The organism is Paraburkholderia sediminicola (assembly GCF_046026855.1).
Lineage (GTDB): Bacteria > Pseudomonadota > Gammaproteobacteria > Burkholderiales > Burkholderiaceae > Paraburkholderia > Paraburkholderia sediminicola_A.
Genome location: NZ_JAQQET010000015.1, coordinates 56578 through 114248, shown reverse-complemented (window position 1 = coordinate 114248; position 57671 = coordinate 56578). Strand labels below are relative to the sequence as shown.

The 57671-nt window shown below is 61.8% G+C and carries 49 protein-coding genes and 1 pseudogene (2 of these 50 only partly in view); 29 read left to right on the top strand and 21 right to left on the bottom strand.

The features are described 5' to 3' along the window. From PQR40_RS18270 to PQR40_RS18240, 7 genes are all read left to right on the top strand, one after another. On the top strand, positions 1 to 1453 hold the 3' portion of the coding sequence (locus tag PQR40_RS18270) for a circularly permuted type 2 ATP-grasp protein (RefSeq protein ID WP_408387895.1). 1217 nt of this gene lie to the left of the window's left edge; 1453 of the gene's 2670 nt are visible here — the last part of the coding sequence; the start codon falls outside the window, past its left edge; the stop codon is at positions 1451 to 1453. Then, positions 1450 to 2340 carry a transglutaminase family protein gene (locus tag PQR40_RS18265; RefSeq protein ID WP_408387893.1) on the top strand — a complete coding sequence of 297 codons (891 nt, stop codon included), beginning with the start codon at positions 1450 to 1452 and terminating at the stop codon, positions 2338 to 2340. The genes PQR40_RS18270 and PQR40_RS18265 overlap by 4 nt, the downstream gene beginning before the upstream one ends. Positions 2341 to 2563: 223 nt before the next feature. Beyond that, a complete protein-coding gene (locus PQR40_RS18260) occupies positions 2564 to 3313 on the top strand; it encodes an IclR family transcriptional regulator (protein WP_408337196.1) in 750 nt (249 codons plus the stop codon). An 82-nt stretch (positions 3314 to 3395) separates the two neighbouring features. After that, positions 3396 to 4151, top strand: coding sequence for a transporter substrate-binding domain-containing protein (locus PQR40_RS18255; RefSeq protein ID WP_408509517.1), 756 nt, complete (start codon positions 3396 to 3398; stop codon positions 4149 to 4151). Positions 4152 to 4168: 17 nt separating this feature from the next. Then, complete coding sequence (locus PQR40_RS18250; protein WP_408228233.1) at positions 4169 to 4837, top strand: amino acid ABC transporter permease; 669 nt, start codon at positions 4169 to 4171, stop codon at positions 4835 to 4837. After that, positions 4834 to 5610 (top strand): amino acid ABC transporter ATP-binding protein, encoded by a 777-nt coding sequence (locus tag PQR40_RS18245; protein WP_408228230.1) that lies wholly within the window; start codon positions 4834 to 4836, stop codon positions 5608 to 5610. The genes PQR40_RS18250 and PQR40_RS18245 overlap by 4 nt, the downstream gene beginning before the upstream one ends. Next, positions 5607 to 6695: a formimidoylglutamase gene (locus PQR40_RS18240; RefSeq protein ID WP_408509516.1), complete on the top strand. Its 1089-nt coding sequence runs from the start codon at positions 5607 to 5609 to the stop codon at positions 6693 to 6695. The genes PQR40_RS18245 and PQR40_RS18240 overlap by 4 nt, the downstream gene beginning before the upstream one ends. 125 nt (positions 6696 to 6820) lie before the next feature. Here PQR40_RS18240 and PQR40_RS18235 read toward each other — a convergent pair whose 3' ends face one another. Then, positions 6821 to 8437, bottom strand: coding sequence for a DUF2957 domain-containing protein (locus PQR40_RS18235; RefSeq protein ID WP_408509515.1), 1617 nt, complete (start codon positions 8435 to 8437; stop codon positions 6821 to 6823). 668 nt (positions 8438 to 9105) lie between these two features. Between PQR40_RS18235 and PQR40_RS18230 the strand changes: the two genes are divergently transcribed. The 5 genes from PQR40_RS18230 to PQR40_RS18210 all read left to right on the top strand — a co-directional run bounded on the left by PQR40_RS18230 (position 9106) and on the right by PQR40_RS18210 (position 14284). After that, a complete protein-coding gene (locus PQR40_RS18230; RefSeq protein WP_408228221.1) occupies positions 9106 to 9528 on the top strand; it encodes a MarR family winged helix-turn-helix transcriptional regulator in 423 nt (140 codons plus the stop codon). A gap of 81 nt (positions 9529 to 9609) precedes the next feature. After that, positions 9610 to 10032, top strand: coding sequence for a MarR family winged helix-turn-helix transcriptional regulator (locus tag PQR40_RS18225; protein WP_408387889.1), 423 nt, complete (start codon positions 9610 to 9612; stop codon positions 10030 to 10032). A gap of 86 nt (positions 10033 to 10118) precedes the next feature. Further along, on the top strand, positions 10119 to 11219 hold the full coding sequence (locus PQR40_RS18220; RefSeq protein ID WP_408228215.1) for an HlyD family secretion protein: 1101 nt from the start codon (positions 10119 to 10121) through the stop codon (positions 11217 to 11219). A 7-nt stretch (positions 11220 to 11226) separates the two neighbouring features. Next, positions 11227 to 12807, top strand: coding sequence for a DHA2 family efflux MFS transporter permease subunit (locus PQR40_RS18215; protein WP_408337200.1), 1581 nt, complete (start codon positions 11227 to 11229; stop codon positions 12805 to 12807). A 10-nt stretch (positions 12808 to 12817) separates the two neighbouring features. Then, positions 12818 to 14284 (top strand): efflux transporter outer membrane subunit, encoded by a 1467-nt coding sequence (locus tag PQR40_RS18210; protein ID WP_408387887.1) that lies wholly within the window; start codon positions 12818 to 12820, stop codon positions 14282 to 14284. On the opposite strand, the gene gltS is transcribed toward PQR40_RS18210, so the two are convergent. After that, complete coding sequence (gltS, locus tag PQR40_RS18205) at positions 14250 to 15488, bottom strand: sodium/glutamate symporter (protein WP_408387885.1); 1239 nt, start codon at positions 15486 to 15488, stop codon at positions 14250 to 14252. The two genes, PQR40_RS18210 and gltS, sit on opposite strands and share 35 nt — an antisense overlap. Positions 15489 to 15744: 256 nt before the next feature. Between gltS and PQR40_RS18200 the strand changes: the two genes are divergently transcribed. The 5 genes from PQR40_RS18200 to PQR40_RS18180 all read left to right on the top strand — a co-directional run bounded on the left by PQR40_RS18200 (position 15745) and on the right by PQR40_RS18180 (position 19989). After that, the gene (locus tag PQR40_RS18200) at positions 15745 to 17022 is read left to right on the top strand and encodes a NupC/NupG family nucleoside CNT transporter (RefSeq protein WP_408337206.1); all 1278 of its coding nucleotides are present in this window, start codon (positions 15745 to 15747) and stop codon (positions 17020 to 17022) included. A 20-nt stretch (positions 17023 to 17042) separates the two neighbouring features. Further along, a complete protein-coding gene (locus PQR40_RS18195; RefSeq protein WP_408337208.1) occupies positions 17043 to 17432 on the top strand; it encodes a cytidine deaminase in 390 nt (129 codons plus the stop codon). After that, positions 17429 to 18406: a nucleoside hydrolase gene (locus tag PQR40_RS18190; RefSeq protein WP_408228198.1), complete on the top strand. Its 978-nt coding sequence runs from the start codon at positions 17429 to 17431 to the stop codon at positions 18404 to 18406. Before PQR40_RS18195 ends, PQR40_RS18190 begins: the two co-directional genes overlap by 4 nt. A gap of 289 nt (positions 18407 to 18695) precedes the next feature. Then, complete coding sequence (panE, locus tag PQR40_RS18185; protein WP_408509514.1) at positions 18696 to 19631, top strand: 2-dehydropantoate 2-reductase; 936 nt, start codon at positions 18696 to 18698, stop codon at positions 19629 to 19631. Positions 19632 to 19689: 58 nt separating this feature from the next. Beyond that, positions 19690 to 19989 (top strand): hypothetical protein, encoded by a 300-nt coding sequence (locus tag PQR40_RS18180; protein WP_408228192.1) that lies wholly within the window; start codon positions 19690 to 19692, stop codon positions 19987 to 19989. Here PQR40_RS18180 and PQR40_RS18175 read toward each other — a convergent pair whose 3' ends face one another. From PQR40_RS18175 to PQR40_RS18145, 7 genes are all read right to left on the bottom strand, one after another. Next, complete coding sequence (locus tag PQR40_RS18175) at positions 19990 to 21036, bottom strand: ABC transporter substrate-binding protein (protein WP_408387881.1); 1047 nt, start codon at positions 21034 to 21036, stop codon at positions 19990 to 19992. 83 nt (positions 21037 to 21119) lie between these two features. Further along, positions 21120 to 22247, bottom strand: coding sequence for an NAD(P)/FAD-dependent oxidoreductase (locus tag PQR40_RS18170; RefSeq protein ID WP_408387879.1), 1128 nt, complete (start codon positions 22245 to 22247; stop codon positions 21120 to 21122). Continuing rightward, a complete protein-coding gene (locus PQR40_RS18165; RefSeq protein ID WP_408483965.1) occupies positions 22240 to 23673 on the bottom strand; it encodes an FAD/NAD(P)-dependent oxidoreductase in 1434 nt (477 codons plus the stop codon). The genes PQR40_RS18170 and PQR40_RS18165 overlap by 8 nt, the downstream gene beginning before the upstream one ends. Beyond that, entirely contained in the window at positions 23670 to 24098 is a 429-nt protein-coding gene (locus PQR40_RS18160; RefSeq protein ID WP_408228180.1) for a (2Fe-2S)-binding protein, read from the bottom strand. The genes PQR40_RS18165 and PQR40_RS18160 overlap by 4 nt, the downstream gene beginning before the upstream one ends. After that, entirely contained in the window at positions 24098 to 24892 is a 795-nt protein-coding gene (locus tag PQR40_RS18155; RefSeq protein WP_120344644.1) for an ABC transporter permease, read from the bottom strand. Before PQR40_RS18155 ends, PQR40_RS18160 begins: the two co-directional genes overlap by 1 nt. A gap of 40 nt (positions 24893 to 24932) precedes the next feature. Further along, on the bottom strand, positions 24933 to 25847 hold the full coding sequence (locus tag PQR40_RS18150; protein ID WP_408228176.1) for an ABC transporter permease: 915 nt from the start codon (positions 25845 to 25847) through the stop codon (positions 24933 to 24935). Further along, positions 25840 to 26931 (bottom strand): ABC transporter ATP-binding protein, encoded by a 1092-nt coding sequence (locus PQR40_RS18145; protein WP_408228173.1) that lies wholly within the window; start codon positions 26929 to 26931, stop codon positions 25840 to 25842. The genes PQR40_RS18150 and PQR40_RS18145 overlap by 8 nt, the downstream gene beginning before the upstream one ends. A gap of 303 nt (positions 26932 to 27234) precedes the next feature. Here PQR40_RS18145 and PQR40_RS18140 point away from each other — a divergent pair, with 303 nt between their 5' ends. Further along, the gene (locus PQR40_RS18140; protein WP_408228170.1) at positions 27235 to 28113 is read left to right on the top strand and encodes an IclR family transcriptional regulator; all 879 of its coding nucleotides are present in this window, start codon (positions 27235 to 27237) and stop codon (positions 28111 to 28113) included. Positions 28114 to 28123: 10 nt separating this feature from the next. Next, complete coding sequence (locus tag PQR40_RS18135) at positions 28124 to 28624, top strand: GNAT family N-acetyltransferase (protein WP_408228166.1); 501 nt, start codon at positions 28124 to 28126, stop codon at positions 28622 to 28624. 172 nt (positions 28625 to 28796) lie between these two features. On the opposite strand, the gene PQR40_RS18130 is transcribed toward PQR40_RS18135, so the two are convergent. Both PQR40_RS18130 and PQR40_RS18125 read right to left on the bottom strand, forming a co-directional pair. After that, positions 28797 to 30290 (bottom strand): YadA-like family protein, encoded by a 1494-nt coding sequence (locus PQR40_RS18130; RefSeq protein ID WP_408387875.1) that lies wholly within the window; start codon positions 30288 to 30290, stop codon positions 28797 to 28799. 215 nt (positions 30291 to 30505) lie between these two features. Next, positions 30506 to 33919 (bottom strand): hybrid sensor histidine kinase/response regulator, encoded by a 3414-nt coding sequence (locus PQR40_RS18125; RefSeq protein WP_408387873.1) that lies wholly within the window; start codon positions 33917 to 33919, stop codon positions 30506 to 30508. Between the two features lie 149 nt (positions 33920 to 34068). Between PQR40_RS18125 and PQR40_RS18120 the strand changes: the two genes are divergently transcribed. After that, positions 34069 to 34743: a response regulator gene (locus tag PQR40_RS18120; protein WP_408228157.1), complete on the top strand. Its 675-nt coding sequence runs from the start codon at positions 34069 to 34071 to the stop codon at positions 34741 to 34743. A gap of 10 nt (positions 34744 to 34753) precedes the next feature. Here PQR40_RS18120 and PQR40_RS18115 read toward each other — a convergent pair. From PQR40_RS18115 to relB, 7 genes and pseudogenes are all read right to left on the bottom strand, one after another. Beyond that, positions 34754 to 34939: pseudogene (locus PQR40_RS18115) on the bottom strand (OprD family outer membrane porin); the annotation flags it as partial. Positions 34940 to 35067: 128 nt separating this feature from the next. Then, positions 35068 to 36132 carry an ABC transporter ATP-binding protein gene (locus PQR40_RS18110; RefSeq protein WP_408228154.1) on the bottom strand — a complete coding sequence of 355 codons (1065 nt, stop codon included), beginning with the start codon at positions 36130 to 36132 and terminating at the stop codon, positions 35068 to 35070. Next, positions 36129 to 37124, bottom strand: coding sequence for an ABC transporter ATP-binding protein (locus PQR40_RS18105; RefSeq protein ID WP_408228151.1), 996 nt, complete (start codon positions 37122 to 37124; stop codon positions 36129 to 36131). Before PQR40_RS18105 ends, PQR40_RS18110 begins: the two co-directional genes overlap by 4 nt. A 1-nt stretch (position 37125) precedes the next feature. Next, complete coding sequence (locus tag PQR40_RS18100) at positions 37126 to 38040, bottom strand: ABC transporter permease (RefSeq protein ID WP_408228148.1); 915 nt, start codon at positions 38038 to 38040, stop codon at positions 37126 to 37128. 3 nt (positions 38041 to 38043) lie between these two features. Beyond that, on the bottom strand, positions 38044 to 38982 hold the full coding sequence (locus PQR40_RS18095) for an ABC transporter permease subunit (RefSeq protein WP_408228145.1): 939 nt from the start codon (positions 38980 to 38982) through the stop codon (positions 38044 to 38046). A gap of 16 nt (positions 38983 to 38998) precedes the next feature. Next, entirely contained in the window at positions 38999 to 40615 is a 1617-nt protein-coding gene (locus PQR40_RS18090) for a peptide ABC transporter substrate-binding protein (RefSeq protein ID WP_408228142.1), read from the bottom strand. 180 nt (positions 40616 to 40795) lie between these two features. After that, positions 40796 to 41368 carry a type II toxin-antitoxin system RelB family anti-toxin gene (gene relB / locus PQR40_RS18085; protein ID WP_408228139.1) on the bottom strand — a complete coding sequence of 191 codons (573 nt, stop codon included), beginning with the start codon at positions 41366 to 41368 and terminating at the stop codon, positions 40796 to 40798. A gap of 1043 nt (positions 41369 to 42411) precedes the next feature. On the opposite strand from relB, the gene PQR40_RS18080 reads away from it, so the two are divergent. Continuing rightward, positions 42412 to 43953 (top strand): peptide MFS transporter, encoded by a 1542-nt coding sequence (locus tag PQR40_RS18080; RefSeq protein ID WP_408228554.1) that lies wholly within the window; start codon positions 42412 to 42414, stop codon positions 43951 to 43953. 27 nt (positions 43954 to 43980) lie between these two features. On the opposite strand, the gene PQR40_RS18075 is transcribed toward PQR40_RS18080, so the two are convergent. Continuing rightward, positions 43981 to 44418, bottom strand: a complete 438-nt coding sequence (locus PQR40_RS18075; RefSeq protein WP_408228136.1) for a carboxymuconolactone decarboxylase family protein — start codon at positions 44416 to 44418, stop codon at positions 43981 to 43983. Between the two features lie 113 nt (positions 44419 to 44531). Between PQR40_RS18075 and pdxR the strand changes: the two genes are divergently transcribed. The 8 genes from pdxR to PQR40_RS18035 all read left to right on the top strand — a co-directional run bounded on the left by pdxR (position 44532) and on the right by PQR40_RS18035 (position 54790). After that, on the top strand, positions 44532 to 46010 hold the full coding sequence (gene pdxR, locus PQR40_RS18070; RefSeq protein WP_408337224.1) for a MocR-like pyridoxine biosynthesis transcription factor PdxR: 1479 nt from the start codon (positions 44532 to 44534) through the stop codon (positions 46008 to 46010). A gap of 188 nt (positions 46011 to 46198) precedes the next feature. Continuing rightward, complete coding sequence (locus tag PQR40_RS18065; RefSeq protein ID WP_408387871.1) at positions 46199 to 48247, top strand: bifunctional 2',3'-cyclic-nucleotide 2'-phosphodiesterase/3'-nucleotidase; 2049 nt, start codon at positions 46199 to 46201, stop codon at positions 48245 to 48247. Next, a complete protein-coding gene (locus PQR40_RS18060; protein ID WP_408509513.1) occupies positions 48244 to 49014 on the top strand; it encodes a tetratricopeptide repeat protein in 771 nt (256 codons plus the stop codon). The genes PQR40_RS18065 and PQR40_RS18060 overlap by 4 nt, the downstream gene beginning before the upstream one ends. A gap of 441 nt (positions 49015 to 49455) precedes the next feature. Next, positions 49456 to 49908, top strand: a complete 453-nt coding sequence (locus PQR40_RS18055; RefSeq protein ID WP_028198339.1) for an HU family DNA-binding protein — start codon at positions 49456 to 49458, stop codon at positions 49906 to 49908. Positions 49909 to 50320: 412 nt separating this feature from the next. Continuing rightward, on the top strand, positions 50321 to 51730 hold the full coding sequence (locus tag PQR40_RS18050) for a circularly permuted type 2 ATP-grasp protein (RefSeq protein ID WP_408228125.1): 1410 nt from the start codon (positions 50321 to 50323) through the stop codon (positions 51728 to 51730). Between the two features lie 193 nt (positions 51731 to 51923). Beyond that, positions 51924 to 52874 (top strand): alpha-E domain-containing protein, encoded by a 951-nt coding sequence (locus PQR40_RS18045; protein WP_408228122.1) that lies wholly within the window; start codon positions 51924 to 51926, stop codon positions 52872 to 52874. Positions 52875 to 52885: 11 nt separating this feature from the next. Next, on the top strand, positions 52886 to 53686 hold the full coding sequence (locus tag PQR40_RS18040; protein WP_408228119.1) for a transglutaminase family protein: 801 nt from the start codon (positions 52886 to 52888) through the stop codon (positions 53684 to 53686). A 231-nt stretch (positions 53687 to 53917) separates the two neighbouring features. Continuing rightward, on the top strand, positions 53918 to 54790 hold the full coding sequence (locus tag PQR40_RS18035) for a proteasome-type protease (RefSeq protein ID WP_408228116.1): 873 nt from the start codon (positions 53918 to 53920) through the stop codon (positions 54788 to 54790). A 110-nt stretch (positions 54791 to 54900) separates the two neighbouring features. Here PQR40_RS18035 and PQR40_RS18030 read toward each other — a convergent pair whose 3' ends face one another. Next, on the bottom strand, positions 54901 to 56079 hold the full coding sequence (locus tag PQR40_RS18030) for a porin (RefSeq protein WP_408509512.1): 1179 nt from the start codon (positions 56077 to 56079) through the stop codon (positions 54901 to 54903). Between the two features lie 503 nt (positions 56080 to 56582). Then, a protein-coding gene (locus PQR40_RS18025; protein WP_408387865.1) for a YihY/virulence factor BrkB family protein crosses the window boundary here: on the bottom strand, positions 56583 to 57671 show its 3' portion. 222 nt of this gene lie beyond the right edge of the window; only the last 1089 of its 1311 coding nucleotides appear in the window; its start codon lies off the right edge, out of view; it ends in the stop codon at positions 56583 to 56585.

Genomic DNA, 57671 nt, shown 5'->3' with positions numbered 1-57671 from the left:
CGATGCGCCACCCGGGATCGAACAGGGCAGACAGCGGTTGTCGATATGGCGCGAACGGATCGAAGCGATGCCCGACGCCTATACGATCCAGCAGCCGCAGCGCTTTTCCTGCACGCCGCGTTACGAAGACGGCACCATTGGCCGCCGTCCGTCGGTGCTGCGTGTCTATGCGATTGCCGACGTCAACGGCGGCTGGCATGTAATGCCAGGCGGCTTCACACGGATGGCCGCCGAACGTCAGGCGACGGTATCGATGCAATACGGCGGCAGCAGCGTCGATACATGGGTGCTGTCGAGTCAGCCGACGTCGACCTTCACGCTGTTGCCTTCGCCGATGCAACCCGCCGACCTCGCGCGCAAGCATCGCACCGTGTCGAGCCGGGCGGCGGAAAATCTGTTCTGGGCCGGACGTTACGGCGAACGCGCCGAAAACAATGTGCGGCTGTTGCGCCTGATTCTCGGTTCGCTGGAAGGCAACGATGCCGACGCGATGTTCCCCACGCTGGTCGAACTCGCCACGCATTGTGGTCTCGTGCAATCCGGCGATATGTTCTCGCCACATTCGCCGCAGGCGTTTGAGCGTGCGCTGGTCGCGAATCTGAGCGAGAGTACCGGCGCTGCGAGCATCGGCCAGAACCTCAACTACCAGGCGCGTGCGAACGGTGAAGTGCGCGGGCGTCTGTCGAACGATCACTGGCGCACGATTCTCGCGGCGCGCAACGACTTCCGCGATGCGTTGCAGACGTTGATGCCGGCTGCGGGTTCTAATGGCAATAACGGTGGTAATGGTAGCGGTGGTTCATCTCAAGGCAGCGCGAATGGTAACGGCCGCGCTGAGCGCAGTGAACGCTACGACCGTTATGACCGCGTGACGCTGATGAACGCGCTCGAACGTCTGTCGGTGCAGTTGTCGGCGATCAGCGGCGCACAGGGCGACCGCATGACACGCGACGAAGCATGGCGTCTGCTATTCGTCGGGCGGCACATCGAGCGGGTGTCGGCGATGACGTCGTTCTTGCGCGTGGTCGCCGATAACGGCCAGCTCGCGACGCCGGCCGGGTTCGATCTGCTGCTGCAATTGTTCGACAGCACGCTGACGTATCGCTCGCTGTATCCGGGTCGTTTCGAAGTGCCGGCTTTGCTCGACCTGCTGGTGATCGAGCCGACTAATCCGCGCGGCGTCTACGGTGTCTATGAGCGCCTGCGCAAAAAGATCGATGAGATCTCCGTGGCCGCGGGCAGCATGCGGCATCGTCCGTTTGCGGAATTGATGCCGCCGGCCGATGCGTTGCCGGCACTCGAATCCTTGTGCGCAATTGACGAAAGCGAGTCATACGCCGACCTGATTGCGGTGTGCGATCAGATCGGCGGCTATGTCGGCGCGGCGGCGCATGAAATCAGCGCACGCTATTTCAGTCACGCCAGTACGGTGGCATCGCAGGTGTGGTCATGAAGAACACGCCGACCGTGTTGTCCGTCTCGCATCGCACCACCTATCACTACTCCACGTATGTGGAGACCGCGCAGCATCTCGCGACGATCCGGCCGATCGCCTGTTCGTGGCAGCGTGTGGTCTCGCACAGCGAAAAGATCGAACCGAAGCCGTCGTATCTGAATAGCCGTATCGATGCATTCGGCAACGACGTCCTGTACTTCGCTCTGGACACCCCGCACGAGCGCCTGCAACTCATCAGCGAAACCACGGTGGCGCTTATGCCGCGCTGGACCGACCTCGACCCCGATGAGACGCCCGAATGGGAAGACGTGGCGGACGCGTTGCGTTTCTGGGTCGGTGGCGAGTTCCGGCCCGAGGTGGAGTTCTGCTTTGCGTCGCCGAATATCGTGCCGCGGCCATCGCTGCGCGCTTATGCGCTGCCGAGCTTTCCTCCCGGCATGCCGATCGTCGCGGGGGCGATCGATCTGATGCACCGGATTCACGAAGACTTCGCCTACAAACCCTCGGCGACAATGTTTGACACACCCGCCGAGCGCGCTTTCGAATTGAAGAGCGGGGTATGCCAGGATTTCGCGCAGGTGATGATCGGCTGTTTGCGTTCGCTGGGTTTGCCGGCGCGCTACGTGAGCGGTTATCTGCGCAACGACCCGCCGCCTGGGCAGCCGCGTTTGATCGGTGCGGACGCCTCGCATGCGTGGGTGTCGGTGTATTGCCCGGGAAGTGGCTGGATCGATCTCGACCCCACCAATGACGTGCTCGCCGATATGGACCACGTGACGCTCGCGATCGGGCGTGATTACAGCGATGTGTCCTTGCTACGCGGAATGATCCTGGGGGGCGGGGCGCATCGGGTGGAGGTGGGCGTGACGGTGTTGGCGCTTTGAACCGCAGCTTTTAGTCGCCTTTTCCGGCTTCAACCCTTCAGCAAGCCGTTTTCTCGTCGGATGAATTGACCCGACGTGCCGCGCGTCCGCCTCGGCACGCTCTTTTATCCCGCTTTCGGGGAAAACCCTCCCTTCTCATTCCCATTCATTGGGAATCTGATTTTTGAGAACCGAGAATGTTCTGGCATTCTGATTCCGTTATTCATTGTGGGTAGTTTTCATCGTGAACGCGGAACAGGGTGTGACAGGGGCTGAACGGGTGCTGCTGGTGCTGGCGGCACTCGCCAGTCATGGCAAGGCCATGTCGGTCAAGGATCTGCTCGCTGTCACCGGTCTCGCGCAAAGCACCCTGTACCGGCAGATCGCGCTGCTCAAGCGCTGGGGTTTCGTCGCGGAAAACGCGGGCTATTACGCGCCGGGTCCGATCAGCCTGCAACTGGCGCTTGGCTTTGACGTGAATTCGTTGCTCGTCGAAGCGAGCCGCAGCGAAATGCAGCAACTCGCGCGTGCCTCGCAGGAAAGCATCGGCCTCGTGGTTGCTGTCAAGCATCAAGTGATGTGCCTCGAAATGGTCGACAGCCAGCACTCGTTGCGCTGCTCGTTCGAAAAAGGCCGCGCCGTGCCGCTGAAAGCCGGTGCTTCGGCGAAATCGTTGCTGGCGTTCATGGCCGACAAGGCGCGCACCGAAGTGCTCGACAGCGTGTTCGACAACGACCCCGCCGGCCGTGCCGCGATCGAAGCCGAACTCGAACAGATTCGGGCCCAAGGCTACGCCGTCAGCGACAGCGAAGTCGACCCGGGCGTGTGGGGCGTGAGTGCCCCGATTTTTCATCGCAGCGGACGCAGCGCAGGCAGCAGCGCGTCGATCACGCTGATGGCGCCGTCGACCCGCGCCATTGGCCGCGAAAGCCAATTCATCGACGGGACGCTACGCACGGCCCGCGCTATTTCCGAGCATATGCAAACCGATTGATCGGGCAAGGCCGTTTCCGGCCGGATTCGATCTGGATACCGAACGAACTGAGCGAACTGAACGCACCACAAGGAGCCCTCCCATGAAACTGAATCGACTGTTGTCCCTCGCATGCGTCACGTTTGCAGTGACGTTCGCCGGATTTTCCGGCGCCGCCTCCGCACAAACGTCGGACGTGCTGAACGTCGCCACCGACGCGACCTTCCCGCCGATGGAATACACCGAAAACGGCGCGCGCACCGGCTTCGACGTCGACATGATGAATGCGCTTGCGAAAGCGATGGGCAAACGCGTGCAATGGACCGATATCGACTTCAAGGGCCTGGTTCCGGGCCTGATCGCGCATCGTTTCGACGCGGCGATCTCCGGTATCTACATCACCGACGAACGCGCGAAAGTGATCGATTTCACCGATTCGTATTACGCCGGCGGCCTCGTGGTGCTGGCGAAAGACGGCTCGCCGATCAAATCGGTGGCCGACCTGAACGGCAAAAAAGTCTCGGTCCAGGTCGGCACGAAGTCGGTCAATTTCCTGCGTGACAATTTCCCGCAGATCAACCGCGTGGAAGTCGAAAAGAATCAGGAAATGTTCGACCTGGTCGGCATCGGCCGCGCCGATGCCGCCGTGACCGGCAAGCCCGCCGCCTATCAGTTTGTAAAGACGCGCAGCGGTTTCCACGTGCTCGACAAGCCGCTGACGACCGAAGCCTACGGCATCGCCGTGCGTAAGGACGAACCGCAACTGAAAGCGGCATTCAACACGGCGCTGGCAAAGATCAAGGCCGACGGCACGTACGCGGCGATCGTCAAGAAGTGGTTCGGCGCCACCGCGCAATAACCGGCTGAGCAGACATAATGGAACTCGATTTTTCGCCGGTAATTGCCGGCTTTCCGGACATCATGCATGGCGCGTTGGTGACGGTCGAAGTGACCGCTGCCGCCCTCGCGCTGAGCTGTGTGCTGGGCCTGCTGATCGGTATCGGCCGGCTTACGCCGAAGCGGCGCGTCGTATACGCCTTCTGTACCGCGTACCTCACGTTTTTCCGCGGCACGCCGTTGCTCGTACAGCTCTTCCTGTTGTTCTTTGGCTTGCCGCAATTCGGCATTCTGTTGCCGGCGTTCGTGTGCGGGATGCTCGGGCTCGGCCTGTATTCGGCGGCCTATGTATCGGAGATCGTGCGCGGTGCGATTCAATCGGTGGATCGCGGGCAGATGGAAGCGGCGCGTTCGATCGGCATGTCGTCGGGGCAGTCGATGCGTGCGATCATTCTGCCGCAGGCGATCGTTCGCATGATTCCGCCGCTTGGCAACGAGTTCATCGCGTTGATCAAGAACTCGGCGCTGGTATCGCTGCTGACGATCGACGATCTGATGCACGAAGGCCAGAAGATCATCAGCGTGTCATACCGATCGCTTGAAGTGTATCTGGCCATCGCGCTGGTGTATCTGGTGTTGACGCAGGTGACCAATTACGCGCTGCATCGTGTGGAGCGCCGCTTGCGTGCAGGAGGGATGGTGCAATGAATACCGTAGCCAAAGTGGATGAACCTATCGTCAGCATTCGCGGACTGACCAAATCGTTCGGCTCGCATACCGTGCTCAACGGTATCGACTTCGACATTCAGCCGCAGCAGGTCGTGGTGGTGATCGGGCCGAGCGGCTCGGGTAAAAGTACTTTTCTGCGTTGCTGCAACGGGCTTGAAGAGGCTGAAGGCGGCACGATCGATATCTGCGGGCATCGGCTGGTGGATCAGGGTGCGATGCTCAAGGAGCGTTCACTGAATGCGCTGCGCACCGAAGTGGGTATGGTGTTTCAGTCGTTCAATCTGTTTCCGCATCTGTCGGTGCTGCACAACATCACTGTCGGTCCGCGAATGTTGCGTGGCGCCAGCAAGGCCGAAGCTGAAGCGGCCGCCACCACGTTGCTGGAAAAAGTTGGCCTCGCCCACAAGGCGCATGTGATGCCGGCGAGTTTGTCGGGTGGTCAGAAGCAGCGCGTTGCCATTGCTCGCGCGTTGGCGATGCAACCACGCGTGATGCTGTTCGACGAACCTACGTCCGCGCTCGATCCCGAGTTGGTTGGCGAAGTGCTACAAGTGATGAAGCTGCTCGCGAGCGAAGGCATGACGATGGTGGTTGTCACGCACGAAATGGGTTTCGCGAAAGAAGTCGCTGACGTAGTGGTGGTAATGGATGGCGGCGTGATTGTCGAGGCTGGACCGCCTGCTGAGATTTTCTCGGCGCCGTCGCAGCCGCGCACGCGGGCCTTCCTGCAGGCGGTGTTGTCGCGCGCATGAGAGTTCCATTCGATGACAAGATGTGGAGCGGCCGTTCCGACGATGGAGAGCCCGGCGACACCCGGCGTATTTTCAATCAGGTGGTGCCGTTCGCGTTCGACCGCTCGTTGCAGCATGAGGACGGTGTTCATGTGGCACAGCGCAGTGGAAGCGATGCGCCGGTAATCGTCGGCTTTGGTTCCGATGAAGGCGTGCGGCGCAATCAAGGGCGTACCGGCGCGGCACATGCGCCTAAGGAGCTGCGTCGAGCGTTGGCGGGCTTGCCGGCGAAGACCTCGATGGCGGCACTCGCCGATGCAGGCGATGTGGTGTGCGATGACGGCGACCTCGAAGGCGCGCAGGCGGAACTCGCGAACGTGGTGAGCGACGTGCTCGCGAGCGGCGGCCGGCCCCTGATATTCGGCGGCGGCCATGAGGTTGCGTGGGGGACGTATAGCGGATTGCGCTTGCATCAGGACCGTATGGATGAGGCGGCAAGCATCGGTCGGGGTGCCGCAGTTGCGCCGGCAACGCCAGTGACGGCGGATGCGGAAGCAAGTGCAGATGCGAGTTCGACAGGCATGTTGGTAACTGCAACGCGCAAGCTCCTCATCATCAACTTCGACGCCCACTTCGATCTGCGTCAGAAGCGGCCCGCCAATTCGGGCACGCCGTTCGATCAGATTGCGAGCGACTGCGCCGAACGAGGCGTGCCGTTCAACTACGCCTGTTTCGGCATTAGCGATCTGGGCAACACGGCTTCGCTGTTCACACATGCGGAACGACTCGGCGTGCACTACGTGCTCGACATCGACATGCAGGAGCCGCAATTGCCGCAGCGTCTGGACGATCTCCAGCAGTTGCTCGATGCAGCGGACGACGTCTATCTGACCATCGATCTCGACGTGCTCCCTGCCGCCACCGCGCCAGGTGTTTCGGCGCCTGCCGCGTTGGGTGTGCCTTTGTCGGTAGTCGAAGCGATGGTGCAGCGCGTGCGTGCGTCGGGCAAGCTGCGCGCGGCGGATATTGCGGAGTACAACCCGTCTCTCGATCAGGATAAGCGTACGGCGAGGGCGGCAGTGCGATTGGCGTACCGGTTGCTTTAACGCACGCTAACTGCAGCGCGCAACACAGCACCGTGCAGCAAAGCGCGGGGCGACGCCGGTCACAAAACAAAACGGCTCACCGGATTCCTCCAATGAGCCGTTTTTCATCTCCAGCGCAGCACTACTTACTGCACAAACGCCCCAATCGACAGGAACGGATTCACCTTGCCGGCATAGTTCGCGGGATCGTAAGTCAAGCTGGGCTGATTGACTCCGTTCATCAGCAGACCGTACACCGGACCCACCCTGACCATCACACCCGTATCGCCCGCTTTGTAGATGGCCGAGCTGCCGGACATCAGGTCTTTGGTTGCTGTCACATTGACGAGGCCGGGCTGTGTCTGCGTGAAGTCGAGCGAGAAGTTGCTCGACAACGACGACGTGAACGGATTCAGCAACGCGGCCGACGGGCTCTGGAACAAGGTCGCGCCGTAGTTCACCCCTGCATTGAACGAGGCGCTGCCGTCGCCGCACGTGCCCACGGCGGCATAGACCAACTGCCCGTTGAAGTAGATCGCAGTGGGACCTTGACCGATGCTGGTCACCACGCCACACGCCGAAGCGCTGTTGGCGCCGATGTATCCGCCGCTCAAGGCCGTTTGGGCGATCTTCGTGGCGGGCGCCAGCAGCGAGATGCCGAGCTGATCGTCGAGGGCGTTGTTCGTGATATTGAGCGGGTTCGCATCGGTATGGGCATAACCGACGCGAATCACAACCGGCACGAGCTGGTTGCTCACCTTGCCGACGATCATGATGCCGTGCGCCTGGCTCTGCGAGAAGAGCAGTTGCAGCACGCTTACGCCGACTGCGGGATAACTCAGGGTGCTCGCCGAACTCGAGCTGACGAACACGTTGTCCGGCGTGCCATCGGCATTGGTGCGCAGAGTCCACGGCGTGCCGGTCATCGCGCACGAGTACAGCGACGAATCGGGTGTACAGGAACCGTCTGCGTTGAGTGTCTCGCTGGCCTGAATCGCGGTCGGCGACCAGCCGGTCATCGATTGGCCGTCGGCGCTCTGTGCGAAGCTGCCTTCCGGGTTCACGCGGAATCCCAGTTCGTTATATGTGCCGGCCACCTGCGTGAAGTCGCTGACGGTCTCGCTGAAGCCGAGGAACGGGTACGAGTCGAACGTGCGCGATGGCACGACACCAATCAGAAATCCGGGGAAGGGTTCGAGTCCGTCGAACTGGATCGTCGCCCCTGGAATCCCGCCGCCGATGATCCCCTGACCGACGAACAGCATCGGCGGATCCTGCGGATTGATCGTGACGCTGTAGCTGCCGTCGGCAGTCGTGCCGTTCTTCAGCATGATCGCGCAGCGGTTCTGTTCGGCGGTCGGCAACGCAAGCGCGCCGCTCGGGTTGTCGTAGTCGCCGGTGATCGTCATGCCGGCACGCGTGTTGTTCACCTGGCCCGCCGAGGTCGGTACGGCCGATTCGATGAAGGTCATCTGGTATTGCTTCTTCGTCGAATCGAATTTCATTTTGATGTATTCGCCGCTGCCCGAACCACCGGTGTAGGTGGTCGAATAGTCGAGCGTGTCGGGGCACAGCTTGGCCGCGGTAACCGGTGTGCCCGTTGGCTGGCCCTGTGCCGGGCAGGTGCTGCCTGAGCATTGCGGTACGGCCACGGCGGCGGGATCATCTGCTTTGCCGCCGCCACATGCGGCAAGCAGCACAGGCAGTGCGAGTGCTGCTATGAGTGTCGCGGCGGATGAGCCGCCGTGCAGTTTGAATGCCATTGTTTGTCTCCTCGTGAATCGTTGTTCGTTATTAATTGGCGCGGCTTAGCGACGCGATTAAGCGGGCGCCGCGCGGCGCTGCTGATCTTTTCTTTGCCCTGTTTCCTGAATTGCGGTGTCCGGGTATTGGCGCCCGGTTTATCGGCAAACCAGGTGCTGTAAGCCGACGAAGTAGGCCTGGTCGATATCGGATGCCAAAGCGGAATCTCTGCCTCAGGCTGACTCAAATAAGCTCAAATAGGCTCTCGAACCATGCCTGGCGGCGACATGCGTCAGCAAGCGCGACGGGCAGCCGGGTTATTAAGTAAAACAGCGAAGATGAGGTGCAGCGGAAATGGCGTTAATGCAAATAATCGACGTGGCGTATGCATTCCGGATTGCGGATTTCGCCTGAGTTGTTCTGGATGACATTAACGTCTCCTTGGCCTGTTATTAGATTTAATGTTTGCGGCTGAACATTAAGCCGGTACTGCGGACTTGTATATAGTGGCATTAATCCAAACCCGATCCATGCGTTTTCTCGCCGTGCCATGGGGCTTACACCGACATTTCAAACAGACGTATGTATGGATGTTCGCTTCGACAGGACGGATTGCGGATTCTTGCCTGCTTCATCCTGAGCGAACGTAAACTTGACTCTGTGCGTATGCACATATAGACTGCCGAACATGAACCGTCCTCTCTCTTACGACGAATGCAACTGTTTCGCGCTGCGCCAGGCGGCCCGGCACGTCACGCAGATCTACGAGCGCCATCTTGGCCAGGTAGGGCTGACGGCTGCGCAGTTCACGATTCTCGCCAAACTTGCGCGCACACCGAACCTGCCGATGGTGGAACTCGCGGAGACCATGGTCATGGAGCGCACCACGCTGGTTCGCGCCATGAAGCCATTGCAGCGGGACGGGCTGGTGGTCTCCGAATCGGCGGAGCATGACGGCCGCACGTTTCTGTTCAGTCTCACCGAAAAGGGCGAAGCCATCTTCGATCAGGCCGCCACCGCCTGGCGGGCCGCGCAAGACGAGTTCGAGGAAAAGTTTGGCCATGCACGTGCCAGGTTGCTGCGCTCCGAACTCTTCAGTATCACCGGATAGACAAAGCGCATGAACTCGTTCCGACGAATGTCGGTACGCCTGATTATGTGCATACGCACTCACAAAAAAGGAAGCGCGACGATGGAAGGGCTCTTCGACGACGACTGCTTTGCGATCCGCCAGGCCGCACGCTATGTGTCGCAACTTTACGACCGCCACCTGGAGAACGTCGGACTCACCATCACGCAGTTTTCGCTGATGGGGCGTCTGAAACGCATGGGCCCGATGACCATGAAGCAACTGGCCGAAGCGATGCGCATGCAGCGCACCACGCTGGTCCGCACGATCCAGCCGCTGCGGCGTAACGGGCTGGTGTCGAGTGCAGCGCTTGGCCCGGATGCGCGAGCACTGTCGATTGCGTTGACGGTGGCGGGCGAGGAACGTCTGGTAGCCGGGCGCGAGCGTTGGCATGCCGCACAAGCCGAATTCGAGCATCGATTCGGCGAGCAGCGTGCGGCAGCATTGCGCAGCGAGTTGTTTGCAATCACACGAGATTCCATCTGAGGCCTCGCATCTTGCGAGACATAGCCGGCGCAGCGTAATACGCCGTTTTTTCAAGCTCAAAAAGTGCATACGCACATTCGACCATCATGTCCACTACACCCTCGACTATTGCACCGCCCAGCGTGGCGACCGCCGCCAAACAGGCACGGCGCATTCCGTGGATGCTGCTCGCGATCATCACGGTGCTCGCCGTGTTGGCGCTTGCCGCGTCGTACTGGTTCTTTGTCGGCCGCTTTGTCGAAACGACGGATGATGCCTACGTGGGCGGCGATGTGACCGTGATGTCGCCGAAGGTGAACGGCTTCGTCACGGACGTGCTGGTGCGCGACAACCAGTTCGTCCACGCGAACCAGGTGCTGATCCGGCTCGACGCGCGCGATTACGACGCTCGCCTCGCGCAAGCCAGCGCGGAAGTGCAGAGCGCACAAGCCGCCGTCACCGAGTTGCAGGCGAAGAAGTCCTTGCAGCTCGCCACTATCAACGAGCAGGCAGCCGAGGTGCGCGCCTCCGGCGCGGAGTTGACGCGCAGTGCCGCCGATCAGACGCGGTATCGCGAACTGGTAAAGGACGATGCGGTATCGAGCCAGGTCGTCGAACGTGCGGACGCCGATCTGACCAAGGCGCATGCCGCGGTCGACCGCAGCGGCGCAGCGTTGATTGCGGCGCAACGGCAGATCGCCGTGCTCGACGCACAGATCGGCGATGCCGAGGCGCGTATCGCCACCGCGCAGGCGGCACAACGTGTCGCGGCATTGAACGTGGAGTACACCACGATCCGCTCGCCGATCGACGGTTACGTCGGCAATCGCACCGCGCGGGTGGGCCTGCTGGCGAACACGGGTGTGTCGTTGCTGACCGTGGTGCCGTCGAGTGGATTGTGGATCGACGCCAACTTCAAGGAAGACCAGTTGAAGAAGATGCACGTTGGCGACGGTGTCGACGTCGATCTCGATGCATCGAGCAAACGGATTCACGGCGTGGTTGAGAGTCTCGCACCCGCGACCGGCGCGACCTTCAGCGTGCTGCCCGCTGAGAACGCCACCGGCAACTTCACGAAGATCGTGCAGCGTGTGCCGGTGCGTGTGCGTCTCGATGTGCCGAAGGACATGCAAGGCGTGCTGCGCCCTGGGCTCTCGGCGACGGTGAAGGTGCATATCGACGCCGCCAACGCGCCGGTCAACGGATAAATCAATCATGGCTCAAGCTCCAGCCGACTTCGCCAATCCCGCCGACCAGCCAACGCGCACCAAATTCTTCGCGTTCGCGCTGATGTGCCTTGGCTTTTTCATGGCGACGCTCGATATCCAGATCGTTGCGTCCTCACTCAGAGACATCGGCGGTGGTTTGTCCGCGAGCCAGGACGAACTTTCGTGGGTACAGACTTCCTATCTGATCGCCGAAATTCTTGTGATTCCGATGTCGGGCTGGCTCACGCGGGTGTTTTCCACGCGCTGGCTGTTCGCGTTCTCAGCACTCGGCTTTACGATCACCAGCATGCTGTGCGGCCTCGCATGGGACATCAACTCGATGATCCTGTTTCGCGGTTTGCAGGGTGCGCTCGGTGCGGCGATGATCCCCACCGTTTTCACCACCGCGTTCGTACTTTTCCCCGGCAAACAACGGTTGATTGCGTCCACCACCATCGGCGCGCTGGCCACACTCGCGCCGACTATCGGCCCGGTGATAGGCGGCTGGATCACGTCGCAATGGTCGTGGCATTGGTTGTTTTATCTGAACCTCGTGCCGGGGCTCGCCGTCACGCTGATGGTGCCGAAATACGTCCACATCGACAAAGCCGATCTTTCCTTGCTAAAAAAAGGCGACTATCTCGGCATCCTGCTGATGTCCGGCTTTCTCGGTTGCCTCGAATATGTACTGGAAGAGGGCCCACGCAAGAACTGGTTCGGCGACGACGTGATCGTGCTGTGCACGTGGGTATCGGCGATCTGCGGATTCCTGTTTCTCGTGCATGCATTCACCGCGAAAGAGCCGATTGTCGATTTGCGCGCACTGGCGATTCGCAACTTCGGCATAGGAAGTTTTCTGTCGTTCGTCACCGGGATCGGGATTTTCTGCACGGTGTTTTTGACGCCAGTGTTCCTGTCGCGCGTGCGTGGTTTCGATTCGCTGCAGATCGGTTTGGCGCTGCTGTCGGTCGGCTGTTTCCAGTTGCTTGCGCTGGTGGCGTATTCGACGCTGGCTCGAATCATCGACATGCGCTGGCTGATGGTGTTCGGACTTGTTCTATTCGGTGTCGGGTGCTATCTCTACGTGCCGTTAACCAGTCAGTGGGGCTGGAAAGAACTCCTGATACCGCAGGCGTTGCGCGGCATCGGCCAGCAATTCTGCATTCCGCCTATCGTCACCATGGCGCTCGGCTCCTTGCCCCCTTCGAGGCTGCGTTCGGCGAGCGGCCTGTTCAATCTGATGCGTAATCTCGGCGGTGCTATCGGTATTGCAGTGAGCAGCACGATGCTCAACGATCGTTTGAACCTCCATTACGAGCGGCTCGATGAACACCTGAGCGCGGGGCGTCCGGTGGTTGAATCGATTTTGCAGCAGCAAAGCGCGCACTTCGCGGCGGTGGGTGGCGATGCGCTGAATGCGGCCAATGCGGGCCTCGGCGAATTGCATGCACTGCTGTTGCGCGAAGCGCTCGTGCTCACGTTCTCCGATACGTTCTTTGTGCTGTCGCTCTGTTTTGTCGTTGGTTTGCTGAGCGTGCTGTTCTCGCGCCCGTTCGGCAATACCGCGCCGCCGCCCGATGCTCATTGAGGAATTCAGCATGAAACCAATCGTTATCAAAGTACTGGCGAGCGCGGCGCTGCTGACGCTCGTGGCATGCGCCGTGCAACCTGAAACACATGCGGATCTGCAGCATACGGTTCAAACCGTCGCGCCGACCGCATGGAATGTCGATGCGCCGCAAGACAGCGTTAGCGCCGATACGTGGTGGGCGCAATTCGGCGACCCCGTCATGCATCAACTGGTCGAGTCGGTGCTGACGGGCAATCTCGACGTACAGGCTGCGGCGGAACGCGTCAAGCAGGCCCAGGATCTCGCGACGCAAAATCGCGCGGCATTGCTGCCGGAACTGAACGCCAGCGCTACCGCATCGGACTCCCGGCAGAACACGCCGCCGCCACTCGGCTATGTGCGTCAGGCCGGTGTCGGCGTGACGGCGAGCTGGACGCCAGACGTTTTTGGCGGTGAACGTCTCGCTGTTCTGGCAGCACAAGCACAAGTGTCAGGTCGTCAGGCGGCCTTGAATCAACTGCGTCTGGCACTCGCCGCGAACACGGCGGCGGCGTATATCGATCTGCGCTGGGCACAATCGCAATTGCAGATTCTCAGCGACAACGAACAGATCCGCGCCCGCGCCTTGAAACTTACGCAGGAACGTTTGCATTACGGCCTGTCGACGCAACTCGACGTGGCGCGTGCGCAGAACCAGTTAGAGGATTTGCAGGCGCAGATTCCGCGCATGCAGTCGACCGTCCAGCATCAATTGAGTCTGATTGCAGTGTATTCGGGACGCACACCGGAGAGCGTCGACGGCGTGCTGCCAGCTGATCCACATAACGCACGCGACATTCCTGTGCCCGCGCAAAGCGTGCCGCAGACACTGCCGTCCGACGCGCTGTTGCAGCGGCCCGACGTGCGCAATGCCTACGCGACGGTCGAGCAGCGCGCGGCAGAAGTGGGCGTGTCAAAAGCGCAGCGTTACCCGCAGTTCAGGCTCAATCTCGCGGACGGGTTGCTGGCCTCGTCCTACCTCGGCTTGCCGACGCTGACCGATAACCTCTTCAGCGCCGCATTAAATGCAACGAGTCCGATCTTCAATGCCGGCCGCATCACCGCGAACATCGACGCGAGTGAGAGCCGGATGCGCGAGTCGCAACTCGGCCTGCAGCAGACCATGCTGCAGGCGCTAAAGGAAATCGAGGATAACCGCAGCGATCTGGTGACGGGTGCGGTGCAGGTGCAACGTCTGGGCGGCGCGCTCGATGCGTCGAACCATGCGCTGCATCTGTCGAGTGAACTCTACAAGGGCGGCGCGACGGATTTTCTCGATGTGCTCGCCGCGCAGGAGGCGTACCTGCGCGACGCGGAGTCGTTGAATCAGGCCAAACGCGAGCATGCGCTCGCGGCGGTGGCGTTGTACCGCTCGCTGGGCGGCGGCTGGGATGTTCCTGAGACGGTCGCGGCCGTATCGGCTAATGAAAGATCGGCAAAGCCAGAAAACCCTTGATGACGATCGCATTGGCAATGTCGATAAAGAACGCGCCCACCATCGGCACCACCAGAAAGGCGAGATGAGAATGCCCGAAACGGGCCGTGACAGCTTGCATATTCGCAATGGCGGTGGGCGTGGCGCCGAGTCCGAAGCCGCAATGACCGGAGGCGAGCACGACAGCGTCGTAGTTGCGGCCCATCACGCGGAACGTGACGAAGATCGCATAGAGCGCCATCAAAATGGTCTGCGCGACGAGAAGAGAAACGACGGGCAGTGCGAGCGAGGCGAGATCCCAGAGTTTAAGCGTCATTAGCGCCATGGCAAGGAACAGCGCGAGGCTCACGTTGCCGAGCAGGGCGACCGCGTGATCGATAACGGGCTTGCCCGCGAGCCCGAGTGCATTGCTCAGTACCACGCCGACGAATAGCACGCAGACAAAAGTCGGCAGCTCGATCGCCGTGCCGGCCAATACCTTTGAGAGCGCGTCGCCGGCCGCGAGGCTGATCGCAATCAGCGCCAGCGTCTCGATGAAGGCGGCGGGTGTGGTGGCTTGCTCCGCCTTCGGTTCTTCGAAGGCGAGCGGTGGTTCGGCGGGGCTATTGTTCTGGCTTTCGCCGTTGCTCCCTGCGGGGCGCCCGGCCGGCGCGACGTCTTTGCTAACGACTTGCCGCATCAGCATGCGAGCCACCGGGCCGCCGAGAATGCCGCCCATCACAAGGCCGAAAGTCGCGCAGGCGATCGCTGCCTCCGTGGCGGACTGAAGCCCGTGGTGTTCGGCGAACACCTTGCTCCATGCCGCACCGGTGCCATGACCGCCGGACAATGTGATCGAACCGACCAGCAAACCGTATAGCGGATCGATGCCCAGTACATAAGTGAGAGCGATGCCTACTGCATTTTGCAGTATCAGCAGGCCGATCACGAGCCCGAGGAAGCGCAGCAGGAGCGGCCCGCCTGACTTGAGGCTGGCGAGGTTGGCGTTGAGGCCGATAGTCGCGAAGAACGCGAGCATCAGTGGCGTTTGCAGTGCTGTGTCGAAGCGTACTTCGATCTGGCTCGTCATGCGCAGGATCAATAGGACGATTGCCACCAGGAGTCCGCCGGCAACGGGTTCGGGAATCGTATAGCTGCGCAGCAGAGGGATCCACCCGACCAGCCTGTTTCCTAGCAGCAGAACCAGTGAAGCCGTGACGAGTGTTCCATAGATACCGACGTTCATAGGCCACCTCGTTGAGCATGAGTGATGGTCACAGCGTTACGAGGCGTCTGACGGCGTGCGGAGCGGCCAGGGAGCGAGCGAGAAACGCCTATAGCGTGAGGGTACCTGAACGGAGTTGATCCAACAACGGCCGCCGCAAGCCGGGATTGTCGCGGACCGCTTAGCTGTCGGTATCGAAGCAAGACCATATTTAAAGTTTTCTCCAGCATCGGTTTCGATTAGCATCATTGCCACTTTCACGAGAACACCAAGAGACATGGCACTGATCGCACGAAACTTCCTCGGCATTGCCGTACTGCTGCTGATCGCTTTCATCTTTTCGACCAACCGGCGCGCCATCCGCTTACGGACTGTAATTGCGGCACTCCTTGCGCAGATCGGTATCGGGGCCTTCATTCTCTTCGTGCCGTTCGGCAAGACGGTCCTCGCGGCTGCGGCGTCCGGCGTCAATCACGTCCTCGGCTATGGCAATGCGGGCATCGAGTTTCTGTTCGGTGGCCTCGTGCAATCGAAGATGTTCCAGGTCTTCGGTGACGGTGGTTTCGTTTTCGCCGTGCGGGTGCTGCCGGCCATCATCTTCGTTACCGCGCTGATTTCCGTGATGTACTACATCGGCGTGATGCGCTGGATTGTGATCGTGCTCGGCACGCTGTTCCAGAAACTGCTCGGTGTTTCGAAGCTGGAATCTTTCTCGGCCGTTACCACGATCTTCCTGGGTCAAAGCGAAATGCCTGCCGTGGTCAAGCCGTTCGTCCGCGACATGACTGGCGCCGAACTGTTTGCGGTGATGTCGAGCGGCATGGCGGCGATTGCCGGTTCGGTGCTGGCCGGTTATGCGGGCCTCGGTGTGCGGGTTGACTATCTGCTGGCTGCGTCGTTCATGGCGGTGCCAGGCGGCTTGCTGTTCGCCAAGATCATTCACCCGACTACCGAACCGAGCCGCGTGCATCTCGAGAACCTCAGCTTCGACGAGAAGCGTCCCACGAATGTGATTGAAGCCGCGAGTTCAGGCGCGACAGTGGGTCTGAAAATCGCCGTGATGGTCGGCGCGATGCTGATTGCGTTCGTCGGCCTGATCGCGTTGCTCAACGGCATTGTGGGCGGCATAGGCGGCTGGTTCGGCCATCCGCAACTGTCGATGCAATCGGTGCTCGGCACGGTCTTCGCACCGCTCGCGTATCTGATCGGCGTGCCATGGAACGAGGCCGCAATCGCCGGCAATTTTCTCGGGCAGAAGGTCATTCTGAATGAATTCGTTGCTTATGCGTCGCTGTCGCCGTATCTGAAAGACGCCGCAAGCGTGAGCGCGGCCGGCCTGCAGGCACTCGATCCGCGTACCATTGCTATTCTGTCGTTTGCGTTGTGCGGCTTCGCGAACTTCGCGTCGATCGCGGTGCTGACGGGCGGCTTTAGCGCCGTCGCGCCGGAACGCCGCGCCGAAGTCGCGCGCTACGGCCTGCGTGTCGTGCTCGCCGCGACGCTCTCGAACCTGATGAGCGCCACGATTGCGGGCATCTTCCTGACGCTGAATTGAATTGAATCGAGGATCGTTGCATGAACTTGGAACAACTGCTGGAACGCGCGGGTGTCGCGCGAGAAAAGGCTTATGCGCCTTATTCGAAATTCAAGGTCGGCGCCGCGCTGCTGACCAAAGATGGCAAAGTGTTCGACGGCTGCAACGTCGAGAATGCATCGTACGGACTGTGCAATTGCGCTGAGCGTACGGCCTTTTTCAGCGCCATTGCCGCGGGCTATCAGCGCGACCAGTTCGCCGCGCTTGCCGTGATTGGCGATACGGATGGCCCGATCGCCCCATGTGGCGCGTGCCGTCAGGTGATCATCGAACTGGGTGGCCCGGAATTGCCGATCCGCCTCGGCAATCTGCATGGCGCTACGCGCGACACTACTGCGCGCGAACAATTGCCGGACGCATTTTATCTATGAGCAGGCACAAGGTTATCTACGACACCGATCCTGGTGTGGACGATGCAATGGCGCTCGTTTTTCAGGCGCGGCATCCGGACATCGAATTGCTCGGTTTGACGAGCGTATTCGGCAATGCCACGATCGAAACCACCACGCGCAATGCGCGTTTCCTGGCAGGACGGTTCGCGCCGGGCGTGCCGGTCGCGCAGGGCGCGGCCGCACCGCTCAAGCGCGCAGCGCCTGAGCCGCTCGCCTGGATTCACGGCGACAACGGCCTTGGCAACATCGCGATCGAAGCCGGGTCTGAAGCCGGTCTTGAGGCCGCGCTCGACGCACGTTCCGCGCACCGCTTCGTCATCGACACAGTGCGTGCGTATCCGGGCGAAGTCACGCTGATCGCCGTGGGCCCGCTCACGAACCTGGCATTGGCACTCGCCGAGGATCCGCAGATCGCCTCGCTCGTCAAGCAGGTGGTCATCATGGGTGGCGCGTTCGGCACAGCCGGCGTGCTCGGCAACGTGACCCCCGCCGCGGAGGCGAATATTCTGGGCGACCCTGACGCCGCGGACATTGTGCTCGGCGCACCGTGGCCGGTTGCGATCGTCGGGCTCGACGTCACGCAGCGCACCATCATGAGCCAGGACTATCTGGCGTCGCTTCGCGATCGCGGCGGTGCAGCAGGGCAGTTCGTGTGGGACGTTTCGCGGCACTACGAGGCCTTTCACGAGCAAAGCGCGCAACTCAAGGGCATTTACGTACACGACTCGTCGGCGGTCACTTACGTGTTGGCGCCGCATCTTTATACGACTCGCAGCGGTCCCGTACGTGTGCTGACGGACGGCATCGCGGTGGGTCAAACTATCCAGAAGCCTTCTACGATGCCGGTGCCCGCGCCGGACTGGGACAACCGGCCCGAATGCACAGTCTGCATTGACGTGGATGTGCCCGGAATGCTTGCGCTTTATGAACGCACCATCTGCGGCACGCTATAGGGTAATTGTGCAATGCCACCGCGACTTGTTCAGCGGGCCTCGTCGCCGTGCTTTCTGTTACGCAGGCTGAGGCGCGTGGTGGACGGCTGGCGGCCCGCAGATTGATCTGATGTAAGAACAACGCGGAAACAATGCACTCGCGGTGCGTTGCAGCAAACCGGCCCGGCATTGTGGCCGATGCGCATCGTCAATCTTTGCTACATTTCTGCAGACGTGCTGCTTATGCGGTCCTTGAAGCCTTTGCTTATCGACCCGGCGTATGTGACCCAAATCTATCAAGAGGCCAAAGATGCGAATTTTAGTAGTAGGGGCGGGCGCTGTGGGCGGCTATTTCGGTGGACGTCTCGCAGCGGCGGGCCAGGACGTGACCTTCCTGGTACGCCCCGGCCGTGCGGAAAAGCTCGAACGTGACGGTCTTATCATCAACAGCGCGCGTGGCAATCTCACGTTGCGCGACGTCAAGACGATTCTCGCTGGCGTTGGCGCGGAGCCGTTCGACCTGGTGCTGCTCAGTTGCAAGGCCTACAGTCTCGACGACGCGATCGATTCGTTCGCACCGCTGGTCGGCGAATCGACGTTGATTCTGCCGATGCTCAACGGCATGCGCCATATCGACGTGCTCAAGGAAAAATTTGGTGCGTCACGCGTACTGGGCGGTCAATGTGTGATCGCCGCGACGCTCAGCCCCGAGCAGCACATCATGCATCTGAACGAAACGCATGCCATCACTTTCGGTGAACTGGACGGCGGCACCTCGGAGCGCGTCCAGGCGATCGCAGACGCCATGGCAGAGGCGAATTTCGATGCGGTGATCAGCGACAACATCCTGCTGCGCATGTGGGAAAAGTGGGTGTTCCTGGCCACATTGGCGGCCGGTACGTGCTTGATGCGCGGCTCGGTCGGCGATATTCTGGCTGCGCCGGATGGCAAACGCATTATCGAAAATCTGCTCGGCGAGTGCCGTGGGGTCGCCGAGCACAACGGCTTTACCATGGGCCCGGATTTCGACGCTCGCGCTACCCAAACGCTTTTTACGCCTTCACCGCTTACGGCTTCGATGCTGCGCGACGTCGAAAACCACTCGCATACCGAGGCAGATCACATCCTCGGCGATCTGATTTCGCGCGGCGGCGATGCGCAGAAGGGCGAGCACGGCTTGTCATTGCTGCGTATCGCCTATAGTCATCTGAAGACGTATGAGGCGAGGCAGACCCGTACGTCCTGAATGACGGAGCGTCCGGCGACGCGGATAGCCACAGCAGTCCAAAGATCGGAGGTGCCGCATGCCGAGTCCAACCGGATCCGTACCCGCGCTCAGCGCGGCCTCGGCAACGATCTTCTCGATTGGTATCGTCTTTCTCGGCTACTGGGGCTTGTACGATCAGACGAAATGGCATGTCTCCGACGTCTTTGTCTTCATGTTTGCAATGATCGGCTTCGGTTGCCTCGGCCTCGTGCCGTGGATGGCGACCAGCCCGGTCGAGCCGGACACCAGCGATTCCCGTGTCCGTATTGCACGGCACATGTTTCTTGTCGGCGTCCTGTCGATCTGGCTCGGGGTGGCGATTTCGGTGATTTTCTGATTAACGCTCGATCTGCCTGTTCCAGCGCGTATCCCACTGCGCGCGGTGCGCATTGATCGTGTCCCAGTCCACCACGGTCACCTTCTTCACCAGATCGTCGACGTTGCCGAGGCTCTGCTGCATCGGCGGCGTCATCTTCGCGAGACGGTTGGTCGGAATCTGCTTGCCGGCCTCGGCGGCTTTAGTCTGAGCCGGTGCGGAAAGCAGGAACTGCGCGAGTTTCTGCGCCAATTGCGGATCGGGGTTGTTGTTGACCACGCACAGATCGACCAGCAGCAACACCGGACCTTCCTTCGGACTCACGTAACCGACCGGAATGCCCTTGTCCTGCAGATCGCTTACGGCAGTCGGCGTCAGCGGGAACAGGCCCGCTTCGCCGGTCTGGACCATTTCGGAAATCTTTGCGGAGTTCGGCACGTACTCCACCACGTTCGGGCCAACCGTCGTGGCCCATTTCGTGAAGCCCGGTTCGACGTTCTGCTCGCTGCCGCCCATCAAACGGTTGATTGCCAGAAAGCCATGCAGGCCGAAGGTGCTGCTCGACGCGGACTGAAACACCACTTTGCCCTTGTACTTCGGATCGGCAAAGTCCATCCACGAAGTCGGCGGCGCCCAGCCTTTTTCAGCGAACAGCTTCTTGTTGTAGGCAATGCCGGTCATACCGAGTTGCACACCCGCGCCCATGTCGTCCTTCATGCGCGCGAACGGATAGAGTTCCTTGAGCACCGGCGAGTCGTCGAGCTTTTTGCACACGCCCATGCTGACCGCGCGCGCCATCACACCGTCGTCAAGAAACACCACGTGGATTTGCGGATTGGCCTTGTTGGCCAGCAGCTTGGCGAGAATGTCCGACGAAGTGCCGGGCACCACAACCACTTTTACGTTGTTGGTTTTTTCGAAATCGGGCAAGACCTGGCTGGTATAGGCTTTTTCCATCGGACCGCCGTTCATGCCGATATAAATGGTCTTGGTCTCCGACCATGCCGGCGCGGCTGCACCGAATGCGCATAATGCGGCCAGCGCCGCGATCGTCTTGAACAGTTTCATTGAGAGGCTCCTGAGTTTCACTAAACGATAACGAGGCGATGACTGGGCGACACACAAAGCAATAAGCGATAACGAGCGGGTAACTAGGCGACGGATGGTGCAGCAACGGCAGCGAAGCGATTGATCGAAAAAGCGTCGAGCGGTGTGGTGGTGGCGCCGTCGATCACGAGATCCGCGAGTATTTCGCCGACACCTGGCGCCAGCAGAAAGCCGCCGCCCGAAAAGCCGAACGCGTGCAGCAGACGCGGCGTCGTGCGGCTCGCACCGATGATCGGATTGCTGTCCGGGGTTTCGCCTTCCACGCCGCTCCATGTGCGGATCAGCAGTGCCTCGCGCAACGCGGGCAGCAGGGCGCACGCATCGCGCATCACGGTGCGAGTGGTTTCCGTCGACGGTTGACCGTATTCGCCGTCGCCGTGTCCCCGTCCGCCGCCGATCACGCAATTGCCGCGCGCCACTTGCCGCGCGTAAATGCCGCCGCCGTACACGCCGAGGTTGTGCGTGATGAAAAGCGGAAGCGGCTCGGTGACCCACATGTTCGGGTAGATCGGTTTCATCGGCGCGGTTTCGCCGAAGTAACCGGCGACCGTATTCGCCCATGCGCCCGCGGAATTGATCAGCCAGTCGGCGCTGATGCGCGTGTCGCCGGCCCGTAGCTGGAAGCGCGTGCCATCATGATGGATTTCGGTCAACTCGGTCTGCTCGTGCACGTCCGCGCCTGCGGCTCGCGCGGCACGTGCGAACGCCGGTGAGACCAGACGCGGATTCGCGTGACCGTCGGTCGCACAAAGCGAGCCGCCGACCGCTGCAGCGCCCAGCCACGGATAGCGTTGCCGGAACGTGGCGCCGCTGATCAACTGCGCTTGCAATCCCTGGCCGCGCGCCATGTCCGCCCATGCTTCGAGCGCAGCAATATCGGCTTCGCTGCGGGCGAGCCGTAAATGTCCCGACACGATGAACTCACCGTCGATGCCGATCAGCTCCGGCAAGCGATCCCAGATGCGCCGTGCACGCATGGCAAGCGGCATCTGTTCAGCCGGCCGTCCCTGAACGCGCACGCCACCGTAATTCACACCGCTTGCCTGCGCGCCGCAATAGCGCCGCTCGAACAGGCCCACGCGCACGCCGCGCCGGGCCAGCGCCAACGCTGCCGATGAACCGACCAACCCGCCGCCCGCAATCGCGACGTCGTAGTGCAGCGTGTCACTCATCTCGCGCCTCCTCGGGAATGTTGACGACACCGTCGGCAACCATCGCGGGCGATAGCGGAATCGGTTTGACAGGCGGCTGGCTGCGCAAGCGGCCTACGGCGTCGAGGGGTTTGCCGGTTTCTTCCGCAAGCAGCGTCAATGCGGCTTCGCCACACATGCGCCCCTGGCAACGGCCCATACCGACACGCGTCAGCGCTTTCAGGCGATTGATCTCGTTCGCTTCGCCACCGCGGATGCAGCGCCGCAAGGTGCCCGCGTCGACTTCCTCGCAGCGGCACACGGTCATGTCGTCGGGCCATTGCGCCGCGCATTTTGCCGGCGGCGCGAATGCTGCTTCGATACCTTGGCGAAATACGGCGATACGTTGCAGGCTGCGGTCGAGGGAAGCCGCATCGCGCATGCCGGGGCCATGTGGGTGCGCGATACCGAGGTCGTCGAGTAGCGCCAACGCCGTGCGGCGGCCGGCGAGTTCGGCGGCGTCGGCGCCGGCTATGCCCGCACCGTCGCCCGCCAGGTAGATGCCGCTCACCGAGCTGCGGCCGGCGGCGTCGAGTTCGGGTAGCCAGCAACGATTGTGGGCATCGAAATGAAAGCGGCACCCGGCGAGATCGGCGAGCTGGGTTTCAGGTTTCAGGCCGAAACTGATGCCGACGGCGTCACACGCGATGGTTTCGGTTTTCGAGCCTTCGGCTGAAGAACGCCATTCAATGGCACTCACGCCTTGTTCGCCACGAATGCCGATCAGGATCGCATCGCGTTCGATCCGCACGCCGCGCAATTTCAGCCAGCCGACGTAATAGAGCCCTTTGGCGAACGTAGCCGGTTGGCGTGCGAGTTTCGGCGCAGCGGCTATCTGCTGCGACAGCGGACTCGTGTCGAGTACCGCCACCACCTGTGCGCCGGCTTTCACGTACTGATAGGCCACGAGATAGAGTAGCGGCCCAGTGCCGGCCAGTACCACGCGCTGACCGATTGCACAGCCCTGCGCCTTCAAAGCGACCTGCGCGCCGCCTAGCGTGTAGACGCCGGGTAACGTCCAGCCTGGCACCGGCAACACGCGATCGGTGGCGCCGCTCGCGATGATCAGATGCGAAAACGGCACGCCGATTTCGCGCCCCGCGTGCAGCGTATCGAGCCGGCCAGGTTCACACGCCCAAGCCAGCGTGTCGGGGCGATAGTCGAGGTGTGAAAGAAGCGCGGCCATCGTCGTATGCAACGCGTCGGCTTTGTGCGCTTCGAAGCCGTAGAGCGTTTTCTTCGAACGCTGGAATGCGCCGCTCGCGGGCGGTTGACGATAAATCTGTCCACCCCAGCGGGCGTTTTCATCCAGCACGATGGGCCTGACGCCTGCCGCCACGAGTGTTTCGGCGGCGCGCACGCCAGCCGGTCCCGCACCGACGATCACCACGCGGTGTTCGTTGCTCATTGCAGGTCTCCGTTTGCAGCCGAGGTTGAGGCAGCAGAGTCGGAGTCAGAAGTAACGACAGCGACCGAGGCAACTTTGGCGAGCCGCGTGATCACGCGCATGCCTTGCGTCACAAGCGTCGAGCACGCGCGCACACGCAACCCGTCTTCGGTACGCATCCAGCAGTCCTGGCAGGCACCGATCAGGCAGAAGCCGGCACGCGGCGCGCCGCTGAATTCGCTTTCGCGCACGCGCCGTTGCTGCATTAATACGGCAGTCAGCAACGTGTCGCCTTGCAAGGCGGGGACTTCGTAACCGTCGATAAAAAAACTGAGCGGTTCACGCTGCGTTTCCGCGAGGCGAACGAATTGCGCATCACGCTTCGGCGCGGCGGGTTCGGAAGACGGTAAATTCGACGGCGTGTGAGGGAGGGCAGTAGAAGACATCAGTGCTGGCCGATCAGAATCCGGTTGAGCCCATACACGCGATCGAGCAGCAGCATTGCGCCTGCGGTGATGAAGATCACCAGCGCGGAGACGGACGCCATCATCGGATCGATCGATTCGGTCGCGTACATATACATGCGTACCGGCAGCGTGACGGTTTGCGGCGAGGTGACGAAGATCGACATCGTCAGTTCGTCGAAGCTATTGATGAAAGCAAGCAGCCAGCCGCCGGTAATGCCCGGCAGAATCATCGGGAAGGTGATGCGACGAAACGTGGTCCATGCATCCGCGCCGAGCGAGTGCGCCGCATGTTCGACGCTGCGGTCCAGCCCGCTGACCGAGGCCAGCACGAGCCGCATGACGAACGGCGTGATGATGATCATGTGCGCGAGCACGAGCCATGCGAACGAGCCCGTTGCGCCGATCAACGCGAAGAAGCGCAGCAGTGCGATGCCGAGCACGAGGCCGGGAATCACCAACGGCGAAAGCAGCAAACCGTTGAGGAAGCCGCGGCCCGGAAAGCGTGCACGACCGATGGCCAACGCGGCAGGCAAAGCGACGATCAAAGACAGCGTTGCAGAGGCGAACGCCAGCTTCAGGCTGTTGAAGAACGCCGAGATGAAGTCAGGGTAATCGAGGATCGCGCGGAACCAGCGCAGCGATACACCGTGTGTGGGCAGTGTGAGCGTTTCGTCGGGCGTGAAGGCGACCAGCACCACGATCACGAGCGGCGCGAGCACGAACGCAATAACGAGTGTGTGGAAAATCAGCGCAATAGGGCCGTTTTTTCTCATGATGATCTTACTTAGTGAGGCCGATGAATGAGCCGACGCATTACCCGAGGCTTCTGGTGTATTTGCGTTCCAGAACCCGGTAGTAAGTGAGCATCACGATCAGATTCGCGACCAGCAACAGGAGCGCGATGGTCGCGCCGAGCGGCCAGTTCAGCGAGCCGAGGAACTCGTCATAGACGGCGGTGGCGGCAACTTTCAGGCGCCGTCCGCCGAGCAGCCCGGGAATCGCAAACGCGCTCGCCGACAGACCGAACACCATCAGGCTGCCCGACAGAATGCCCGGCGTGAGTTGCGGCAACACGATGCGGCGCAAGGTCGTGGCGGGTGATGCCATCAATGAAAGCGCGGCGTTTTCCGTTTGCGGGTCGAGCTTCTGCAACGCGGTCCACACCGGAATCACCATGAACGGCAGCATCACATGCACCAGTGCAATGACGATGGCGAAGGTGGTGTATTCGAGCTTGTACGGTCCGAGCCCGACGAGGCCGAACGCCTGATTCACGAGACCGTTGCTGTTGAGCAGCATGCTCCAGCCGAATGCGCGCACCACAACCGAGACCAGCAGCGGCGCGAGAATGATCAGCAGGAACATTGAGCGATACGGATCGCGCATGCGCGACAGCACGTACGCTTCGGGCGTGCCGATCACGATGCACAGCAGAGTGGTCAGAAAGGCGATGCCAAAGGTGCGCAGGAAGATCGTGTGGAAATACGACGATTTCAGCACTTCCGCATAGTTGCCGAACTGGAATGCGACGAGCGGGCCGCTCGACGGATCGAAGCGGTAGAAAGTCAACACCAGCGTCATCACAAGCGGCACCAGTACGAGCGTGGCAAACAGCAGGAAAGCCGGCGCGCACATCAGCCACAAGGGCAAAAACGCGTGCCACGGCGCGCGGCGCGCATTGCCGGTCTTCATGCTGTTGTTGTTCGAAGCGGGCAGCGTACTAGCCATGAAGCGCATCCCGTTGAATGAAGCGGATCGCTTCGCTGTTCCAGTCGACACCGACCGTAGCGCCTTCCGGCAGCGGCTCGGTGCCTTCGTTCTGGCAGCACACCAGCACTTCGCCGAGCCGGCTGTCCATGCGGTACAGCCATTGGCTGCCGAGGAAGAAGCGGCTTGTCACAGTGGCCGCGAGACGTCCCGTGTCCGGCGCGCACAGGCGCAGCTTTTCAGGGCGAATGCACAACGTCACAGCATCGCCGACGCCGATCACACGTTCGCGCATCGGCAGTTGCGCGGTGTGGCCGGTTTCGGCGAGGTCGTGTCCCAGGTCGATGCGGATCGCGTCGCCGTTGCGTGCCACCACCGTGCCCGCCAGCATGTTTGCCTTGCCGATGAACTGCGAGACGAATCTGTTTTCAGGTCGCTCGTAAGCTTCATACGGCGTATCGATCTGCGTAATACGGCCTGCTTCCATCACCACCACGCGGTCACTGATCGACAGCGCCTCCGACTGGTCGTGCGTGACCATGATGGTGGTCGTACCGATTTTGCGTTGAATAGTGCGCAGTTCGAACTGCATGTCTTCGCGCAGCTTGGCGTCGAGGTTCGACATGGGTTCGTCGAGCAGCAACACGGGCGGCGCGATCACGATCGCGCGGGCAAGTGCCACGCGCTGCCGCTGACCGCCGGACAACTCGCGCGGAAAGCGGTGCGCGAGCGTATCGAGCCGCACCAGCGCCAGCGCTTCGCGCACACGCTCCTTGCGCTCGGCCTTGTCGATGTTGCGCATCTCGAGCCCGAAGCCGACGTTGTCCGCGACGCTCATATGCGGAAACAGCGCGTAGCTCTGGAATACGATGCCGAGGCCGCGCCTGTTCGGCTTCATGTGCGTGATGTCGTGGCCGTCGAGCGTGATACGCCCGCGTGTCGTTTCGACAAAACCCGCGATCATCTGCAACGTGGTGGTCTTGCCGCAGCCGGACGGCCCAAGCAGCGAAACGAACTCGCCTTTTTCCACCGACAGGTTCACGTCGGCGACTGCCTGCAAATCGCCGAACGATTTCGCTACGTCAGTGAGTGTGAGGAACGACATGATCTGGCCTCTGGATGGTTCGACACCGGTTCAATCGGCTACTGCTTCGATGGAGCCGACTCTATCCAGCCAAATTACATCGCGTCAATTTCAAATTCCGTTTGGTGGTATAAGTTTTTAAAAAATTCCGTTAAATGGAATATATGGAGCGATGCGTACGCGAACTATTCCGCTGTATGACGTCCGGAAAATCCCTGTGACTCGGCGAAAATTGCGAATGGAACGAACGTGCCGGTATTATTCCATCCAGGGATAAAACCCTCTATAGTGTTCCGGTCAATGAAATAATTCGGAGCGCTGGAGATGAATGCTGCCGCCAAACGAGATGTCGATTCCGAACTGGTCGAAACGGGCAGTGCGCCAGGCCCCGGGATGCTGGAGCGCGCCTTCGCTGTGATCCGTGCGTTATCCGAGGCGCAGCCCGACGGCGGCCGCGTCACGCGTCTCGCGAAAGCGGTGGGGCTGACGCAAGGCACGGTGCACCGCATTCTTCACGCGTTGATCGCGGAAGGCATCGTCGAACAGGACGAAAATTCGAAGCTGTATCGGCTGAGCGTGGATTTCTTTGCGCTTGCCGCGCAGGCCGGCAACCCGAGCGGCATGCGCACGCTGTGCCGCCCCGCGTTGCTGCGCTTGTGCGCGAGTCTTGGCGATACGATTTTCCTGCTGGTCAAAAGCAGCTTCGACGCGGTGTGTCTCGACATCTGCGAAGGGCCGTTTCCGATTCGTTCGTTCACCGGCGATATCGGCGGGCGCGTGGCATTGGGTGTCGGTCAGGGGAGCCTGGCGATTCTTGCGTTCCTGCCGGAAGCGGAGCGCGAAGAGATCATTCGCTTTAACGTGCCGCGAATTCGCGGCTATGGTGTGCTCGACGAAGTGTATTTGCGCACCGAGATCGAACGCGTGCGCCAACTCGGTTACGCGGGGCGTAATAGCGGTGTGCTCGACGGCATGGCGGGCGTGGCGGTGCCGATTCTGGATCGCACCGGCGTCGCGGTGGCTGCGTTGAGCGTCGGCACGCTGGCGGCGCGACTCGGCGACGATCGTTTGCCAATGGTGGTCGAATTGCTGCGGCGCCAGGCCGATGCGATCGGCCCGCAAACCAACCCGTTCGATGTCGCGTTGCGCCGGCCGATGCATGGTTTGTCGCGTGCGATGACCACTGAGCGGATCACGGGATAAGGGGACGGAGATGGAAGAAACCGGAACGGCTGTGCGCAAGGCAATTGAAGCTGACCTGGACGGGATTCTGGAGCTTCAGGCCGACAATCAGATTGAACGTGGCGGTGCGTTGTCCGCCAGCCTGCCACGCGAGCGGGTGGCTGAGATGATGCGCGCCATGCCGCTTATCGTTGCACACAGTGAGGGCCGCATTACGGGTTTTCTGATGACGACCACGCGGGCGATGAACGGCGACCTGCCCATCGTGCAGGCGATGTTCGCTGCGTATCACGGCACGACCGAGGCCTATGTGTACGGCCCGATCTGCGTCAGTGCGCAGGCGCGTGGCAAGGGGCTCGCGCAGCTTATGTTCGCTGAATTGCGGCGTCTGGAACCGGGGCGTGAGGGCATTCTCTTCATACGGCGCGACAATGAAGCATCGCTTCGCGCGCATGTGCGGATGGGAATGCGCGAGGTCGCCGAATTCCGTTTCAACGGGTTTGAGTTCGTGGTTTTCTCATACACCGGATAAGGCGCATATTCGCGGTGGCCGCGTGAGCGTCTGCAAGCCATAGCGTGTTTTCAGGTGTGCGGGGCTTACTCCGATCGATACGCCCGGATCGGGTTTGCGGTGTGGCTGCTCGCCGGGCCGCGCAACCACGATGTCCAACTCGCGCCGCTACGGGCAACATGTACTTCGATGCTCACCAGCGATAGCCCACACCTGCACCGGCACCGACCGAGCCGCGCGTGTTGGTCGTGACCGAGCCCTTGACCATCCATTTTTGCGTGGCGGTCGAGAGGCCGACTGCCATCGCTGACTGGCCGCCGAATGTGCCACCTGCGATCGACACGACCTTTTCACCCGCCAGCACGGCCTGCGGCAGATTCGCCATGGCCATCGCCGAAGCGGAACCGGCGTTCGCGTCCTTGCGATAGCCGTCAAGGTCCGAACGCAGCCCGTTGATCCGCGAGTCGGTGTAGGCGTTCGCCTGCTGCACGCCCGATGCAACGGCGCTATTCACCTGACCGACGTTTGCTGCATCAGTGTCGGCTATCCCCGCCGCGACATTGGTTACCGTCTGGCCGCCGGCATCAAGGCGTCCTGGGGCGATCTGCTGATTGTCCTCTGCGCCGGGTGACGGACCGATATTGCCCGGCACGCCTTCGAGCGCGTCGACACGCGAGCTGAGCTGGAATAACTGGCTGCCGTTCACGGCGTCCGTGCTGTCCGCTGCGATGCGTCCGGCCGCGACGTTGGTCAGCGCTACTGCCGACGCCGCACCGATCCCGCCCAGCGTGACCGACGTGCGGTTCGAGCTAGCGTCATAGACCAGTGCGTCGAGCGTCGCGCCGTCATCGCCCACGAGTCCGGCCAGTTTGAGCTGACGCACGTTCACGGCGTCGGTGTCGTTCGTGCCGTCGGCGACGTTGACGATCTGGCGTTCCGCGCCGGGCGCGCCGACCGTTACCACGTTGGCCCGGGCAGTACCCGAATTCGCACCGAGCGCCACCGAATTCACACCCATCACCTGTGCGCCGGCGCCGAGCGCGAGCGTATTGGTATTACCGGCCAGTGCACCTTCTCCAACTGCCGTCGCGCTGCTGATGGCGACCGATCCCGCACCTATCGCAACGGAATGCAGATTCGCTTGCGCGCCCGACCCGACGGCGATCGAGTTCACGTTCTCCGCCTTTGCACCATGCCCCACGGCGACACCCTCCTGTGAGGCTGCCGCATTGCTGCCAACGGCGACCGCATTCGGGTACAGTGCGCCCGCGCCGCTGCCGATAGCGACACCGTTGGCGAATTTCGCGTTGGCGCTTGTGCCGATCGCAATAGCGCCGTCGCCCGAGGCGATCGCGTCATCGGTGCCGTCGTTCTTGCCGTTGACCTTGAAATAGGGCGCCGTGTCGCTTATCGACGCCGACAGCGTTGTCAGGCTGCGGGCGACCGTGCCGGGTGCCTGTTCGTCGTCGAGCCTGGCGGTGTTCACGGCGTCGCCGTCGATAGTGGTCGCAGAAGTATCCGCATGAGCCACGCCAGCCATGCCGAAGCTGGCCGCGGCCGCGCCGCTGGCGATCAGGATTGCCAGCGGCCGGCGCGACACGCCTTTGCGGCGTCCTTTCGCAAGTTCGGATACGGCGTTCCATGTGCTGGTGACGGCGCTCCAGATAACGCGATATGTCGTGTTCATGTCGGCTCCTGTTCGTATATGTGAAATCAACAGGAGCCAATGTATTTTTTTAGCGTACCTTGGAACATCTGACTGGTACAGCTAGCGTATCTGACAAGTACGAATGTGCGATGAATCAACGAAGGGCGGATAGCCGGCTACGTGTGCGTCACCGCAGTACTGGCAGGCAGATGATCGGCGCTGGGGTCGATACAGGAACGGACGGCGGGCGCGGATCAGTCCGGGAATAAAGTGCGCGTCTGCGCTTCGAGATCGTCCAGCGCGGCGCGCACGTCAGTCCGTTTGTCCGCATCGTCCTGCGTTATCAACGTTTCCAGTGCGGCCCATTGTTGCGCCAGCGAGGAATGACCGAACACCCCAAATGTCCCCTTCATCGAGTGCAGTTCCGCGAGCAGCTTCGGTTTGTCGCCGTCTTCGTATGCCTGACGTATCGTCCGAAGTGATTCTATCGACGAAGCCTTGAACGAGTCGTGCAACGCCGCGGGAATCGGCTTCGTGCCCAACACCGCGTCCGGGCCATCGCCGGGCTCGACCACCGCCTGTCCCGCACGTGCCACGCGGGCCAGGCAGTCGTACAGTTGCTGCAAGGACAACGGCTTGATCAGGACCGCCGACATTCCGGCTGCGTGAGCGCGAGCCAGCTCGTTCGTAGTCGCGTGCGCGGTTACCGCGATAACGGGTAACGACGGCCAGCGTTGGCGCACCGTATCGGCGAGTTCGTAACCGCTCATTCCTGGCATGTTGAGGTCGGTCAGCAGGACATCCCATTTGTCACTCGATAGCGCATCCAATGCTTCGTCGCCGCTGCGAGCGACATAGGCGTCGCAGCCGAGTGTCTCGAGTTGTTCGGCAAAGAGTTTCCGGTTGACTGTGTTGTCTTCGGCAACCAGCACCCGGAGGCGAGGGCCGTTGCGAGGCAGAGCTTCACCCATGGTGTGGGCTTCTGGTTCGCCGGTGGCAACGAATGGCGCTTCGTTCAGCACGGCCTGGCGCAACGCGTCCTGAATGCCTTTCAACGAGTAGCACGAAACACTGAAAATCCGGCTCATACGTACCGGGCGAGCGGGGCCATCGTAGCGGCAGTCGACTATGCGGGAAGCTTCTTCGACCAGACGATTTTCTTCCTCGGGATGCCAGTTGTCATGGTCCCCGCAGATGACCAGAACATCGGCGGCGGCGAGCATTTCGACATCGACGAGCGCGGGATGTGTGAACACGTGGGTGCGCAGGCCCCATGCTTCGAGATGCGGAATCGCCCAATCGCGCCATGCGTCATTCGACGCGAGGAAAATAGCGCGTTGCCCACTGAAGATCCGCTTGTCTGGCGCGACGGGAATCCTGGCGGCAAGCGGCAGCCGTACGGTAAACCGGCTGCCGTCGTGCAACTTGCTTTCGACGCTTATTTCGCCGCGCATCGCCCCGACTAGGCGCCGGCATAGCGCGAGTCCCAATCCCGTGCCACCGAAGCGCCGGTTGATCGATGCATCCGCCTGCGTGAACGCCTGAAAGATCCCGTCCAGTTGATCGCGGGACAGACCGATCCCGGTATCCTCCACGGCGATCGCAATGGCCGGTTCGCCATCAGGCCCGGGTTCGACGCACAGGAGCAGCGTAACCGTACCCGCAGGCGTGAACTTGATCGCGTTGCCCAGCAGGTTGTGAAGGACCTGTCCGAGGCGCGTAGGGTCGCCTCGCATCCACACGCTGCTTGCGGTGGTAAAGCGCGCGTGGAGATGGATGCCGCGCTCATGCGCGAGCGGCGCGAAGATCATGAGCGCACGCTCCGCGACGTCCACGACATCGAATTCGATGTCTTCGAGCGACATCTCACCGGCCTCGATCTTTGAGAAATCGAGAATGTCGCTGATGATCGTGAGCAATCCCGTCGACGACGTTCGCACCGTCGCAAGCCGGTCGCTCTGCGCGTCCGTGAGCGGCGAGCGCGCCAGCAACTCAAGGTTGCCGAGAATCGCGTTCAACGGTGTGCGGATCTCGTGGCTCATGGCGGCGAGAAACGAGGATTTCGCAGCGTTCGCGGCATCGGCCGCCTGCTTTGCGGCTAGTAATTGCTGTTCGAGCCGGTGTTTTTCGGTAACGTCGGAGAAAGCGGCGACGAGCACATCCGTGCCCTGATAGCGTGCCGGCGCGATGCTTAACGCAAGGTGTACCGTCTCGCCATCGCGCGTTTGCAGGCTCATGTCGTCACGCACGACGAGCGACGGCACGCTGGCGTCAGCGCCCCTATCGCGGCTCGTGTCACGTACGGCGCGATTCAGCGCGTTGTGACGTTGGACGAATTCCGCCGACAGTGTTGGCGCGTCCACCGTCATGCGCGCGGCCATCTCCGCCATAACCGGACTACGCAGCAGGGGCTTGCCCGAGTGCTGCTCGATTAGCCCGAGGCCGACGGGCGCCGTGCCGATCAGCGTGCGGCTGAGATGCTCGCTGTCGAAGACGTGTTGCGAACGCTCGAAAACAGGCACGAAGACGCGCCTGTTGAACACGAGCAGCAGCGCCCACATCACCACGATGATCACAAGGGTAGTGATGGCCGATGTCCCCACCGGCAACGCGACGCCGGCGGCAATACTGCGCCATGAGTATACGTAGACGAGCGACCAGCCTGTGTCGGCGAGGCGGTCGCTGATCGTAAAGATGCCGTCTGCGTAATGCTCAGCCGGTCGTCCTGCTGAGACGCCCGCAACACGCGAATGCAGCGCGGCTTTCAGCATTGCCGCGGACGGTGCATCTCGCGACGCGGCGTCGATCAGTTGTCCGTCGGCAGACACGATCATGAATGCGCCGGTGAAGCGGTCCACCGACAACGGCGCAGTCAGTTCCCCCGGCGCATATTCGGTAACCAGTACCGCGAATGGTTTGCCGTGGTCGTACGCCGGCGCGGCGAGCCGAACGACGTGTTTACCGCTGAGCGGATTGACGAAAGGTGCGAGCCAGTGCACCGTGCGGCGGCTCGCAAACGGTTCCATTACGCGCTCGCGGCTCAGATCGCCGAAATCGATCCGTAGCGATTCCAGCAGGCCGCGCCGGTTCGCGAGCGCAGCCGCGACCTGGGCATCCCGTGGCGATGGCGCCGGAATGAAACCCGTGAGGTCGCTGGTGGTGCTGTAGTAGTAACCGGTCAGCGGGCGACCTCGCATCAGCGATCCGGCCATGCTGACGCGCGCCAGTTGGACTGCCAGTCCGAGATTGCGCGCGAGGTCGTCGGGGGACGCTGGCTGATCCGGGGTACCGACGAACAGATGCGGGCGCACTGCCGGCGAAGGCTGGATAATGAGTTCGCTGCCTTCGGCCTCGAAGCTGCTTATCAGCGCTTGCGATGCTCTATGGTTTTCTCCCCAAAGCAATTCCGCGCTGATCAAACCATTTCGAAACGACGCTTCACTGGCTTCTATTTCGCTTGTTACCAGACTCCGATCGACAAGATAAGCCTGCTGTTCAGCAGCAATATAACTTCGTACTGTCGAAACAAGATCTAGCGCGAATGCCAATAGCACGACAATCGTCACCACGATGCCGCCGCCGAACATCAGGAGGCGCTGATACCGGCGCAATTGGCCGAGCGCGCTGGCCGGTAATACCTGGGGTCTGGATTCGCGGGACACTGGCATACTGGTATCGAATCGGTGATCTGGAGGGGCGGCAGGTCAAAGATAATAAAGCCGCCCGCATGTGTGAGATTCGCCGTGTCCGGCTGGGACGTCTAAAGTCCCGTTCTCTTATACTGTTCCCCGATGATGCTGTCAAAAGATCCTGTTAAATGAACTCGACGAAAATCAGGCTGGTGCTTGCGGACGATCATCCGACCCTCATTGCTGGCATCCGGTATGCACTTGCGGATATTCCGACTATCGATATCGTCGGCACCGCACGGAATTCGACGGAGATTCTTGAACTACTGAGCCGCGTGCGGTGCGACATTCTCGTCACGGACTATGCGATGCCTGGGGGCGAGTATGGCGACGGTCTGACCTTGCTGTCATTCCTTCGCCGCCGCTTTTCCGACCTCAAGATAATCGTCTTCACGACGGTCGATAATCCGGCGATGATCCGGGAAATCACCCAGCTCGGAATCGCCTCGGTAGTCAATAAGGTCGATGATGCCGCGCATCTTGTTTCGGCGATTCATGCCGTATATGCAGGTGCGACCTACGTTTCACCTGCCGCAAACCGCGAGCCGCTCCAGAACCGCGTCCGGACGGCGAGTACACAGACGACAGTCAAACTGACGCCGCGTGAAGCGGAAGTCGTCCGGTTGTATGTCTCGGGCATGTCGGTCAATGAAATCGCCGATCAGTTGCATCGAACCAAACAGACCGTCAGTTCGCAGAAAAGCAGTGCGATGCGCAAGCTCGGCATTGAACGCGACGCGGATCTGTTTCGCTTCGCGTACGAAACGGGACTCGCCGCCGCGGCTGAGCCTAAGCCTACGTGAATGCGTGAATGGCGCCTGCCGACGCGTCCGCGCCCCAGCCATACTCGCCCCAGAACATCGCCTTGAGCCCCGGCATGCCGGCGTATTTGCCGTCGAACGTGTAACGCAATTGCAGTGACTGCTCATGCGGCGCGTTGTAGTCGACGTCCATCGAGTTGGTCAGGTAGATACCGTTGGTTTCGTTGACATAGTCGAAGTCAGCGGAAACGCGCGGTTGTCGTGCGGTCTTATCGTTCGTCCTGCTGATGACAGGACGAACGAGTCCCCGGGCGCGACGGTCTGCCGCGCCGGGGGAATACGGTTTTAGTTTGCAGACTGGTTGTTTTAGCGACCCGCCAAGGGCACTTCCTTCGGGGCGTCGCTCACGCGAATGCATGCGATGCGTGTCGCGCTCGCACCATGCGTGACAGGCTGCGGAATTTCGTTCGCGCAGGCCTCGATCGCATCCGGGCAGCGCGTGCGAAACGCGCAACCGGAGGGCGGACTGAGCGGCGACGCAATTTCGCCGCGCAACAGCAGATGACGGCGTGCGCGTTCAACCACCGGATCGGGCACCGGCACGGCCGACAGCAACGCGCGCGTGTATGGATGACGCGGCGTGCCATACACGTCGCGCTTGTCGCCGAATTCCATCACACGTCCCAGATACATCACCAGCACGCGGTGGCTGATTGCTTTGACGACCGCGAGATCGTGCGCGACAAACAGCAGCGAAAGCGACAACTCGCGCTGCAGATCGCGCAACAGGTTGACGATCTGCGCCTGGATCGACACGTCGAGTGCCGACACCGGCTCATCGCATATCACCAGTTGCGGCTCGCCGATCAACGCTCGCGCAATACCGACGCGCTGGCACTGGCCGCCGGAAAACTCATGCGGATAACGGCGCAGATGCTGCGCATTGAGACCGACGCGTTCGAGCATCGTCAGAACACGCCGCTGCACGTCGATGCGGGCAATGTCCTGGCCGTAAGTGGTTAAGGGTTCGGCGACGATCTGTTCGATCGTCATGCGCGGATCGAGCGAGGCGAGCGGGTCCTGGAAGATCATCTGCACATCGCGGCGCAAGCGCGAGGTGTCGCGGCGCGCGCCCGTCAGTACGGTTTCCTTGTCGAGCCAGCGCACGCTGCCTTCTGCCACCGGCGCGAGGCCGATGATCGCGCGCGCCAGGGTGGACTTGCCGCAACCCGATTCGCCGACGAGGCCAACAGTTTCGCCGCGCCGCACGCTGAACGATACGCCGTCGACTGCGCGCAGCGTCGCTTTGCCCGACCACGGAAAGCCGCCGCGCGGCACACCGAATTGCACCTTGAGGTTGTCGACCGACAGGAGGGTTGCCGGATCCTGATTCTGGTCTTGACGCTGGTTGGCAATGGAAGTGGTGTTCATACGTGTTGTACCTCCATGATTTCCCGCACCGGTCGATGGCATGCGCGCAACGCGTCGGCGGCCGTGGGCGACACCGTGAGCTCAGGCCGCGATTCGCGGCACCGGTCGGAGCAATACGCGCAGCGCGGCGCGAATGCGCAGCCCTCACCGACTTCACCCGGCAACGGCGGGTTGCCGGGAATGGTTTGCAGCGGACGGTCATCGTCATCGGTCAGACGCGGCAGGGCGTTCAGCAGGCCGATCGTGTACGGGTGCGTCGGCGCGGCGAACAGCGTGGCGGCGTTAGCTTGCTCGACGGTCTGGCCGGCATACATCACCATCACGTCGTCGCACAAACCGGCCACGACGCCCATGTCGTGCGTGATCAGAATGATCGCAGTGCCGCGTTCGCGGTTCAGTTCGCGCAACAGCTCGATGATCTGCGCCTGCACAGTCACGTCGAGCGCGGTGGTCGGCTCGTCGGCGATCAGGATTTCCGGCTCGGAGAGCAGCGCCATCGCGATCATCACGCGTTGCCGCATACCCCCAGAAAACTCGTGCGGATACATGTTGATGCGGCGCGCGGCATCGGGAATGCGCACCGTTTCCAGCGTTTCGATTGCGCGGCGGCGTGCTTCGCGGCGCGACATCTTGCGATGCAGTTGCAGCGTCTCGGTCATCTGCCGTTCAATCGTCAGGAACGGATTGAGCGAGGTCATCGGATCCTGAAAGATCATGCCGATGCGGTCGCCGCGAATCCGGTTCAGCTCGGCTTCGTTCATCGTCAGCAGGTTCTCGCCGCGATACTTTGCTTCACCGGACACCTTGCCGTTGCCGGCCAGGAGGCCGAGCAGCGCCATCACGGTCTGACTTTTCCCGGAGCCCGATTCGCCGACGATGCCGAGCGTGCGGCCCGCTTCGAGCGAGAACGATACGCGCTGCACCGCGTCGACGGGCGCGCCTTCGCGGCGCGTAAAGCGCACGCTCAGGTCTTTGACTTCGAGTAGCGGCATGTCAGCGGTCCTTCGGATCGAATGCGTCGCGCAGACCGTCGCCGACGAAATTCACGCAGTACAAGGTGACGCACAGCATCACCGCGGGGCACAGCAGCAGCCACGGCATCGATTCGAGCTTCTGCGCACCGTCCTGAATCAGGACGCCCCAGCTTGTCATGGGTTCCTGCACGCCGAGGCCGAGGAACGACAGCACGGATTCGGTCAGCACGATATTGGGCACGGTCACGCTGGCGTATACCACCACCACGCCGAGCAGATTCGGCACGATGTGACGCGCGATGATCGAACGCGAACTCACACCGATTGCGCGCGCGGCGTCGATGAATTCGCGTGAGCGCAGCGACAGCGTCTGGCCGCGCACCACGCGCGCCATATCGAGCCACGAGAATGCGCTGATCGTCAGCACGACGAGATAGAACGCACGGCCGAACATCGTCATCATCAGGATCGCGATCAGCATGTAGGGGATCGCGTACATCATGTCGACGATGCGCATCATCACCGCATCGACGCGGCCGCCCAGATAGCCGGCGGTGGCGCCGTACGCTACGCCGATCAGGCCGGACACCAGCGTGCCGAGCAGACCGACTTCCAGCGAGACGCGTCCGCCCTGCAGCGTGCGCGCGAGCAGATCGCGGCCGAGTTCGTCGGTGCCGAACCAGTGCATGTTCGAGAGCGTCGGCGCGAGGCTGATTGCGCTCCAGTCGCTGTCGATCGGATTGTTCGGCAGAAACCACGGACCGGCCACGCACGCTATGACGATCAGCAGCAGGACGACGAAGCTGGCGAACGCCGCGCGATTGCGCACGAAGCGCATCGCGGCGGTAGCGAGCGGCCCGCGCGAACGCGGCGCTCTTGCGATAGCCGCGAGCGGATCGAGCGCTGCGGCAGTCGATTGAATTGAGCGGGGCATGGTTCAGTACCGGATGCGCGGATCGAGCCAGGCATACGCCAGATCGACCAGCAGATTGAACAGGACGGCGACCGCGGTGGTCAGCACGACGAGGCCGAGCACGAGGGTGTAGTCGCGGTTGATCGCGCCATTGACGACCAGTTGGCCGAGGCCGGGCAGCGCGAACACCGACTCGGTGACCACCGCGGCGGTAATCGACGAGATGCAGATCGAGCCGAGCAGCGACACCACCGGCATCAGCGCTGGTTTCATCGCGTGGCGCAACACGATCGTGCGGCCCGGCAGACCCTTGGCGCGTGCGGTGCGGATGAAGTTGCCCGACAGCACCTCGATCATGCTGCCGCGCATCACGCGGGCAATGCCGGCGACATTGATGATGGTGAGCAGCACGATCGGCAGCACACGATAGCGCCACTCGCCATCGCCCCAGCCGCCGGCCGGCAGCCAGCCGTTGCCTGCGGAAGTCTTGAGCAGGATCGCGAAGATCCACACCAGCACCGGACCCAGCACGAACGGCGGAACGACGTTGCCGATATTGCCGAGCACCATCACCAGGTGATCGATGAAACGGTCGCGCCGTACGGCGGCCAGCGTGCCGAGCGTGACGCCGATCACGAGCGCGATCGGCACCGACACGCCGCCTACGCCGAGACTCACCGGCAAAGCCTTCCACACCAGATCGTTGACCGACCAGTCGGCGTAGCGGAATGACGGACCGAGATCGCCATGCAGCAGCGAGCCGAGGTAGTGGAGGTACTGCAACCACAGCGGCTCGTCGAGGTGATACTTGGCGTTGAGGTTCGCGAGCACGGCCGCCGACAGGTGTTTCTCCGTATCGAACGGCCCGCCGGGGGTGAGGTGCAGCAGCAGATAGCACGCGGTGATCACGGCGAGAATCGTCGGGATCGCCCAGAGCGTGCGGCGCAGCGTGTAAGCCAGCATGACGGTGCTCCCGCGCTTAGTGCTTGATCAGGTACATGTCTTGCGTGGCGCGCTGGTCGACGTAATTGGTCGACGTGTAGCCGCCCACATACGATTTGACCAGTCGGTCCGCCGAGTACTGGAAGAGCGATACCAGCGGGTAGTCGTTCATCGCCAGATCGTGCGCCTGCGTGAGCAGGGCGGTGCGCTTCGCGTCGTCGAGTTGCTGGTTGCCTTCATCGACCAGCTTGTCGACTTGCGGGTTGCAGTAGCGCTGATCGTTCTGCACGCTGTTGCAGCGTATCAGATCGAAAAACGAGTTGGCGTCGTTGTAGTCGACGAACCAGCCGTCGCGCGAGGCCTGCACCTTGCCGTCGTGGCGTTGCTTGAGCAGGACCTTGTATTCGACGTTTTCGAGCCTGGCGGTCACGCCGAGCTTGGTGCGCCATTCCGACGTGGCAAACAGCGCGACCTTCTTGTGCAGGTCGTTGGTGTTGTAGGTGAGGGTGAACGTCAGCGGCTTCGCGTCCGAATAGCCTGCGGCCTTCAGCAGGTTGCGTGCGTAATCGACGCGTTTGGCCATCGGCCAGCTTGCCCAGTCGGGCGTGAAGACGTTCGCGCCTTGCGTGCCCTTGGCGATCAGGCCGTACATCGGCACCTCGCCGTCGGCCGTTAGACGCCTGGTCAGCAGATCGCGGTCCAGCACCATCGCCAGCGCCTGGCGCACGCGCTTGTCCTTGAATGCCGGGTCTTCGTTGTTCAGGCTGTAGTAGTAGGTCGCGATCTGCAGGCCGGTTTTCAGTTCGGAGCCGAACTGTTTGCTGAGCTGTGCGTAGATGCCCGACGGAATCGAATACGTGTAGTCGAACTGGCCGGCCTGATACATACGCATTGCCGTTTCGTCGTTTTCGATCGGCAGATAGGTCACTTTCGTGATCACGACCTTGCTGGCATTCCAGTACGTACTGCTTTTGGTCGCCACCAACCGGTTGCTCGGTTGCCAGTCGGTCAGCACATACGGGCCGTTACCGACGAAGTTACCCGGCCGGGTCCACTCGCCGCCGAATTTGGTAATGGTCTCGCGATTGACCGGGGCCATGGCCGGCATGGCGGTCAGTTGCGGGAAGAAGGCGGCGGGCACTTCGGTGGTGACTTCGAGCGTGTACGGATCGATGGCGCGCGCGGCGAGACTCGTCAGCGGTGCCTTGCCGGCGAGAATCGCCTTGGCGTTCTTCACGAATTCGACCAGCACCGTGTATTTCGAACCCGTCTTCGGATCGAGCACGCGTTGCCATGCATAGATGAAGTCAGCCGCCGTGACCGGCTGGCCATTGCTCCAGCGCGCGTCGTGGCGCAGCTTGAAAACCCACGTAGTCGGCCCGGTGCGCGTCCACGATTGTGCGACGCCCGGCACGATCGCACCGGCCGCGTCGATGCGCGTCAGACCTTCGAACATGTCGAGCGCGATCGTGTCGCCGGTCCAGGATTCGATATGCGCGGGGTCGAGCGATTCGGTTTCGGCCGGCACCTGGCGGGTCATCTCCTGGCTGGCAGCGAGCGTGACACCTGCGGGCACCGTGACGGCGAAGGCGGAAGGCTGAAACGTAAGGACGAGCGCGGTCAGCGCCGTCGCGTAGACGAACGGGGTTTTCATCGGTTGAGATCGCAGGAAAGGTCGAGAGAAGAACGCGCTGGCGCCAGGCGCCCGGTTATCTGCGGTGCTCGGGCCGGGGAGGCCCTTGTTGCCCGTGTTGGTTGCGCGACATGCAGGATTCCTTACATTGCGTAATGCAGGCAAACCCTGGCCGGATCAACCGGAAAAGGTGCCTGCTTTTTAGAACAGTCTCGGTGTGCCCACCCAGACGACCACCGACTCGATACGAGCGGTATTCGCCCAGCTATGCGGCACCGTCGATTCGTAATGCGCGCTGTCTCCCGCGTGCAGCACGAACGTCTTGCCTTCCAGCGTCAACGACACTTCGCCGTCGATCACATACACAAACTCCTCACCGGCGTGCGTGGTGACTTCCGAGCGCTTCTGCCCGGGCGGCATCCTCACGAGGATCGCTTCGAGTTGACGGCCGCCCGTCAGATTGGTCAGCCGTGCAAACAGATTGGCCGAGTCCGCAAAACCGAAAAACTTCAACTGATCGCCGCGGCACATCGAGCGTTCTTCGCTTGGTGTGTCGACGAAATACTGCACCGTCACCCCGAGTGCGTGGGCAATCCCGGCCAGCGAAGTGATGGACGGTGATGCCAGACCGCGTTCGACTTGCGACAAAAACGGTTTGGAAATACCCGCCGCTGTTGCCGTGTCATCCAGCGTGCGCTTGAGACGTTGGCGCAGCGCGCGGATCTTACTGCCGAGTTCGAGTGCCGGATTCTTCTTTTGAATTGTCGTGACCATAGCAGGAGGAAATTAGCCCGTCAAAATTTGTTTGATATAAGTAAATATGGTTTGATTGCGGTCCAGGCCGGGGTGGCGGGCCGTTCAGCGCCCGGCCGTGCAAGGGGCCGCATGTTCGAGACAACGCTCTATGTTGCCAGAACCGAAATTCGCACCCGCCGTTTTGACCGGGGTCGACCAGAAACTGAAGGTGGATGCGGTAAAGACTGCTGCATTGTAAGGGTGTCGGCATTTATGCAGATTGAGTATGGGGAATCGTTAAAGCCATGACATCAAAGACTATTTTCAGCCACACGCGATTGCGCAGCGAAGCTGCTATCGCGTGTAACAACAGGTAATTGGCGTGGCATCAGTGAATTCCCTGAGTGACGAATCGTGCTTCTATTTGCAGAATCAGCCCCGCTTGGCGGTTGGGCACACGTGTTTGTATCAGACGCGACGCCGGCCGCTGTTTTTCATTCCGCACGCAGCGATCCTGCGCGGCGGAGCGTTGTCCGGCACGTTCCATCCGAACGCTGGCCGGCATGAGGACATCACTATTACTGCCGATTTTTCCCGCCGCGGGCATTGCGCCCGCCGCTTGGCGTGGCCGCCGTCTGCCGCCCGCCGGATAGCCGCCGTCCAGATCGCCGGCCTCCGGATGGCCGGCCTCCGGATCCCCATTTCCCGCGATGCTTTATCATTGAGCCCGTTCCGCTTGCCGGAGCCCGAGCCCGATGTGACGCAGCGGCCTCCCGGACGATTTCCTTCGGGGTGCCCCTTAGGGGGACTTCCTTCGGGGCGGACCGCGTGGCGGGCCCCTGTCCCATTCCCTGGTTTTTCTGCTGGTACCGGCGCCTCAGTTTGCAATTCAGTTTGCAAATGAGCGCGCGGCTCAGTTTCCAGATGAACACGTAGATGAACGTGCCACCGACTACGCACATGCATAGGCAAATGTGTGTGTCGCGTCGCGCATGGTCCATCGACCGTTTTTCCAGATCCAGTTTTTCGCGGCGCGTGGCCAGCCCACGCGCCGCCGTAACCGTAAGAACAAGAGGCACATGATGAATTCGTCCAATCCCCCCGGCGCGCGCGTCTCGCAGAGCCGTTCGTTCTCGACAGTCTTTCTGATCGAGATGTGGGAGCGCTTTGGTTACTACGGGATGGCCGCGCTGCTGGTCCTGTTCATGATCGACAAGCTGAACTTCACCGACAGCCACGCCACCCTCACGTGGGGCGCGTTCACGGCACTGGTGTACGCATCGCCGTCGATCGGCGGCTGGATCGGCGACAAGATTCTCGGCGCGCGCCGCACGATGATTTTCGGCGCCGGCGTGCTGGCGGCCGGCTATTTCATGCTGGCACTGCCCAACGAGCAATTGAGCTACATGTACGCGTCGCTCGGCGTGATCGTGGTGGGCAACGGGCTGTTCAAGGCGAACGCCGCGAACCTCGTGCGCCGCATCTATGAAGGCGACGACGCGCGCATCGACAGCGCATTCACGATCTACTACATGGCGGTCAATATCGGCTCGACAGCGTCGATGCTCGCGACGCCGTGGATCAAGGACCATTGGGGGTGGCACACGGCATTCGCGGTCTGCTGCGCGGGCATGCTACTGTCGGTGCTGAACTACTTCATCATGTTCCGCACGCTCGCGCATATCGGCTCCGCGCCGGACGCCGGACCGATCCGCTGGAAGCGCGTCGGCGCGGTCGCGCTGGGTGGTATCGTGCTCGGCACCGTAACGATGTTCGTGCTGCAGCACAAGGCGATTGCGGTGGCTTGCGTGTACACGGCGGGCGTCGCGATTCTGGCGATCTTCGGCTACATGCTGATGAAGTGCGAACGCTCGGAGCGCTCGGGTCTGGTTGCCGCGCTGATCCTGACCGCGCAGGTGATCCTGTTTTTCGTGTTCTACGTGCAGATGTCGACGTCGCTCACGCTGTTCGCGCTGCGCAACGTCGATCCGCGCTTCGTGCTGTTCGGCGAGACGCTGTTCACGTGGAGCGCCGCGCAGTTCCAGGCCCTCAATCCGATCTGGATCATGTTGCTGAGCCCGCTGCTCGCGTTGCTCTATACGAAGCTCGCGAAGAGCGGCAAGGACGTGCCGGTGGCGGTCAAGTACGCGTTCGGCTTCGCGGTGGTGGCGGCTGGCTTCTTCGTGTATGCGGCGAGCGGCAACTATGCGGTGAACGGGCGCGTGTCGTCATGGTTCATGGTGGGCGGTTACGGCTTGTATTCGCTCGGTGAACTGCTGGTGAGCGGGCTGGGTCTCGCGATGATCGCGCGCTACGTGCCGGCGCGGATGAGCGGCTTCATGATGGGCGCTTATTTCGTGGCAACCGGCGTGTCGCAGTATCTGGGCAGCGTGGTCGCGAACTTCGCGCAGATGCCGGCGGGCGATATGGACCCGCTCGAATCGTTGCCGTTGTACGTCAAGCTGTTTACGGGCCTGGGCTGGCTCGCGGCAGTGGGTGCGCTGGTTGCCGTGCTGCTGTTGCCGCTGATGCGCAAGCTGTCGCGTGAACATCAGCGTTGCAGCGACGAAGCGCGTGAGAATGCGCGGCAAACCGCTGCATTGAGTGGGGCGGTGGCGGAGTAATCTGCGGCGCGCATCTACTCCGCACATTTACTCCGGCATTTTCCGGAAAGAAACCGCAATCCGGTTCCAGCCGTTGATCGCAATGATCAACAAGGTCAGGTCGCTAATCTCCTGTTCGGTGAAATGCGGCTTCACCGCTTCCCACACCTCGTCCGGTACGCGTGTTTGCGCGACCAGCGTGACCGATTCGGTCCATTCGAGCGCCGCACGCTCGCGATCGGTGAAGAACGGCGCTTCGCGCCACGCCGCTACCGTTGCCAGACGCCGTTCGGTTTCGCCGTGCTTGCGCGCGTCCGTCACGTGCATGTCGAGGCAGAACGCGCAGCCGTTCAGTTGTGACGCGCGGATCCGCACCAGTTCCGCGAGCGGTTTGTCGATCGTGCTTTTGCCAATGGTTTCTTCGAGCGCGAGCATCGCACGGGTGCCGCTTGGGCTGGCTTTGTAGAAGTCGAGACGGGCTTGCATGCACTGTTCCTTATCGTAAGTTTCCGCTCCGATGGCGGCGATGGAGGTAAGCTTACGATTGGTATTGGTCTTTCGGAATAACCATTTCTCGGATATTTGAGGTAACCACTCGGATGGAGATCCATATCGCGGTAGAAGGGCGTCACGATCTGTCCGGACAGATCTATCGGCAGTTGCGTGCCGGCGTACTCGAAGGGCGCCTCGCCGGCGGCACGCGTTTGCCGTCCACGCGCGACCTCGCCACGCAACTGGGCGTGTCGCGCAAGACCACGCTCGAGGCATTCGAACGGTTGCTTTCTGAGGGCTATCTGAGTGCTCGCGCCGGTTCGGGCACCTTCGTGGCGGACGGTCTGGAGCGTCTGCCGGTGGAGCGCTCGCCGCATGCTCGGGCCGCCGAGACGGCGCGCGAACGGGCGAAAGCGAAACCGAAATCGGCGGCGCGCGCCCAGCCTCTGTGGGAGCAGATGTCCGAGCCCCTGCCGTTGCCGTTGCCCACGGTGGCCTCGCCGCACGATTTCGTCGGCGGCGCGACCGACAAATCGCTGTTCCCCTTCGACGTCTGGCGCCGTTGTGTGAACCACGCTTTGCGTGTGCAGGCGCGCGGCCCAGGCACCTACCGCGACGCGGCCGGCGAGCAGGAGTTGCGTCTCGCGATTTCGCGCTACCTGGCGTTCAACCGGGCGGTCGTGAGCAACTGGGATGAGGTGATCGTCACGCAAGGCGCGCAGCACGCGCTCGATCTGATCGCGCGCATCACCTTGCGTCCCGGCGAAATCGCGGCGCTCGAAGACCCCGGCTACCCGCCGGCGCGAGCATGCTTCATGGCCACGGGCGCACGCGTGGTGCCGGTGCCGGTGGACGCCGAAGGCCTGATCGTGAGCAAGCTCCCGGACAAGGCACGGCTTGTCTACGTGACGCCCTCGCATCAGTTCCCGCTCGGCATGCCGATGAGTCTGGAGCGGCGCGTCGAGTTGCTCGAATGGGCGCAGAAACGTGGCGCCGTGATCATCGAGGACGATTACGACTGCGAGTACCGTTTCGAAGGCCGGCCGATGGAGCCGCTGAAAAGCCTCGACCGCGCCGGTCTCGTCGCCTACGTGGGCACGTTTTCGAAGACCATTTTCCCGGAGCTGCGGGTCGGCTACGTGGTGCCGCCGGCCTCCCTCTATGGTCCGCTTTTCAAGGCCCGGCAGATCGCCGACTGGCACGGCTGCACGCTCACGCAAACCGCGCTCGCGACCTTCATGCTCAATGGCGACTTCGCCAAACATCTGCGGCGCATGCATAAGATCTATGCGGGCCGTCGCGCGATGCTGCTGAAGCATCTGCGGGGCGATCTCGCGCCGTGGTTCGAACCGATCGTGCCGGTCGCCGGCATCCATATGGCCACGCGGCTGAAGGCGCCGTTGACCGAGGCGGCGCTGGTGAGCGCCGCGCGTGAAGCGTCGATCGGTTTGTATGGGCTCGCACCGTTTCATCAGCGCGTGAAGCCGCAGCCCAGCTTGATGTTCGGCTACGGCAGCATCGCCGTCGAACATATCGACGCGGCGCTCACGAAGCTCGCCGGTATCCTGCCGCGCCTCACGCGCTGACGACCCGGAACACGTAATAACATTACTTAAACCTATCTAACGCCATACAAATCAGTGTCACAAAGCAATCGTAACCTTGCGCCTCTGTAATTGTTTGTAAGGCAGTGCCGGCCCGGATGGACCGGCGCGACAACACGACAAACCGGAGGATGGCAGGGATGCGAGTTACGTTTATGGCAGGAAAAAGGATGCGCACGCTTCGCGCGGCCGGTGCCCTGGGTGCACTAGGCGCGCTGAGCGCGATCGGCATCGCGGCATGCAGCAGCAGCGACATCGATACGCCGCAGTCGCAGCCGCAGGTGGCGAACGGTACGAAGGCGACGCTCGCGTTGCTGGAAACCACCGACATCCACACCAATCTCCTCAGCTACGATTACTACAAGCTGGCTGAAGACAAGTCGCTCGGTCTGGAGCGCACGGCGACGCTGATCGCGGCGGCGCGCAAGGAATTCCCGAACACGATGTTGCTCGACGACGGCGACACGATCCAGGGCACAGCGCTCGCCGACTACGAGGCGCAGGTCGCGCCGATCGATTGCAAGACGACGCTCGGCGTCTACAAGGTGATGAACCTGCTGAAGTACGACGCGGGCACGATCGGCAATCACGAATTCAACTACGGCCTGCCGTTCCTTGCGCAAGTCACCGGCAACGCATTCGACGTGCCGAACATGAGCCCGGTCGCGTCGCAACCGGCATGCGCGGGGCCGAACTTTCCGCTGGTGCTCTCGAACGTGCTCGGCGCGAAATCGCAGCAGCCGATTTTCAGGCCGTACACGATCCTCGAGCGCACGCTCACCGCCACGACGCCCGACGGCAAGACCATTGGCGCGCCGGTGAAAATCGGCGTGATCGGTTTCACGCCGCCCGCGATCATGGCATGGGACAAGCGCTGGCTCGACGGCAACGTCTACACGCAGGGGCTGGTGGAAAGTGCGTCGAAGTACGTGCCGGAAATGAAGGCGAAGGGCGCGCAGATTATCGTCGCGATGTCGCATGGCGGGCTCGACAATTCGACCTATTCGCCGTCGATGGAAAACGGCAGCTACTATCTTTCGAAGGTGCCCGGCATCGACGCGATGCTGATCGGCCATTCGCATCAGGTATTCCCCGACAAGAACAGCACGGTCACGCAATTCAACCTGCCGGGCGTCGACAAGGTGAAGGGCACCGTCAACGGCGTGCCGACCGTGATGGCGAATTTCTGGGGCAAGCATCTCGGCGTGATCAAACTCGCGCTGAACTACACGAACGGTACTTGGACGGTGGACCGCACGTCGAGCACGGCGGAAGCGCGCTCGATCCAGAACGCGGATAACAGCTACGTGGCAGTCGATCCGGCGATTTCGCAGGCGATCGCAGCCGAACACAACGCGACCATCAACTATGTGAAAACACCGATCGGCACGACCGATTTCCGCATGAGCACCTATTTCGCGGATGTGGGCGACGTATCGGCCATCGAGATCGTCAACCAGGCGCAGGCCGCTTACGTGCAGGACTACATTTCCGCGAATCTGCCGCAATATGCGGGCATTCCGGTGTTGTCGGTGAGCGCGCCGTTCAAGAGCGGCTTTGGCGGCGGCAACGATTTCACCGACGTCTCGCAAGGCAACGTTGCGATCAACAACGCCGCCGACCTCTACCTGTACCCGAACACGATCTACGCGGTGAAGGTGACGGGCGCCGATCTGAAGGCGTGGCTCGAAACCGCAGCGAAGCGCTTCAACAAGATCGATCCGGCCAATACGGCAGCGCAGGCGCTGGTCAGTACCTATCCGGGCTATAACTTCGACATCATCACGTCGAAGGATTTCAGCTATGAGATCGACGTCACGCAGGCCGTCGGCAGCCGGATCCGCAACCTGAAATATCAGGGTGCGGCGATCTCGGACGCGCAGTCGTTTATCGTCGCGACCAACAACTATCGCGCGAGCGGCGGCGGCAATTTCCCGGGTCTGGATGGCAGCAAGACGATTTACGCCTCGCCAGATGCAAGCCGCGACGTCCTGATCGCTTACATCAAGAAGGTGCAGGCCATCAAGGCGGCGAACAACGGCAGCGACCGTAGCTGGCGTTTCACGAAAGTGGCGACGGCCGGGCAGGTGACGTTCAAGGCGGCGCCGAACCTGGTGGCGCTCGCGCAGACCAACGGCATCACCAACGTTACCCAGATCCAGACCGACGACGGCACCGGCAAGGGTCTTGCGGTCTACTCGGTGAACCTCAACCAATGACCGCGCGCTTCTCTTTGCAGCCCGCGGCCGTGGCGGCGACCATCGCGGTGGCCGTCGTGATTGCCGCCGGTACGCTCGCCACGGTCGCGGCCACGCGCGTGGCGACGCCCGTGTCGAATGTGCAAATCGACGCTTGGCGCATGCAGGGCACGGCCACGCACGCGGCGTGGCCGGTGTGGCGGTTGCGCCTCGCCGCGGCGTTCGGTAACGCGGCGGCGCGTGAGGCTCTCGCCGACGTGCTGGTGAGCTCGGCGCAACTCCACGAACGGCGCCAAGGCGTCGAGTTGTATCGTCAACTTGCGCTCGGCGGTGTGGCGGGCGCACGAGCCACACTCGGACATCTGCTGTTGCGCGGACTGCCCGGCATTACGCCGGATTACGTGGAAAGCCGCCGCTGGTTGAGCGAATCCGCATTGCATGATCCGCAGGCTGCTTACGATCTGTCGACGCTTTATCGCAACGGCTACGGCGTCGCGCGTGATCCGCGTCTCGCGATTCGCTGGCTGGAACAGGCTGCGCAAGCGGGCGTGCCGCTCGCGCAATTCCAGCTCGCCAACGAATATCGTTTCGGCACGACGCTGCCGCACGACGACGTCCTGGCGTTGCAATGGCTGACACGCGCGGCCAGTGCGGAGTTACCCGAGGCCAATCTGGCGCTGGCAATCGCGTATCGCAATGGCGAACTCGGCATGGCGCGTGACGAAGACGCGTACTGGGCCCACGTAAAAGAGAGCGAGCACGATCTGAAACACGTCAGCCGGCCCTGATCGCGCGTTGAAGCGGCCTGCGATTTTCTGTCGCAGAGCAACGTTAGCCGCCCCCTGCAGAGACTTTCGCTGCAGGGGGCGTGTTTTTTCCGCCGCGTGAATCGGCATCGCGAGCGCGCCGGAGAGCGGCGATCTGGCGATCGCGTCGCTTCGATTCGCGATCCGCCGGGCATCGCCCGGCACCGAAAGTGCCTCTATTCATGCATCGAAACGACTTGTAACGCGCGTTACGTGTTCGTGTTGCAGACCTCGCCGACGCACGTTTACCCGCTAAAACAAGGATCAAAATGTGTTGCGCAGTCTGCGCCACGCAACAAACCTTCGCTGTTATACACAAAAGAGTCGCGCAAATCGCATTAGCGCTTGTAGAATCCGGCGTTGAAGCGTGCACATACCGTATGCGCTTCGTGCAATTCACTGACCACTACAGGTAGGAGAAACATGCCGACTTCCGCAAAAAAGGTGGCCAAGAAGGCTGCTGCCCCGGTACCGACCAAGAAGGTTGCTGCAAAGAAAGTTCCTGCGAAGAAAGCCGTCGCAGCTAAGAAGGTCGCCGTGAAGGCGTCCAGCGCTCCGTCGCCGATCAAGGACACCTTCACGAAGGCCTCGCTGGCTGCTCACGTCGCTGAACGCGCTGCTGTTGAACCGAAGGCTGCCAAGGCTGTGCTGGCCGCGCTCGAAGACACGATCCTCGGCGCAGTGCACAAGAAGGGCGCTGGCGAATTCACGCTGTCGGGTCTTCTGAAGATCGTCGTGCAAGCTGTGCCGGCGAAGAAGAAGCGCTTCGGCAAAGACCCGTTCTCGGGCGAAGAGCGTTGGTTCCCGGCCAAGCCGGCTAGCGTGCGCATCAAGGCACGTCCGCTGAAGAAGCTGAAAGACGCAGCAGCAGGCTGATCGTGCTTGATGCGTTGTCGCGGTTTTTGAGCGTGGGTTTTTAACGGTGCGTTTTTAGCCGTGGGCTTTTAACCGTACGCTTTTAACCGTGATTAACGTTTGAGCCGACCCGCAGTGCGAGTTGTCCAAATCCCCGTGGATGCAAATCCCCGGGGATTTTTTATGCGCGCCTGCTGCGGTCCGCGCATTCGCCGCCGCCCGCCACGGTGCCCCTTATGCACCGTACTAGCGCATCATGGGCCGCCGCAGTACGATGGCAGCGAGGCCATGCCGGTCAGGATGCGCTCTTGGCGTGCATGCACCGTGTTTAGCACGTGAAAAGCCGAATGGCATAGCGCTTGCTTCAACGATTGTCGAACACCGAATGCGCAGCGCATTCGCCTTCTATCCGACAACAAGAGCGGGGCGTGACATGCGATGCTATGACGAGATGCGTCATCATGACGATGCCGTGCGGCCACACTACGCGCGCTTTGAGAGGTGGCTGGTGAAGCAGGGCAATGAGGCGATCGCACGCAAACGTGCGGAAGCCGACCTGCTGTTCCGCCGGGTCGGCATCACCTTCGCGGTGAACGGCGATTTGTCCGGCACCGAGCGGCTGATTCCCTTCGATCTGATTCCGCGCATCATTCCGCGCAGCGAATGGCAGACCCTGGAGGCCGGTTTACGCCAACGGGTGCAGGCGCTCAATCTGTTTATCCACGACGTCTATCACGATCGCAACATCGTGCGCGCCGGTATCGTGCCGGCCGAACAGGTCTATACCAACGCGCAATACCGGCCTGAAATGCAGGGTGTTAACGTGCCGCTCGGTGTTTACGCGCATATCGCCGGGGTCGACGTGGTCCGCGCGGGCGACGAGGGCGACTTTTACGTGCTCGAAGACAACCTGCGGGTGCCGTCGGGCGTGTCCTATATGTTGGAAAACCGCAAGATGATGATGCGGCTTTTCCCCGAGCTGTTCGTGCAGAACCGCATTGCGCCGGTCGCACATTATCCCGATCTGCTGCTCGACACATTGCGCTCGGTTGCGCCCGAAGGCGTCGACGATCCGGTCGTGGTGGTGCTCACGCCGGGCATGTATAACTCGGCATATTTCGAGCACACCTTCCTCGCGCAACAGATGGGCGTCGAACTGGTGGAGGGCAAGGATCTGTTCGTCGACGACAACTATGTGTTCATGCGCACCACGCAGGGGCCGAAGCGTGTCGACGTGATCTACCGCCGCGTCGACGACGATTTTCTCGATCCGCTCGCCTTCCGCAACGACTCGGCGCTGGGCGTGCCGGGTCTGCTGACCGCCTATCGCGCCGGACGCGTGGCGCTTGCGAACGCCATGGGCACCGGCATCGCCGACGACAAATCGATCTACCCGTACGTGCCGGAAATGATCGAGTTTTATCTGGGTGAGAAGCCGATCCTCAATAACGTGCCCACGTTCCAGTGCCGCAAGCCCGACGACCTCGCGTACACGCTCGCTCATCTGGCCGAGCTGGTCGTGAAGGAAGTGCATGGCGCGGGCGGTTACGGGATGCTGGTGGGGCCGGCGTCGACGAAAGCCGAAATCGAATCGTTCCGCGAACGTCTGATTGCGCGGCCCGCCGGTTATATCGCGCAGCCCACGCTGGCGCTCTCCGCGTGTCCGACCTTTGTCGAAGCGGGCATTGCGCCGCGTCATATCGACTTGCGCCCCTTCGTGCTGTCTGGCAAGAGCGTGACGATGTGCGCGGGTGGTCTCACGCGCGTGGCCTTGCAGGAGGGCTCGCTCGTCGTCAATTCGTCGCAGGGGGGCGGGACCAAAGATACGTGGATGGTCGACTGACGCGGTTGCCAATGCGGTTGCTGCAGTGGCTCATGTCACAGCTCGTGCAGCATCTCCTGTAGCCATGCAGGCAACCGCGCCCGCAACCTGACGCGCCGGCGCAGCAGTCAAACCGCCGCCGGCGCACACGGATAACCAGCGCGGACCTTTTACTTTTGCAAAGGTCCCGCGTCATCAGATACGGAACGCCGTCATGCTAAGCCGAACCGCCGATCACCTTTTCTGGATGGCCCGCTACATGGAGCGCGCGGAGAACACCGCCCGCATGCTCGACATCAACCTGAAGGCACTGCTGTTGCCGCAAACGCCCGAACAGGATGCGCGCACGCAACGTTCGGTGCTGCGCATCTCCGAACTCGAGTCTGCCTTCGCGCAACGCTACGACGAACCGACCCGCGAACATGTGCTCGATTTCATGGTGGCCGATGCGACCAATCCGTCGAGCATTCATTCATGTTTGCAGGCCGCGCGCGAAAACGCCCGCGCCGTGCGCGGCACCTTGACGACCGAATGGTGGGAAACCATCAACGACACCTGGCTCGAGTTCAACGAACGCGCCTCGTCCGGGCAGGCGTCGAGCAATCCAGGCGCGCTATTCGAGTGGGTGAAGTTCCGCTCCCACCTGTCACGCGGCGTGACGATCGGCACCGCGTTGCAGGACGACGCGTTCTTCTTCACACAGCTCGGTACCTTCCTCGAACGCGCCGACAACACCGCGCGGATTCTCGACGTGCGCTTTGCCGACGTCGAGCCGAACTCACGCGATGCCGCGCGCCAGCTCGAAGACTTCTACTACTGGACTTCGATTCTCAGTTCGGTGTCGGCGCTGGAGATTTATCGCAAGGTGTATCGCGATGTCGTCACGCCGGCGCGGGTGGTCGAACTGATGATCCTGAACCAGCAGATGCCGCGCTCGCTGCTCGCTTCGCTCGAAGGCGTCTGCGCGAATCTGGCGATGCTGCGCACGGCGGGCTCGAACCAGTGTGAGCGATTTGCCGGCAAGCTGCGCGCCGAGCTGGTGTACTCCGACATCCGGCAGATTTTCGAAGCCGGCCTGCACGCCTATCTGACGCAGTTCCTCGCTCGCGTGTTCGAGCTTGGTAATCTGGTTGCGCGTACCTATCTGATGCTGCCAGTCGCCTGACGGAGTTTTATATGTACCTGACGATCCGCCACGACACGTCCTATCGTTACGAAGCGACTGTCCATTATTCGATCCAGCAACTGCGTCTGACGCCGTCGAGCGGCGCCTCGCAGGTGGTGCGGCGCTGGAGCATCGATGCGCCCGGCAAGCTCGACGCCACCTTCGATGCTTATGGCAATGTGCTGCATACGCTCGTCATCAACAAACCGCACGGCGAGATTCGTCTGCACGTAGCGGGCGAAGTGGACACGATCCCGCTGATCGACGGCCAACTGCCCGACGCAGTCGGCCCGATTCCGCTCGAGCATTTCACCTGCTCGACGCGTCTCACCGAGGCCGACGCGGCGATCCGCGAACTGGCCGGATCGGTGCCGAGCCTTGCGAGTTCGAGCAATCTGATTGCGTTGTCCGAGCAGATCGTGCAGCGCGTGAAGTACAACCCGGGCATCACCGAAGTTACCAGCACGGCCGCCCAGGCGCTCGCGCTCGGCAACGGCGTGTGCCAGGACCATGCGCATCTGATGCTGGCATGCTGTCGCGCGCGCGGCATTCCGGCGCGTTACGTGAGCGGCTACATCGAACCCGGCGAAGTCGAGCACGGAGCGAGTCACGCATGGGTCGACGTATGGCTCGACGGCAAGGGCTGGATTTCCGTCGACGTCACGCACGCCGCGTTTGCCAGTGAGATCTACTGCCGGCTCGCCGTGGCGCGCGACTACGAAGCCGCAGCGCCAGTGCGCGGACGGCGTATCGGCGGGCTGGAGGAGCAACTGAAGGTGTCCGTCACGGTCAGTGCGCAACTGGCGCAATAGAGGGGCCAGGGGGCAGGCTCCAGGGGCGCTGACCGGCCGCCTGACAGGCCCCTGGGCCGGCCTTGGCATCATAGGGGTGACGCCTGCCAGCAGGCCTGACGAGGGGCCTGGATGAGCGTCAGCCCGCATAGCGCTTCAGATTAGGCCCGCACGCGCCGTAATAGGGGTAAGGTGCATGCGCGCCGCATTACAATAGCGCCGTTCTGTCGTCTTTCGCGGGTACCTTTCCTTATGACTTACTGTGTAGCGATGTCCGTCGACGACGGGCTCGTGTTCCTCTCGGACACGCGCACCAATGCGGGCGTCGATCACATCAGCACCGCACGCAAGATGTCGGTGTTCGAGCAACCGGGCGAACGCATGCTCGTGCTGCTGGGCGCCGGCAATCTGTCGCTCACGCAAGCGGTGCTCCACGAACTGTCCGAGCCTGCCGATCCCTCGCTGCCCACGCTCTGGAACGCGCCCACTATGGCTGACGCGGCCCGAGTGATCGGCCGTGCGGTGCGTTGCGTGCATCAGCGCGAAGCCGAGGCGTTGCAGGAATTCGGCGTCGAGTTCAATTGCAGCTTCATTCTCGGCGGCCAGATCGCAGGCAACCGGCCGCGTCTGTTCATGATCTACGCGGCGGGAAATTTCATCGAAGCGTCGGCCGTGAACCCGTATTTCCAGATCGGCGAGGCCAAGTACGGCAAGCCGATCATCGACCGCGTGCTCACGCCGTCCACGCCGCTCGACGAAGCCGCCAAGTGCGCGCTGATCTCGATGGATTCGACGCTGCGCTCGAATCTGTCGGTCGGTTTGCCGCTCGATCTGCTCGTCTACGAGAAAGATGCGCTGCACGTCACGCGCTTCGTCTCGATCGATCACGACAATGCGTACTTCGAGATGATTCATCGCACATGGGGCGAGCGCTTGCGCCAGGTGTTCGGCGAAATTCCCGATCCGGACTGGCAGGATTCGCCCAATGTGCCGCTGCTGCAGCGTGAGCGGGCACTGGTGCTGCATCGCGCGCCGGTGGGTGCGGACGGCGTGGAGCATGAGCTCGATGCGAAGCCCGCACAGACGTTGGCGCAGGCGGAGAAGGGCAAGGCCCAGCGGCGCTAGGCGGTTCAGGGTAGTAGCGTACGGATCGGCAGACGAAAAAAACCAGCCACGGGCTTGCGCCCGTGGCTGGTTTTCAACTGCGTGTTGCTTCAGCAGTCCGTCAAGCTCGATTAGAACTTGTGGCGGATGCCCAGGCTGACCAGTTCTTGCGAGCTGGTAGCCGAGTTGTAGCCGTACGAACCGATCGCTGCGCCAGCGTCGACGATGACCGAGCCGGTGCCGGTTGCGTTCGGAATGCGCTGGTTGCCGCTTGCGTGCTGATATGCGCCGACCAGGTAGATGTCCGTGCGCTTCGACAGGTTGTAGTCGCCGCCCAGGGAAACCTGGTGATACGTTGCGCCCGTATCGCCGCTAGCCTTCGTGTAGACGTAGCCCACGCCCACCAGCATTGCCGGCGTTGCCTGGTAACCCAGGTAGGCGCCACCAACGTTGTACTTCTCGGTCGAACCGAAGCCCGATTGTGCATCCGGCTTGTACTGAGCGTTGCTGTAGCGCAGGTTGGCCGTGAACGGGCCTGCTACGTACTGAACTGCCACCGAAGCGATGCCGATCGACTTGGCCGTACCGTAGATGTTGCTGATCTGGTTGTCGAACGTGCCGTCCGACGTACCGCCCCAAGTCGAGCGCAGAGCCGTCGAGCTCGGGTTGTCGGCGCGGAAGTAACCTGCTGCCACGCTGAACGGACCCGTCGAGTACGTTGCTGCACCCGACCACGTTTGACCCGAACCCGTTGCGCCAGCCACACCGCCGAATGCGTACATGCCTTCGAACTGGAAGCCGCTCCACACCGGCGAGGTGTACTTGACGGCGCTGCTCGTGCGCGAGGTGTTGTCGTTGTTGTCAACGTCACCCGGCGTTGCGAAGGTCGAACCGAAGTAGTTGTCACCCGTCAGCGGTTGAACCAGGTCGACCACCGGATCGTACTGACGACCCAGCGTGACCGTGCCCCACTGATCGCCCGACAGGCCGACGAAGGCTTGACGACCGAACATCTTGTTGCCTTGACCCAGCTTGCCGGTATTGATGTCGAAGCCGTTTTCCAACTGGAAGATCGCCTTCAGGCCGCCGCCGAGGTCTTCCGTGCCCTTCAGGCCAAAACGGTTACCTTGAAGGTTGCCGCCGACCAGGCCGGTTTGATTCGAGTTCTTGCCGGAAGCGTCAACCGTGTTGTGCGCGAACTGGATCGATTCATCGATCAGGCCGTAGAGGGTAACGCTGCTTTGAGCATGTGCCACGCCGGTGACGCCCAGAAGCGCCAGCGAGAGGGTAGACAGTGCGATTCGTTTCATCCATTTCTCCACGCAGATGATTAGTTTCTTTGTTGCGGAAAGGAGAATAGCTCACTGCCTCAACCGGCAAGAACAGGAAAAAAAAGACTGTCTCTAAAAAGTGACAAACGACGCAAAGCCTTGTATTTAAAGCCCGTTAACGATTATTGCTATTTCCGCAATATTTATTCGTTGACTGCGCATTATTGTTGTTTCGTTGATAGTGAAGGGTCCGGTACCCTCAATTTAGACACATGTTTGAATGGCATTTGTAATTTAGTCGTCTAACTACTCTCGCCGTTCTGTAGCGCCCATATAAAAATGGGGCCGTGTTTTCGCTTGACGTGCGCGCTGGACAGAATTTGTGCGGTGTGAGCAGGCGCAACCGCTGCGGTTGCACCCTTTTGGGCGGAGACTTGCCGTTGCGGTCCGATGTGATGGCCTTCGCATCGGCGCAGTCATATCCAGCGCTTGTTAGCGCGAGGCGCGGCCGCGCAGTGTGGGGTCGCCGCTCGTGACGGCCGCTATCGTTTCCCGTTGCGGCGCGCCACGGTCGCGGCTGCCAGTCCGGCCGCCGCGGCTAGCAGCACCGAGGTCCACGGATGCCGTTTGACATAGCGATCGGCCGCGACGGCCGTGCGGCCGGCTTCGACCAGCGTGACGGCGGCGACTCGCGTTGCCTGCGCTTCAGCACGAACGACGGTGCGGCCGACCTTGACCGCGGTCGCCCGCGGCGAAGCCTTCTTTTGCGATTCCATCTGCGGCAAAGCCGACGCCGGAGCGGTTGCGGCAAGCGCCGCGGCGGCTGCCGCTCCCGTTGCCGGCGCGGCGCCCGCAGCGCGTGATTCACGGTCTTGCACGCGCGGTCGCGCATCAGCCGATACCGTCGATGCCGCGAGCACCGAAGCAAGCATGGCGCGGCTGCCAGGCGGCGAGTCTTCCTGCATGCCCCATCCGCCGCGCGGATCGTGCATGCGCCCGCGCGCCGCTGAAAATTCCGCGCCGAGCAGGAGCACGGCGGCCGAGAAGTACAGCCACATCAGCAACACCGCGAGCGAGCCGGCCGCGCCGAACGAACTCGCCATCCCGGCGTGCGCGATATACAGCGCGAATAGTTTCTTGCCCGCCGAGAACAGTACGGCCGCGACGATCCCACCGACAAACGCATCGCGCCAGCGCACCTTGGCGTCGGGCAAAAACTTCAGCAGGCCGGCAAAGGCGAACGCCAGCACCAGCAGGCCGACCCCGAGTTGCAGCAGGTTGCCGATCACCACATACGGCGAGTTTCCCCACAGCCATTTGCCGATGAATGTGATGACCGTATCGAGCACCAGCGAGACGATCAGCAGGAACGCGACACCAAGCACGAGGCCGAACGAAATCAGGCGCACGCGCACCAGCGCGATCACGCTCGACGAGCGCGGCCCCGTGTACGGCCACACCATATTGAGTGCGCTATTGAGCGATGAGAAGGTCGCCGAGGCGCCGATCGCCAGCATCGTGAATGAAATGATGGCCGCGACGCCACCGGCGCTGCCGCTGTGATGGGCGTTCTCGACGATGGTCTGCACGCCCGCGGCGGCCTGGTCGCCGAGCAGGCCGTGAATGTGGTT

What these genes read in the sequence shown, in the direction of transcription:
- PQR40_RS18040 (WP_408228119.1), top strand. Translation starts at nt 52,886, where the DNA reads ATGTACCTGACGATCCGCCACGACACGTCCTATCGTTACGAAGCGACT.
- PQR40_RS18160 (WP_408228180.1), bottom strand. Translation starts at nt 24,098, where the DNA reads ATGTCTTCTACTGCCCTCCCTCACACGCCGTCGAATTTACCGTCTTCC.
- PQR40_RS18120 (WP_408228157.1), top strand. Translation starts at nt 34,069, where the DNA reads ATGAACTCGACGAAAATCAGGCTGGTGCTTGCGGACGATCATCCGACC.
- PQR40_RS18170 (WP_408387879.1), bottom strand. Translation starts at nt 22,247, where the DNA reads ATGAGTGACACGCTGCACTACGACGTCGCGATTGCGGGCGGCGGGTTG.
- PQR40_RS18245 (WP_408228230.1), top strand. Translation starts at nt 4,834, where the DNA reads ATGAATACCGTAGCCAAAGTGGATGAACCTATCGTCAGCATTCGCGGA.
- PQR40_RS18190 (WP_408228198.1), top strand. Translation starts at nt 17,429, where the DNA reads ATGAGCAGGCACAAGGTTATCTACGACACCGATCCTGGTGTGGACGAT.
- PQR40_RS18255 (WP_408509517.1), top strand. Translation starts at nt 3,396, where the DNA reads ATGAAACTGAATCGACTGTTGTCCCTCGCATGCGTCACGTTTGCAGTG.
- pdxR (WP_408337224.1), top strand. Translation starts at nt 44,532, where the DNA reads ATGGAGATCCATATCGCGGTAGAAGGGCGTCACGATCTGTCCGGACAG.
- PQR40_RS18210 (WP_408387887.1), top strand. Translation starts at nt 12,818, where the DNA reads ATGAAACCAATCGTTATCAAAGTACTGGCGAGCGCGGCGCTGCTGACG.
- PQR40_RS18135 (WP_408228166.1), top strand. Translation starts at nt 28,124, where the DNA reads ATGGAAGAAACCGGAACGGCTGTGCGCAAGGCAATTGAAGCTGACCTG.
- PQR40_RS18065 (WP_408387871.1), top strand. Translation starts at nt 46,199, where the DNA reads ATGCGCACGCTTCGCGCGGCCGGTGCCCTGGGTGCACTAGGCGCGCTG.
- PQR40_RS18265 (WP_408387893.1), top strand. Translation starts at nt 1,450, where the DNA reads ATGAAGAACACGCCGACCGTGTTGTCCGTCTCGCATCGCACCACCTAT.
- PQR40_RS18165 (WP_408483965.1), bottom strand. Translation starts at nt 23,673, where the DNA reads ATGAGCAACGAACACCGCGTGGTGATCGTCGGTGCGGGACCGGCTGGC.
- PQR40_RS18240 (WP_408509516.1), top strand. Translation starts at nt 5,607, where the DNA reads ATGAGAGTTCCATTCGATGACAAGATGTGGAGCGGCCGTTCCGACGAT.
- PQR40_RS18195 (WP_408337208.1), top strand. Translation starts at nt 17,043, where the DNA reads ATGAACTTGGAACAACTGCTGGAACGCGCGGGTGTCGCGCGAGAAAAG.
- PQR40_RS18150 (WP_408228176.1), bottom strand. Translation starts at nt 25,847, where the DNA reads ATGGCTAGTACGCTGCCCGCTTCGAACAACAACAGCATGAAGACCGGC.
- PQR40_RS18145 (WP_408228173.1), bottom strand. Translation starts at nt 26,931, where the DNA reads ATGTCGTTCCTCACACTCACTGACGTAGCGAAATCGTTCGGCGATTTG.
- PQR40_RS18030 (WP_408509512.1), bottom strand. Translation starts at nt 56,079, where the DNA reads ATGAAACGAATCGCACTGTCTACCCTCTCGCTGGCGCTTCTGGGCGTC.
- panE (WP_408509514.1), top strand. Translation starts at nt 18,696, where the DNA reads ATGCGAATTTTAGTAGTAGGGGCGGGCGCTGTGGGCGGCTATTTCGGT.
- PQR40_RS18125 (WP_408387873.1), bottom strand. Translation starts at nt 33,919, where the DNA reads ATGCCAGTGTCCCGCGAATCCAGACCCCAGGTATTACCGGCCAGCGCG.
- PQR40_RS18230 (WP_408228221.1), top strand. Translation starts at nt 9,106, where the DNA reads ATGAACCGTCCTCTCTCTTACGACGAATGCAACTGTTTCGCGCTGCGC.
- PQR40_RS18100 (WP_408228148.1), bottom strand. Translation starts at nt 38,040, where the DNA reads ATGCCCCGCTCAATTCAATCGACTGCCGCAGCGCTCGATCCGCTCGCG.
- PQR40_RS18235 (WP_408509515.1), bottom strand. Translation starts at nt 8,437, where the DNA reads ATGGCATTCAAACTGCACGGCGGCTCATCCGCCGCGACACTCATAGCA.
- PQR40_RS18095 (WP_408228145.1), bottom strand. Translation starts at nt 38,982, where the DNA reads ATGCTGGCTTACACGCTGCGCCGCACGCTCTGGGCGATCCCGACGATT.
- PQR40_RS18250 (WP_408228233.1), top strand. Translation starts at nt 4,169, where the DNA reads ATGGAACTCGATTTTTCGCCGGTAATTGCCGGCTTTCCGGACATCATG.
- PQR40_RS18180 (WP_408228192.1), top strand. Translation starts at nt 19,690, where the DNA reads ATGCCGAGTCCAACCGGATCCGTACCCGCGCTCAGCGCGGCCTCGGCA.
- PQR40_RS18130 (WP_408387875.1), bottom strand. Translation starts at nt 30,290, where the DNA reads ATGAACACGACATATCGCGTTATCTGGAGCGCCGTCACCAGCACATGG.
- PQR40_RS18175 (WP_408387881.1), bottom strand. Translation starts at nt 21,036, where the DNA reads ATGAAACTGTTCAAGACGATCGCGGCGCTGGCCGCATTATGCGCATTC.
- PQR40_RS18220 (WP_408228215.1), top strand. Translation starts at nt 10,119, where the DNA reads ATGTCCACTACACCCTCGACTATTGCACCGCCCAGCGTGGCGACCGCC.
- PQR40_RS18140 (WP_408228170.1), top strand. Translation starts at nt 27,235, where the DNA reads ATGAATGCTGCCGCCAAACGAGATGTCGATTCCGAACTGGTCGAAACG.
- PQR40_RS18080 (WP_408228554.1), top strand. Translation starts at nt 42,412, where the DNA reads ATGAATTCGTCCAATCCCCCCGGCGCGCGCGTCTCGCAGAGCCGTTCG.
- PQR40_RS18215 (WP_408337200.1), top strand. Translation starts at nt 11,227, where the DNA reads ATGGCTCAAGCTCCAGCCGACTTCGCCAATCCCGCCGACCAGCCAACG.
- PQR40_RS18045 (WP_408228122.1), top strand. Translation starts at nt 51,924, where the DNA reads ATGCTAAGCCGAACCGCCGATCACCTTTTCTGGATGGCCCGCTACATG.
- PQR40_RS18090 (WP_408228142.1), bottom strand. Translation starts at nt 40,615, where the DNA reads ATGAAAACCCCGTTCGTCTACGCGACGGCGCTGACCGCGCTCGTCCTT.
- PQR40_RS18075 (WP_408228136.1), bottom strand. Translation starts at nt 44,418, where the DNA reads ATGCAAGCCCGTCTCGACTTCTACAAAGCCAGCCCAAGCGGCACCCGT.
- PQR40_RS18035 (WP_408228116.1), top strand. Translation starts at nt 53,918, where the DNA reads ATGACTTACTGTGTAGCGATGTCCGTCGACGACGGGCTCGTGTTCCTC.
- PQR40_RS18225 (WP_408387889.1), top strand. Translation starts at nt 9,610, where the DNA reads ATGGAAGGGCTCTTCGACGACGACTGCTTTGCGATCCGCCAGGCCGCA.
- PQR40_RS18200 (WP_408337206.1), top strand. Translation starts at nt 15,745, where the DNA reads ATGGCACTGATCGCACGAAACTTCCTCGGCATTGCCGTACTGCTGCTG.
- PQR40_RS18060 (WP_408509513.1), top strand. Translation starts at nt 48,244, where the DNA reads ATGACCGCGCGCTTCTCTTTGCAGCCCGCGGCCGTGGCGGCGACCATC.
- gltS (WP_408387885.1), bottom strand. Translation starts at nt 15,488, where the DNA reads ATGAACGTCGGTATCTATGGAACACTCGTCACGGCTTCACTGGTTCTG.
- relB (WP_408228139.1), bottom strand. Translation starts at nt 41,368, where the DNA reads ATGGTCACGACAATTCAAAAGAAGAATCCGGCACTCGAACTCGGCAGT.
- PQR40_RS18155 (WP_120344644.1), bottom strand. Translation starts at nt 24,892, where the DNA reads ATGAGAAAAAACGGCCCTATTGCGCTGATTTTCCACACACTCGTTATT.
- PQR40_RS18055 (WP_028198339.1), top strand. Translation starts at nt 49,456, where the DNA reads ATGCCGACTTCCGCAAAAAAGGTGGCCAAGAAGGCTGCTGCCCCGGTA.
- PQR40_RS18050 (WP_408228125.1), top strand. Translation starts at nt 50,321, where the DNA reads ATGCGATGCTATGACGAGATGCGTCATCATGACGATGCCGTGCGGCCA.
- PQR40_RS18105 (WP_408228151.1), bottom strand. Translation starts at nt 37,124, where the DNA reads ATGCCGCTACTCGAAGTCAAAGACCTGAGCGTGCGCTTTACGCGCCGC.
- PQR40_RS18110 (WP_408228154.1), bottom strand. Translation starts at nt 36,132, where the DNA reads ATGAACACCACTTCCATTGCCAACCAGCGTCAAGACCAGAATCAGGAT.